The 50,154-nt window shown below is 38.4% G+C and carries 40 protein-coding genes, 21 tRNA genes, 2 rRNA genes and 1 pseudogene; 57 read left to right on the top strand and 7 right to left on the bottom strand.

What is annotated here, in order from left to right; all coding sequences use genetic code 11:
• From rrf to J7Q84_RS17290, 22 genes are all read left to right on the top strand, one after another.
• Positions 1-94: ribosomal RNA gene (rrf, locus tag J7Q84_RS17395) — 5S ribosomal RNA — on the top strand; the annotation flags it as partial.
• 10 nt (positions 95-104) lie between these two features.
• Positions 105-179 (top strand) — tRNA-Asn (locus tag J7Q84_RS17390).
• Between the two features lies 1 nt (position 180).
• Positions 181-253 (top strand) — tRNA-Thr (locus J7Q84_RS17385).
• A gap of 16 nt (positions 254-269) precedes the next feature.
• Positions 270-344: transfer RNA gene (locus J7Q84_RS17380), tRNA-Glu, on the top strand.
• A 7-nt stretch (positions 345-351) separates the two neighbouring features.
• Positions 352-427: transfer RNA gene (locus J7Q84_RS17375), tRNA-Val, on the top strand.
• A gap of 6 nt (positions 428-433) precedes the next feature.
• Positions 434-518 (top strand) — tRNA-Tyr (locus J7Q84_RS17370).
• 115 nt (positions 519-633) lie between these two features.
• Positions 634-708 (top strand) — tRNA-Gln (locus tag J7Q84_RS17365).
• A 6-nt stretch (positions 709-714) separates the two neighbouring features.
• Positions 715-787 (top strand) — tRNA-Lys (locus tag J7Q84_RS17360).
• A gap of 4 nt (positions 788-791) precedes the next feature.
• Positions 792-866, top strand: a tRNA-Gly gene (locus tag J7Q84_RS17355).
• Positions 867-869: 3 nt separating this feature from the next.
• Positions 870-945 (top strand) — tRNA-Ala (locus J7Q84_RS17350).
• Between the two features lie 256 nt (positions 946-1,201).
• Positions 1,202-1,345 carry a hypothetical protein gene (locus tag J7Q84_RS17345; RefSeq protein ID WP_209096384.1) on the top strand — a complete coding sequence of 48 codons (144 nt, stop codon included), beginning with the start codon at positions 1,202-1,204 and terminating at the stop codon, positions 1,343-1,345.
• Positions 1,346-1,685: 340 nt separating this feature from the next.
• Positions 1,686-2,582, top strand: coding sequence for an arginase (gene rocF / locus J7Q84_RS17340; protein WP_209096383.1), 897 nt, complete (start codon positions 1,686-1,688; stop codon positions 2,580-2,582).
• A 300-nt stretch (positions 2,583-2,882) separates the two neighbouring features.
• On the top strand, positions 2,883-3,707 hold the full coding sequence (gene cdaA, locus J7Q84_RS17335; RefSeq protein WP_209096381.1) for a diadenylate cyclase CdaA: 825 nt from the start codon (positions 2,883-2,885) through the stop codon (positions 3,705-3,707).
• Positions 3,700-4,938, top strand: a complete 1,239-nt coding sequence (locus J7Q84_RS17330; protein ID WP_209096379.1) for a CdaR family protein — start codon at positions 3,700-3,702, stop codon at positions 4,936-4,938. The genes cdaA and J7Q84_RS17330 overlap by 8 nt, the downstream gene beginning before the upstream one ends.
• 35 nt (positions 4,939-4,973) lie before the next feature.
• Entirely contained in the window at positions 4,974-6,317 is a 1,344-nt protein-coding gene (glmM, locus tag J7Q84_RS17325) for a phosphoglucosamine mutase (RefSeq protein WP_209096377.1), read from the top strand.
• Positions 6,318-6,956: 639 nt separating this feature from the next.
• Positions 6,957-8,759 (top strand): glutamine--fructose-6-phosphate transaminase (isomerizing), encoded by a 1,803-nt coding sequence (gene glmS, locus J7Q84_RS17320; protein WP_209096376.1) that lies wholly within the window; start codon positions 6,957-6,959, stop codon positions 8,757-8,759.
• Between the two features lie 592 nt (positions 8,760-9,351).
• Entirely contained in the window at positions 9,352-10,605 is a 1,254-nt protein-coding gene (locus J7Q84_RS17315; protein WP_209096374.1) for a M24 family metallopeptidase, read from the top strand.
• A 144-nt stretch (positions 10,606-10,749) separates the two neighbouring features.
• Positions 10,750-11,466 (top strand): 5-oxoprolinase subunit PxpB, encoded by a 717-nt coding sequence (gene pxpB, locus J7Q84_RS17310; RefSeq protein WP_209096372.1) that lies wholly within the window; start codon positions 10,750-10,752, stop codon positions 11,464-11,466.
• Positions 11,456-12,481, top strand: coding sequence for a 5-oxoprolinase subunit C family protein (locus tag J7Q84_RS17305; RefSeq protein WP_209096370.1), 1,026 nt, complete (start codon positions 11,456-11,458; stop codon positions 12,479-12,481). The genes pxpB and J7Q84_RS17305 overlap by 11 nt, the downstream gene beginning before the upstream one ends.
• 96 nt (positions 12,482-12,577) lie before the next feature.
• Positions 12,578-13,339: a LamB/YcsF family protein gene (locus tag J7Q84_RS17300; RefSeq protein WP_209096368.1), complete on the top strand. Its 762-nt coding sequence runs from the start codon at positions 12,578-12,580 to the stop codon at positions 13,337-13,339.
• Between the two features lie 221 nt (positions 13,340-13,560).
• Entirely contained in the window at positions 13,561-14,499 is a 939-nt protein-coding gene (locus J7Q84_RS17295; protein WP_209096367.1) for a manganese-dependent inorganic pyrophosphatase, read from the top strand.
• A gap of 362 nt (positions 14,500-14,861) precedes the next feature.
• Positions 14,862-15,041 (top strand): hypothetical protein, encoded by a 180-nt coding sequence (locus J7Q84_RS17290; RefSeq protein WP_209096365.1) that lies wholly within the window; start codon positions 14,862-14,864, stop codon positions 15,039-15,041.
• A 35-nt stretch (positions 15,042-15,076) separates the two neighbouring features.
• On the opposite strand, the gene J7Q84_RS17285 is transcribed toward J7Q84_RS17290, so the two are convergent.
• Together J7Q84_RS17285 and J7Q84_RS17280 are read right to left on the bottom strand one after the other, a co-directional pair.
• Positions 15,077-16,894 (bottom strand): ABC transporter ATP-binding protein, encoded by a 1,818-nt coding sequence (locus J7Q84_RS17285; RefSeq protein WP_209096363.1) that lies wholly within the window; start codon positions 16,892-16,894, stop codon positions 15,077-15,079.
• Positions 16,895-16,906: 12 nt separating this feature from the next.
• Positions 16,907-18,646: an ABC transporter ATP-binding protein gene (locus tag J7Q84_RS17280; RefSeq protein ID WP_209096361.1), complete on the bottom strand. Its 1,740-nt coding sequence runs from the start codon at positions 18,644-18,646 to the stop codon at positions 16,907-16,909.
• Positions 18,647-18,966: 320 nt separating this feature from the next.
• On the opposite strand from J7Q84_RS17280, the gene J7Q84_RS18645 reads away from it, so the two are divergent.
• On the top strand, positions 18,967-19,101 hold the full coding sequence (locus tag J7Q84_RS18645) for an RAxF-45 family protein (RefSeq protein WP_280635624.1): 135 nt from the start codon (positions 18,967-18,969) through the stop codon (positions 19,099-19,101).
• 125 nt (positions 19,102-19,226) lie between these two features.
• On the top strand, positions 19,227-21,116 hold the full coding sequence (gene abc-f, locus J7Q84_RS17275; protein ID WP_209096359.1) for a ribosomal protection-like ABC-F family protein: 1,890 nt from the start codon (positions 19,227-19,229) through the stop codon (positions 21,114-21,116).
• A 21-nt stretch (positions 21,117-21,137) separates the two neighbouring features.
• On the opposite strand, the gene J7Q84_RS17270 is transcribed toward abc-f, so the two are convergent.
• From J7Q84_RS17270 to J7Q84_RS17255, 4 genes are all read right to left on the bottom strand, one after another.
• Positions 21,138-21,332, bottom strand: a complete 195-nt coding sequence (locus J7Q84_RS17270; RefSeq protein WP_209096357.1) for a hypothetical protein — start codon at positions 21,330-21,332, stop codon at positions 21,138-21,140.
• A 106-nt stretch (positions 21,333-21,438) separates the two neighbouring features.
• Complete coding sequence (locus J7Q84_RS17265) at positions 21,439-22,314, bottom strand: Cof-type HAD-IIB family hydrolase (RefSeq protein WP_348519873.1); 876 nt, start codon at positions 22,312-22,314, stop codon at positions 21,439-21,441.
• A 112-nt stretch (positions 22,315-22,426) separates the two neighbouring features.
• Positions 22,427-24,391 (bottom strand): lipoteichoic acid synthase, encoded by a 1,965-nt coding sequence (gene ltaS / locus J7Q84_RS17260; protein WP_209096355.1) that lies wholly within the window; start codon positions 24,389-24,391, stop codon positions 22,427-22,429.
• A gap of 451 nt (positions 24,392-24,842) precedes the next feature.
• Entirely contained in the window at positions 24,843-26,993 is a 2,151-nt protein-coding gene (locus J7Q84_RS17255) for a YhgE/Pip domain-containing protein (RefSeq protein WP_209096353.1), read from the bottom strand.
• 303 nt (positions 26,994-27,296) lie between these two features.
• On the opposite strand from J7Q84_RS17255, the gene J7Q84_RS17250 reads away from it, so the two are divergent.
• The 19 genes and pseudogenes from J7Q84_RS17250 to J7Q84_RS17160 all read left to right on the top strand — a co-directional run bounded on the left by J7Q84_RS17250 (position 27,297) and on the right by J7Q84_RS17160 (position 48,005).
• Positions 27,297-27,593: a hypothetical protein gene (locus J7Q84_RS17250; RefSeq protein ID WP_209096351.1), complete on the top strand. Its 297-nt coding sequence runs from the start codon at positions 27,297-27,299 to the stop codon at positions 27,591-27,593.
• Between the two features lie 120 nt (positions 27,594-27,713).
• Positions 27,714-28,469 (top strand): DUF2087 domain-containing protein, encoded by a 756-nt coding sequence (locus tag J7Q84_RS17245; RefSeq protein WP_209096349.1) that lies wholly within the window; start codon positions 27,714-27,716, stop codon positions 28,467-28,469.
• Positions 28,470-28,547: 78 nt separating this feature from the next.
• Entirely contained in the window at positions 28,548-28,904 is a 357-nt protein-coding gene (locus tag J7Q84_RS17240) for a GIY-YIG nuclease family protein (protein WP_209096347.1), read from the top strand.
• A 140-nt stretch (positions 28,905-29,044) separates the two neighbouring features.
• Positions 29,045-29,659: a PH domain-containing protein gene (locus J7Q84_RS17235; protein WP_209096345.1), complete on the top strand. Its 615-nt coding sequence runs from the start codon at positions 29,045-29,047 to the stop codon at positions 29,657-29,659.
• 274 nt (positions 29,660-29,933) lie between these two features.
• Positions 29,934-31,049, top strand: a complete 1,116-nt coding sequence (gene hppD / locus J7Q84_RS17230) for a 4-hydroxyphenylpyruvate dioxygenase (protein WP_209096343.1) — start codon at positions 29,934-29,936, stop codon at positions 31,047-31,049.
• Between the two features lie 98 nt (positions 31,050-31,147).
• A complete protein-coding gene (locus J7Q84_RS17225; RefSeq protein ID WP_209096341.1) occupies positions 31,148-31,771 on the top strand; it encodes a flavin reductase family protein in 624 nt (207 codons plus the stop codon).
• Between the two features lie 12 nt (positions 31,772-31,783).
• Positions 31,784-32,739, top strand: a pseudogene (locus tag J7Q84_RS17220) (fumarylacetoacetate hydrolase family protein).
• The gene (locus tag J7Q84_RS17215; protein WP_209096339.1) at positions 32,705-33,856 is read left to right on the top strand and encodes a homogentisate 1,2-dioxygenase; all 1,152 of its coding nucleotides are present in this window, start codon (positions 32,705-32,707) and stop codon (positions 33,854-33,856) included. The pseudogene J7Q84_RS17220 and the gene J7Q84_RS17215 overlap by 35 nt, the downstream one beginning before the upstream one ends.
• Positions 33,857-34,397: 541 nt before the next feature.
• Positions 34,398-35,681, top strand: a complete 1,284-nt coding sequence (locus J7Q84_RS17210; protein ID WP_209096338.1) for an MDR family MFS transporter — start codon at positions 34,398-34,400, stop codon at positions 35,679-35,681.
• Positions 35,682-36,029: 348 nt separating this feature from the next.
• The gene (locus tag J7Q84_RS17205; protein ID WP_209096337.1) at positions 36,030-37,118 is read left to right on the top strand and encodes a D-alanine--D-alanine ligase; all 1,089 of its coding nucleotides are present in this window, start codon (positions 36,030-36,032) and stop codon (positions 37,116-37,118) included.
• A gap of 59 nt (positions 37,119-37,177) precedes the next feature.
• Positions 37,178-38,554, top strand: coding sequence for a UDP-N-acetylmuramoyl-tripeptide--D-alanyl-D-alanine ligase (locus J7Q84_RS17200; RefSeq protein WP_209096336.1), 1,377 nt, complete (start codon positions 37,178-37,180; stop codon positions 38,552-38,554).
• A gap of 969 nt (positions 38,555-39,523) precedes the next feature.
• Positions 39,524-41,017 (top strand): degradosome RNA helicase CshA, encoded by a 1,494-nt coding sequence (gene cshA, locus J7Q84_RS17195; protein WP_209096335.1) that lies wholly within the window; start codon positions 39,524-39,526, stop codon positions 41,015-41,017.
• Between the two features lie 80 nt (positions 41,018-41,097).
• The gene (gene uvsE, locus J7Q84_RS17190) at positions 41,098-42,060 is read left to right on the top strand and encodes a UV DNA damage repair endonuclease UvsE (protein WP_209096333.1); all 963 of its coding nucleotides are present in this window, start codon (positions 41,098-41,100) and stop codon (positions 42,058-42,060) included.
• A gap of 74 nt (positions 42,061-42,134) precedes the next feature.
• Complete coding sequence (acpS, locus tag J7Q84_RS17185) at positions 42,135-42,494, top strand: holo-ACP synthase (RefSeq protein WP_209096386.1); 360 nt, start codon at positions 42,135-42,137, stop codon at positions 42,492-42,494.
• Between the two features lie 152 nt (positions 42,495-42,646).
• Entirely contained in the window at positions 42,647-43,597 is a 951-nt protein-coding gene (locus J7Q84_RS17180; RefSeq protein WP_209096385.1) for a LolA family protein, read from the top strand.
• A 190-nt stretch (positions 43,598-43,787) separates the two neighbouring features.
• Positions 43,788-44,954, top strand: a complete 1,167-nt coding sequence (gene alr / locus J7Q84_RS17175) for an alanine racemase (protein ID WP_209096331.1) — start codon at positions 43,788-43,790, stop codon at positions 44,952-44,954.
• A gap of 161 nt (positions 44,955-45,115) precedes the next feature.
• Positions 45,116-45,397, top strand: coding sequence for a CopG family ribbon-helix-helix protein (locus J7Q84_RS17170; protein WP_209096329.1), 282 nt, complete (start codon positions 45,116-45,118; stop codon positions 45,395-45,397).
• Positions 45,398-45,401: 4 nt separating this feature from the next.
• Positions 45,402-45,752, top strand: coding sequence for a type II toxin-antitoxin system endoribonuclease NdoA (ndoA, locus tag J7Q84_RS17165; protein WP_209096327.1), 351 nt, complete (start codon positions 45,402-45,404; stop codon positions 45,750-45,752).
• Positions 45,753-45,824: 72 nt separating this feature from the next.
• The gene (locus J7Q84_RS17160; RefSeq protein WP_209096325.1) at positions 45,825-48,005 is read left to right on the top strand and encodes a Tex family protein; all 2,181 of its coding nucleotides are present in this window, start codon (positions 45,825-45,827) and stop codon (positions 48,003-48,005) included.
• A gap of 45 nt (positions 48,006-48,050) precedes the next feature.
• Here the strand turns inward: J7Q84_RS17160 and cmpA are convergent, their stop codons facing one another.
• Positions 48,051-48,164 carry a cortex morphogenetic protein CmpA gene (cmpA, locus tag J7Q84_RS17155; protein ID WP_209096323.1) on the bottom strand — a complete coding sequence of 38 codons (114 nt, stop codon included), beginning with the start codon at positions 48,162-48,164 and terminating at the stop codon, positions 48,051-48,053.
• A gap of 93 nt (positions 48,165-48,257) precedes the next feature.
• On the opposite strand from cmpA, the gene J7Q84_RS17150 reads away from it, so the two are divergent.
• From J7Q84_RS17150 to J7Q84_RS17085, 14 genes are all read left to right on the top strand, one after another.
• Entirely contained in the window at positions 48,258-48,716 is a 459-nt protein-coding gene (locus tag J7Q84_RS17150) for a SprT family protein (RefSeq protein ID WP_209096321.1), read from the top strand.
• Between the two features lie 118 nt (positions 48,717-48,834).
• A tRNA-Asn gene (locus J7Q84_RS17145) sits at positions 48,835-48,909 on the top strand.
• A gap of 3 nt (positions 48,910-48,912) precedes the next feature.
• Positions 48,913-49,003: transfer RNA gene (locus tag J7Q84_RS17140), tRNA-Ser, on the top strand.
• 4 nt (positions 49,004-49,007) lie between these two features.
• Positions 49,008-49,079 (top strand) — tRNA-Glu (locus tag J7Q84_RS17135).
• 8 nt (positions 49,080-49,087) lie between these two features.
• Positions 49,088-49,163 (top strand) — tRNA-Val (locus J7Q84_RS17130).
• A gap of 8 nt (positions 49,164-49,171) precedes the next feature.
• Positions 49,172-49,247 (top strand) — tRNA-Asp (locus J7Q84_RS17125).
• 110 nt (positions 49,248-49,357) lie between these two features.
• Positions 49,358-49,432, top strand: a tRNA-Gln gene (locus tag J7Q84_RS17120).
• Position 49,433: 1 nt separating this feature from the next.
• Positions 49,434-49,509, top strand: a tRNA-Lys gene (locus J7Q84_RS17115).
• 9 nt (positions 49,510-49,518) lie between these two features.
• A tRNA-Leu gene (locus J7Q84_RS17110) sits at positions 49,519-49,602 on the top strand.
• Between the two features lie 9 nt (positions 49,603-49,611).
• A tRNA-Leu gene (locus J7Q84_RS17105) sits at positions 49,612-49,697 on the top strand.
• 94 nt (positions 49,698-49,791) lie between these two features.
• A tRNA-Arg gene (locus J7Q84_RS17100) sits at positions 49,792-49,868 on the top strand.
• A 5-nt stretch (positions 49,869-49,873) separates the two neighbouring features.
• A tRNA-Pro gene (locus tag J7Q84_RS17095) sits at positions 49,874-49,950 on the top strand.
• 1 nt (position 49,951) lies between these two features.
• Positions 49,952-50,025: transfer RNA gene (locus J7Q84_RS17090), tRNA-Gly, on the top strand.
• 69 nt (positions 50,026-50,094) lie between these two features.
• Positions 50,095-50,154, top strand: a 16S ribosomal RNA gene (locus tag J7Q84_RS17085); the annotation flags it as partial.

Genomic DNA, 50,154 nt, shown 5'->3' with positions numbered 1-50,154 from the left:
TCACACCCGTTCCCATTCCGAACACGGAAGTTAAGCTCTTCAGCGCCGATGGTAGTTGGGACCTTGTCCCTGTGAGAGTAGGACGTCGCTAGGCTAGACATCGTTCCGCAGTAGCTCAGTGGTAGAGCATTCGGCTGTTAACCGAACGGTCGTAGGTTCGAGTCCTACCTGCGGAGCCATGCTTCCATAGCTCAGTAGGTAGAGTACTTCCATGGTAAGGAAGAGGTCACCGGTTCGATCCCGGTTGGAAGCTTATGTTGAAAAATTTTGGCCCGTTGGTCAAGCGGTTAAGACACCGCCCTTTCACGGCGGTAACACGGGTTCGAATCCCGTACGGGTCACCATTATAGTGGAGGATTAGCTCAGCTGGGAGAGCACCTGCCTTACAAGCAGGGGGTCGGCGGTTCGAGCCCGTCATCCTCCACCATATATCGGAGGGGTAGCGAAGTGGCTAAACGCGGCGGACTGTAAATCCGCTCCCTATGGGTTCGGCGGTTCGAATCCGTCCCCCTCCACCATTTTTATTAGAATAAATTTTATTGAATAAGAAGTGGGAAACTTGAGAAAATAAACTTGTGAAGGTTTGTTTTTTATTTTCCAGATTTAAAAGATATATTTAACTTGTTATTTTATTGGGCTATAGCCAAGCGGTAAGGCAACGGACTTTGACTCCGTCATGCGTTGGTTCGAATCCAGCTAGCCCAGCCATATAACGAGCCATTAGCTCAGTCGGTAGAGCATCTGACTTTTAATCAGAGGGTCGAAGGTTCGAGTCCTTCATGGCTCATATTGCGGAAGTAGTTCAGTGGTAGAATACAACCTTGCCAAGGTTGGGGTCGCGGGTTCGAATCCCGTCTTCCGCTCCATTTGGGGCCTTAGCTCAGCTGGGAGAGCGCCTGCCTTGCACGCAGGAGGTCAGCGGTTCGATCCCGCTAGGCTCCACCATCTACATACACACTATATATTTGCCTTAGATCGGAACTCGGTCTAAGGCTTTTTTATTATTGCTTTGTACCCTTTTGTTCTTTGTTTATTTACTTATAACATTTTTACAAATTTAAAATTTTACCGTTTATTTTGAATAGAACATAGCGTCATGCTGCTTAGTATAGATATAAGCATAAAAGGGCTAGAGGGAAGAGGTATTATAGTCAAAGCTATCTAACTAACACCAGAGGGTGTAAGAGTCGTTTATCAAGAGTTGATTAATGATAAGGAACATATCGTAATCGAATCAGAAGCTAAAGAAGAGCAGCAAATGAGCATTGAAATGGAAGCCACTTTTACAGCAGGTGAAAAGACAGAAGCTCAAGCTACTGCTATACCCGATAATACAAGCAACTAATCAGCAGCGATCCACAAGTTGCAAAGGTAGTAGTGAAAACAGGATGATTATACATGGAAGTACAAAAAGCAGGCTTATTAATAGTCTGCTTTTTTCTTTGTATTAGGGGATTTACGACCTTTTAATTGAGAAGAAGTAAGAGTGAAATACATTTTCATTTTTATTAGTTATTTTTTTATGTAATATTTTATGCGAAATCAACCTCTTTAACTACGAATAAATATGGGTATTCATATGCATATGATTGTATGCAATGTATAAATAAACAAAAAAATGTTCAGTTGAGTCAGGCAATATAAAAGATTTAAAATATTTAGTGTAGGAATAGGAGGGGTATACAATGAAAAGAGAAATTTCAATTGTGGGAGTACCGATGGACTTAGGGCAAACAAGACGTGGAGTCGATATGGGGCCAAGCGCTATTCGATATGCAGGGTTAATTGAACGATTAGAGAGAAATCAATATGGTGTGGAAGACTTAGGGGATCTACGTATTGAGCGTACAAATAGACAAAAGAACGATAATCCAAAACTGAAAAATCTTGAGCAAGTTGTAGAAGTATGTGGTGAACTAGCCTCTAAAGTGGATGATATTATCGGACGTGAGCGGTTTCCGCTTGTGCTCGGAGGCGACCACAGTATTGCAATAGGTACTTTAGCTGGAATTGCTAAACATTATGATAATCTCGGAGTAATTTGGTATGATGCCCATGGAGATTTGAATACAGAAGAAACGTCTCCTTCTGGTAATATTCATGGAATGTCATTGGCTGCAAGCTTAGGATTTGGTGATTCTTCTTTAACAAACCTATATGGTGAATATCCTAAAATTAAAAAAGAAAATGTTGTTATTATTGGGGCTCGTGCATTGGATGAGGGAGAAAAAGATTTTATCCGCGAGCAAGGTATTAAAGTGTTTACAATGCATGAAATTGATCGAATGGGCATGACAGCAGTTATAGAAGAAACTATTCAGTACTTGTCTCACACTGACGGAGTTCACTTATCGTTGGATTTAGATGGACTGGACCCACATGATGCACCGGGGGTTGGAACACCTGTAATTGGCGGACTAAGTTATCGCGAAAGTCACTTAGCGATGGAAATGTTGGCGGAATCAGGGATTGTTACATCAGCAGAGTTTGTGGAAGTTAATCCTATTTTAGATGAAAAGAATAAAACAGCAATTACTGCTGTTGCATTGATGGGATCGCTGTTCGGAGAAAAATTGAAGTAAAACAAGAGTGCTCTACTGTTCAAAGCAGTAGAGCTTTTTATGTGTAAGCAGGAAATTAATATCGGTGCGTTGATTACTCTATTTCTACCACACAGGTTAACTTGTTTATTAGTTTAATGAAAAGGTGGCATGCTTTATTTCATATCTGTCATTATGTCTATATGAAACAGGAGATAATTTCAGTTTTGGTTTTTATTCATTCATCAGGAAACTGTTAGTTATTTGTAATTATCCATCTAATAATGTATGGTATAATTAATTAGTTAACGCTTTGAAATACATATTGATGGAGGAAGGTACATGCTCTCTGGAGATATGACAGTGATTTTAAAATATCTCAGTAATATAGTTGATATAGCCCTTGTATGGTTTGTTATATATAAATTGATTCTGCTGATTCGCGGAACAAAGGCAGTGCAGCTGTTAAAAGGAATTATAGTGATTGTTGTAGTAAGGATACTTAGCAGTGTATTTAAGCTTCATACATTGCAGTGGTTGATGGACCAAGCTTTAACATGGGGTTTTTTGGCCGTCATTATTATTTTCCAACCGGAGCTGCGCCGGGCCTTGGAGCAATTGGGAAGAGGAAGTTTATTTTCTAGAGGTATGAATCATGAGGAAGATGAACAAGCGAGCATCGTAGATTCTATTGTGAAAGCTGTAGAGTATATGGCTAAGCGTAGAATCGGGGCCTTGATCTCCGTAGAGAGAGAGACAGGCATGAATGATTATATTGAAACTGGAATCTTAATGGATGCAGCGTTATCTTCTGAGCTATTGATTAATATTTTCATTCCGAATACTCCTCTTCACGATGGAGCTGTGATTATGCAAAAAGATAAAATCACAGCAGCAGCTTGCTACCTGCCCCTCTCTGAAAGTCCGTTCATTTCTAAGGAATTGGGAACAAGACATAGAGCAGCTCTTGGCATCAGTGAGGTAACAGATAGTGTAACTATCGTAGTATCAGAAGAAACAGGAACTATTTCCTTAACAAAAAATGGAGAACTTCATCGTGAATTAAAGTCAGAGCAGCTTCGAGAGATGTTGATAAAAGAATTAAATCCTCATACCAAACCATCTTCTTCATCTCTTTGGAATTGGAGGGGGAAGAAGCATGGATAAGTTGATGGATAATCATTGGATATTGAAAGGTATTGCGTTACTTTTGGCGCTGATGTTGTATATAACAATTAACCTGGAAAACCAGCCTCAATCTAACTTAAGTCCAATGAGCTTTCCAGGTTCAAAAACAACAGATACATTGAAGAATGTAGCGGTCTCAGTAGATTATAATAATGAAAAATATATCGTCACAGGTGTACCTCAAGAAGTAACACTTACTTTGAAAGGCCAAAATAGTAAAATTCAATCTACAAAGGTAAAGCAGCAATATGAAGCCTATATGAATCTTACAGGCTACTCTGTCGGTGAATACGATGTTCCGTTACAATATCGCGGAGTATCGGATGAGTTAGCTGTAACTGTACAGCCCTCTCATGCGAAAATTATTATTCAAGAGAAGGTAACAAAGGAATTTCCTGTAGAAGTCGAGTATAAAAACGAGCAGCAAATGAAAGAAGGCTATACAGCACAAGAGCCCTCTATTAATACAAAAACAGTTAAAATAGCAGGGGCAAAACAGTTGATTGAACAAATAGCATATGTCCGTACTTATGTGGACCTTAAAGGTCTAGATGAAACAGTGACCAAACAGGTGAAAGTCTATGCATATGATAAATACGAAAATAAACTTTCGATAGAACCGGAACCGTCTACAGTAAATGTGACAGTACCAGTAATAAGTCCAAAAAAGACGGTACCTATAGAGGTTACAAAGGTTGGCAGTTTGCAAGAGGGAGTCAGTATTACAAGTTTGCAAATTGAACCGAGTCAAGCTACTATTTATGGACCAAAAGATGTACTGGATAAGCTAGATGCTTTACAAGGGGTAGAAGTAGATTTAAGTAAAATAAGTGAGAATACAACATTAGAACTACCTCTTTCCATCCCAAAAGGAGCAACAATAGTGACTCCTGAAAAAGTCAAGATAACCATAGAAGTAGAAAAACAAGAGAGAAAATCTCTAGGAGCTGTGCCACTAAAGGTTATGGGACTTGCGGAGACTTTAAATCTCAGTTTTTTAGATCCGAAAAATGGATTTGTAACTGTAGATGTGATAGGAAAATCCAGCGTGGTCAATAAATTGAATGCATCACAAATACAAGCGCTTATCAATGTTTCTGATCTTGTCCAAGGGGAGCATGATGTAGCAATTGAGGTAAGCGGTCCGAAAGATGTAACATTGGAAATTAAACAACAAAATGCAAAAGTAGAACTAATAAGTAAAGGTTGAGAAGTTGCAGATAACATCAAAGGGGCGATTCAATCATGGGTAAATATTTTGGAACTGACGGTGTTCGCGGTATAGCAAATAGTGAACTGACACCTGAATTAGCATTTAAAATTGGGAGATTTGGCGGGTATGTATTAACGAAAAATACAGAGCGTCCAAAAGTACTTATCGGTCGTGATACGCGTGTTTCTGGTCATATGCTCGAAGGAGCATTAGTAGCAGGGCTTCTTTCAATCGGAGCAGAAGTAATGCGTCTTGGTGTTATTTCTACTCCAGGTGTAGCATATTTAACAAAAGCGTTGGGAGCACAAGCGGGTGTTATGATTTCTGCGTCACATAACCCTGTTCAGGATAATGGAATTAAGTTTTTTGGTCCTGACGGCTTCAAATTGTCAGATGAACAGGAACTTGAAATCGAAGCGTTAATTGATCAGGAGATAGATGAGCTTCCTCGTCCTGTCGGCGCAGATTTGGGACAAGTAAATGATTACTTCGAAGGTGGTCAAAAATACTTGCAATACTTAAAACAAACTGTTGATGAGGACTTCTCTGGCTTACATGTAGCCTTAGATTGTGCACATGGAGCAACATCGTCATTAGCCCCATACTTATTTGCTGATTTAGAGGCTGATATTTCTACTATGGGAACAGCACCAAACGGCATTAACATTAATAAGGGAGTAGGTTCTACTCATCCTGAAGCGTTAGCAGCCTTCTTAAAGGAAAAAGGGGCCGATGTGGGATTGGCATTTGATGGAGACGGAGACCGTCTAATTGCAGTAGATGAAAATGGAAACATCGTCGATGGCGATCAAATCATGTATATTTGTGCCAAGTATATGAAAGAAACAGGAAGGCTGAAGCAGCAAACCGTTGTCTCCACAGTTATGAGCAACCTTGGCTTTTATAAAGCGATAGAGACACAAGGGATTAAAAGTGCGCAAACAGGAGTAGGAGACCGTTATGTTATGGAGGAAATGCGTAAGGGCGGTTATAATCTAGGAGGAGAACAGTCCGGTCATATTATTTTCCTAGACTATATTACAACAGGCGATGGTATGTTAAGCGCTATTCAGCTTGTAAATATTATGAAGGCAACAGGAAAAACATTATCCCAGTTAGCCAATGAAATGAAGAAATATCCACAAGTATTAGTTAACGTTCGTGTAACAGATAAAGTAAAAGCGTTAGAAAATGACCGTATCCAGACAGAGATTCGTGTGGTAGAAGAAGAGATGAATGGAAACGGGCGTGTATTAGTACGTCCATCAGGCACGGAGCCTTTAATTCGTGTAATGGCAGAAGCGCCTACACAAGAGGATTGTGAAGCCTTTGTAAATCGAATTGTAGCAGTAGTAAAAGAAGAAGCGGGCGCTTAGTAAAGAGCAGAAATAAAATGAACGATATGCATAAGAGGAACCAATTGTTCTTCTTATGCATATTATTTTTTAAGGGTAAAAGGTACTCTGAGCATATTGATTTGCATTTGTTATAACAAGAAACGCAATGAAAGGGGTTACAATAATCTTTTTATTGACGAGAGTTTACTTATTGTTATAAGATGGGTTTGTTCTTTTTCTCAGCAAGGAAAAAATTATAAAGCGCCAGAACTACTGAGTGTAGTTGACGAGGAGGAGTTTTATCGAGGATTTCGGCGGATGACTCCCGGTTACTTATCATAACCGAAAGTTCTTATTAAAACAAAGAGGTGACTCTGTGGACAAAGGTAAGAGCAATGATGAGTGAAAAAGAACAACAAATAAAACATGGGAATTGATTAGAGTATGGACGGAAAAGAAACTCTATATCAAATTGCATGTCTGAATTAGCAGAAGAGAGAGGAAGGTGAAGGTCGTTACGGGATTATGAAGCCTAACGGTCTTTAGAAGCATCCCCTCATGTTTGTTGTTCCCTTTTTAGCATATAGGAAAAGTATGCTTATTTATATGTGGGTTTACAGTTTCGTGGGATTTGCTTCTGTTAGTGAATAATAAGCCATGTGCGTAACGACGTGCAGTATGTGTGGAATCGTAGGAATTATTGGTCATCAGGATGCGAAGGAAATTTTATTAAAAGGGCTAGAGAAGTTAGAGTATCGTGGATATGACTCCGCAGGTATCGCAGTGCAGGGAGCTGAAGGAGTAGTAGTATTCAAGGAAAAGGGACGTATTGCAAAGCTTCGTGAAAGTGTAGACTTTTCAATGGATGCTTCTGCTGGTATTGGTCATACTCGTTGGGCAACTCATGGAGTACCGAGTAAAGTGAATGCTCATCCGCATCAAAGTGCATCTCAACGTTTTACACTTGTACACAACGGTGTGATTGAAAACTATGAGTTATTAAAGAATGAATATTTACAAGATGTAACATTCGTTAGTGAAACAGATACAGAAGTAATTGTGCAGTTGTTAGAGAAGCAGGTGAATAAGGAGACTTGTGTAGAGGAAGCATTTCGTAAAACATTGCAGCTGCTGCATGGCTCTTACGCAATTGCTTTATTAGACAATGAAAATCCAGGGATGATTTATGTAGCAAAAAACAAGAGTCCGCTGTTGGTTGGTGTTGGTGATAATTTCAACGTAGTTGCAAGCGATGCTATGGCAATGCTGCAAGTGACAAACCAATTTATCGAGCTTACAGATAAGGAAATGGTACTTGTAACGGATGAATCTATCACAATTAAAAATTTAAACGGTGATATTATTGAACGTAAGCCGTTTACAGCAGAATTAGATGCAAGCGATATTGAAAAAGGTACGTATCCTCATTTCATGTTAAAGGAAATTGATGAACAGCCGCTTGTTATTCGCAATATTATTCAAAGGTATCAAAATGAAGATGGAGAAATCGAATTAAGTCAAGACATTCGTAATGCGATTTTAGATAGCGACCGCGTCTACATTATCGCATGTGGAACGAGCTACCATGCAGGACTTGTAGGGAAGCAATTCATTGAACGCTATACAAAGGTTCCGGTAGAGGTTCATGTAGCAAGTGAGTTCTCTTACAATATGCCATTGTTAACAGAAAGACCATTCTTCATCTATATTTCTCAAAGCGGTGAAACAGCTGATAGCCGTGCTGTGCTTGTTCAAACGAACGCAATGGGTTATAAAGCCTTAACAATAACAAATGTTCCTGGTTCTACACTTTCTCGTGAAGCAAGCTATACGCTGCCATTACATGCAGGTCCAGAAATAGCGGTTGCCTCTACGAAAGCTTACACTGCTCAGCTAGCAGTATTAGCAATTCTTGCGATTGATATAGCAAAAGCAAAAGGCTTATCTGTTGATTTCGACTTGATTCAGGAATTGGGTCTTGTAGCTAATGCAATGGAAGTGCTTTGTGGTGAGAAAGAAGAGATGGAGAACATTGCATCTGAATATCTTGCAACAACTCGTAATGCATTCTTCATCGGCCGCGGCGTTGACTTCTATGTTGGCTTAGAAGGTGCATTAAAGCTAAAAGAGATCTCTTATATTCAGGCAGAAGGATTTGCAGGCGGTGAGTTAAAGCATGGTACAATTGCTTTAATTGAAAATGGTACACCAGTTATTGCTTTGGCTACACAAGAGCATGTAAACCTTGGCATTCGCGGCAATGTGAAGGAAGTAGTGGCACGCGGTGCAAACCCATGCATTATCTCTATGAAAGGCTTAGAGATGCAAGGCGATCGCTTTGTTGTACCATCTGTACATGAAGCATTTGCTCCTCTTGTATCAGTAATACCGTTACAACTCATCTCATATTATGCAGCATTGCATCGTGAGTGCGACGTTGATAAGCCTCGTAACTTAGCTAAGTCGGTTACAGTGGAGTAAAAATAAATTAGTATGAAGTATCATTGTTGAATAACAAAAAAGTTGGGAACTGACTCAATGTATAGATAGGAAAAAGCATCGATAAACAATCGATGCTTTTTTGTTAATTCATGATTAATATAATTTATTGCATTATTTATCAACAGAGCCTTAATGTTATAAATACCAAAATTTAACAGGTTCAAAACAAAAAGAACTCATAAACCAAGCATTTACCAAATCAGATTTGATTCAACTCATTTATGTTATACGTCACCACTTCCGATGGCTTCTCATTTATTCGCCACCCTACCCAACGCCCTTTCGCATGCGTTTTAACATGATAACACACTTTACTTCTAGAAGAGAAATTTCTTTTTTGTTTACTCTTGCTGCCTGATGATTTTCTTCCCATGAAATCACCTCACAGCATATATATTTCATTCGTTTTTCATTTAGAACGAATACAACTGTGTAATGAAAACAAAGTCGGGAACTGAATCAACGATACAGATAAGAAAAGCAAAAAAGAATCAACATCTATTGAGAAGCAGGAAAAAAACGATATGTGTGGAAGGAGATAACAACGAAATATTGCTTTGGAGGAGAAATAATGAATGAGAAGAATGAATCTTTATCCTTGATTTTACCATTGAAAAAGAGGGAAGAAATACAGAATCAATGGCTGTTTCATCGTTTAAATATTTTATTGCCGGATCTCATGAAAAAGCATCAATTGCAAATGTGGGTAGTGATAGGAAGAGAGTATAATGAAGATCCTGTATTAAAAACTCTGTATCCTTCATCCATAGATAGTTCAAGAAGATTAACCATTTTAGTTTTTTGGCTGGATCAAAAACAACAATTGAAACGTTGGGTAATTCATCCAAATCCAAGCTTTGAACCTTTCTATGAACGGATTTGGAAAATAGAAGATGGTGATCAGTGGGAATGTCTTAAAAATATTGTAGAAAAGTGCAACCCAGACACGATTGGATTAAATTATTCTCATACATTTGCTGCTAGTGATGGACTGAGTCATTCTTATTTTGAACAGTTAAGTAAGGTTCTTGATGGGTACACTGATAAATTTGTCAGTGCCGAACATTTGATTGTTGATTGGCTTTCTATTAGAAGCCAAGAAGAAATAATGTCATATCCTTCTATTGCTGAATTAGCACGAAAAATTGCTGAGGAAGCCTTATCGTCAAAAGTAATCCATGCAGGAATTACAACTACAGAGGATGTAGTTGATTGGATACGGCAACGTGTATTGGATTTAGGGCTAGAAACTTCTTTCTACCCAACGGTTGATATTCAAAGAGAAGGGGCTGAGATGGATCGGATTGAAGGAGAAATTATACGGCCTGGTGATATTGTTCATTTGGATTTTGGCATCAATTATCTAGGGCTGTCTACAGATACCCAACAGTTAGCCTATGTATTAAAGCCCGGAGAAACTGATGCGCCAGAAGGACTTCAATCTGCATTCCGTACTGCATTAAGGCTCGAGGACATCTTGACCTTCCATATGGAAGAAGGAAAAACAGGAAATGAAGTTTTCCAAGCGGCGTTGACTTCTGCCAAAAGTGAACATATCGATGCAATGATTTATTCTCATCCACTTGGACCTCATTGTCATGAAGTGGGTGCCCTAATTGGCTTATATGATCAACAACGAGATATTCCTATAAAAGGTGATCTTCCGTTAACTTCTAATACTTGTTATGCGATGGAGTTCAATATCAGGCAATTTGTGCCTGAATGGGGTCGATCGGTTCCGATTTTCTTAGAAGAACCAGTAGCTCTTATTGATGGAGAAGTACAATATATGGCGAAAAGACAAACGTCATTCTATTTGATATAGCGTATAAAGAGCAATTATTCATCCGATGATTGCTCTTTTTTATAGCTTTTTCATGTGATTAGTGTTTTGCGAGTAATAAGAAAAAGCTCGTACAGGCTTTGTATTGATCAGTGGAAAGCTAATGGGGTTCAAGGAGGAGGCTGAATGGATCAAGAGCAATTTTCTCCGCTTGGAGATAGTGGGATTGTTATCAGTATGGGCGATTGCATTGACAGAAAAGTACACGAGAAAGTGATGGCTTTAACGGGGTACTTAGAAAAATATCCTTTGGAAGGGATGATTGAGATAGTCCCCGGCTTTACAACGGTGGCCGTTTTTTATGATCCCATTCACCTGTTTAATCTAGGGGTGTGGTTTCCATATGAATGGGTCCTTTCGAGGTTGAAGGAAATTGTAGTGCAATTCTCAATTGAGAAAGTAAAAAAAGCGAGAGTGGTAGAGATTCCGGTTTGTTATGGGGGTGAATTTGGTCCAGATTTGGAGGCTGTTGCCAAGTATAGTGGTCTAACTCGGGATGAAGTGATTTGTGTGCATTCCGAGGCTGATTACCTTGTCTATATGATTGGCTTTGCTCCGGGATTCCCTTATTTAGGAGGTATGGACAAAAGAATTGCCACACCCCGTCGCCGTTCTCCTCGGTTGACAATCCCTGAAGGCAGTGTGGGGATAGGAGGAGAGCAGACAGGAGTTTATCCCATTGAAAGTCCTGGCGGTTGGCAGCTTATCGGCAGAACGCCGTTGTCATTGTTTCGATTTGACGAAAATCAGCCCAGCCTGCTGTGTGCAGGAGATATTGTCCGCTTTCGACCGATTACAAAGGACGCATACAACTCTTGGAATGGAAAAATTCATGTGTATTGAAGTACTTCAATCTGGATTATTGACAACCGTACAAGATATGGGGAGATTCGGTTACCAGCAGCATGGTATCATCGTGAGCGGAGCGATGGATACATTTGCATTGCGGATTGCTAACCTTCTTGTTAATAATCATGAGAATGAAGCAGCACTGGAAATAACTCTTCTTGGACCGAGGCTGAAATTTCATGAAGATAAGCTAATTGCTATATGCGGAGGTGATTTCTCACCTTTGATTGATGGAGAGCGAGTACCATCTTGGCGTCCAGTATGGGTGAGGAAAGAAAGTATACTTGAATTTGGTTATGCCAAAAAGGGCTGCAGAGCATATGTTGCAGTAGCAGGTGGTTTTGATGTACTTAAAGTTCTCGGAAGCCGAAGTACATATTTACGTGCAGAAATTGGAGGGTATAAAGGCCGCTCCTTAACGAAAGGCGATTACTTGTCAATGAAACGGCCGCAAGCTACTAGCTTAGAGCTTAGCAGTCTGTTAGCTAAAAAAAGTAACAGTACTTCATTTATAGCTGCTGACTGGTATATTGGAGAAAATATATTCCCTTTTTATAACAATCCGACAGTTCGTGTTATTCGTGGAACACACTTCAATCGATTCACACATGAAAGCAGGTACAACTTTTTTGAACAAGAATTTCAAATCACCCTTCAATCTGACCGTATGGGATATAGGTTAATCGGACCTATATTAGAATTGGAACAGCCATTGGATCTCTTTTCTGAGGCAGTTACAGTGGGTACGATTCAAGTTCCGTCTAACGGACAGCCAATCATTCTCATGGCCGATCGGCAAACGACCGGTGGTTATCCCAAAATTGGTTTCGTTACTTCTGTTGATTTGCCCATATTAGCACAGCGAAAGCCTGGAGAAAAGCTTAGATTTCAAGAAATAACTTTGAAGGACGCGCAGCGAACAATGATTCATAGAGAAAAAATGTTGAAAATAGTCACACTTGGAATGAAATTAACCACATCCAACAAAATAAATGAAGCTCGCTCGTGAGCAGAAGACGGCTTGGATTCTTGGATAAATGAAAAACATCATATATTGCGAGTGGTTCTTAGGCGTTAATACTGTAACTGGCAGGGGGCAAGTGATATGTTTATTGATTTAAATTGTGATTTGGGCGAAAGCTTCGGTGCCTATCAACTAGGAAATGACAAAGAAATATTAAATTATGTAACATCAGCTAACATTGCTTGCGGCTTTCATGCTGGAGATCCTTCAACGATGAGGAAGACAGTTAATCTAGCTTTAGAGAAGGGGGTAGCGATTGGCGCACATCCAGGACTGCCGGATTTAATTGGGTTTGGCCGCAGAAACATGGATATTTCTACACAAGAAGCCTATGATATCGTTCTTTATCAAATTGGGGCTCTCCAAGCTTTTGTCCAAGCGGAAGGTGGAAGCTTGCAGCATGTCAAACCGCATGGGGCGTTATATAATATGGCGGCGAAAAATTCGGAGCTGGCAATAGCAGTTGCCGAAGCTGTATACAAGGCAGATTCAAGGTTGATTTTGTTTGGTCTTGCAGGAAGTAACCTCGTCAAGGCTGGAGAAAAAATCGGTCTTCATACGGCTCATGAAGTGTTTGCTGACAGGACGTATCAACGAGATGGAACGTTGACCCCAAGAAGACAAGACAATGCAGTTATAACCAATGACAAGCAGTCAGTTCATCAAATCGTTCGCATGATAAAAGAAGGTTATGTTCGCTCTGTGCAAGGTGTCGATGTCGTTGTTCAAGCGAATACAGTTTGTATTCATGGTGATGGTCCACATGCTCTTGAATTTGCCTATAAAATTCGTGCAGAACTCGAAGCAGAAGGAATTACAATTCGCGCCCGGCACGCCTCTTGATAAATTATTAGTTTGTCAGCTTTTGATACAGAAGCGAGCAGATATAAATTGAACCTCCTTTTTAAAATTTCAAATAATCATATTTTATTTTAAAGCATCAGTTTTCTCTCTGATGCTTTGTCTTTATGCCTATATATCTGATAAAATAAAGAATAAGTATGGATATCTAATACATAGAAGAGGGTCCATAGCAACTATATAAATTATTAAGGAGTAGAAGAATGGAAAAAGTACTTGTTTTTGGTCACAAAAACCCTGATACAGATTCAATTTGCTCTGCAATTGCATATGCAGAATTAAAAAGTAAATTAGGAATGGATGCTGAACCAGTTCGCTTAGGAGAAATCAACGGAGAAACACAATTCGCGTTGAACCAATTTCAAGCTGAAACACCTCGTTTGGTGGAAAAGGTAGCAAGTGAGGTAAACAATGTTATTTTAGTAGACCACAACGAGCGTCAGCAAAGTGCAGATGATATCGATCAAGTTCGTGTATTAGAAGTTATTGACCATCACCGCATTGCTAACTTTGAAACAAGTGATCCGTTATATTATCGTGCAGAGCCGGTAGGGTGTACAGCAACGATTCTAAATAAAATGTACAAAGAAAACGGTGTAGCAATCTGTAAAGAAACAGCAGGATTAATGCTTTCCGCAATTATTTCTGATTCATTATTGTTCAAATCTCCTACTTGTACACAGGAGGACATAGAAGCAGCTCATGAGTTAGCGAAAATTGCAGGTGTGGATGCTGAGAGCTATGGACTTGCAATGTTGAAGGCAGGCGCTGATTTAAGTGATAAAACGATTGAACAGTTGATTTCCCTTGACGCAAAAGAGTTCCAAATGGGAGGCAGCAAGGTTGAGATTGCACAGGTAAACGCAGTCGATACAAATGATGTTCTAGGACGCCAAGCAGAAGTAGAAGCAGCTCTTAACAAAGTAATTACTGATAAAAACTTAGATTTATTCTTATTGGTTGTAACCGATATTTTAAACAACGATTCTGTTGCTTTGGCGCTTGGCGCTGCAGCAAACGTTGTTGAAAAAGCTTACAACGTTACATTAACGAATAACACAGCTGTTTTAAAAGGCGTTGTTTCACGTAAGAAGCAAATTGTCCCTGTTTTAACAGATACTTTTAATGCAATTGAGAAATAAAAGGTAGTATAGTTTAACTATAAAAAAGAACATATGCCAAAAATGAAACAACCTGAGTTCTATATTTGTATAGACTCAGGTTGTTTTATTTTTGGCAACCTTAGGTGAGTATAAAAAGTATGTATAATTAAAATGACTGAAGAAGCTCTCCATTATGACATTATTACGGCTGATTTCTTCGCGAAACATGCTGTCTGTTACTGTCCGCTTTTAGTATATCTAGAGTTTGAACTTTGTTATCAACTTGTAAGATAAATGATACACTCTGTTTATTGATATACCCGTATAAGCAACGTATAATGATACCTGCATTGCCTATGTTTATGGGGACAAGAGGAATGTGGGAATGGAGGGAGATTATTATGTCGCTTCGATATGTTTGTCCACGTTGTCAAGGAAGTGGAAAGAATTACGGTTTCAAACTTCTTTCTTTTATAAAATGTAAAATTTGTGATGGAGATGGTCATGTTATTATGTCTATAAATATGAAACCTGATAATGGACCTTTAAAGCAAAAAGCAGAAGAAGAAGTATCTTCATAGATAGAAAAGGCATCGGATATTCCGATGCCTTTTTCTTATGAGATATTCATCATTCGAAACTGCGCTTGTACAAGCTTAAAGTATTCTCCTCTTTGTTCTAGTAGCTGATCATGATTTCCTTGTTCCATAATTTTACCGTGGTTCAACACAAAGATTTGGTCAGCTTCACGGATAGTTGAAAGACGATGAGCAATAATAATCGCCGTGCGTCCTTTCAGAAGTGTCTTTAATGCTTGTTGGATTTGCTGTTCTGTTTCTGTATCAATGCTGGCGGTAGCCTCATCCAAAATGATAATTTTTGGATTAGCCAGCAACGCTCGAGCAAAGGATAGTAGCTGACGCTCACCAACTGATAAGATGTTTCCGCGTTCTTCTACTTCTGTTTCGTACCCATTCTTCAGATTTTGAATGAATTTGTCTGCCCCTACAATCGTGGCTGCTTGAATTACTTCCTCATCTGTAGCATCAGGTCGGCCGAAACGGATATTTTCTATAATTGTACCAGAGAAAATGAAGGTATCTTGCAGCACAATGCTGATTTGCGAACGTAAATTACTAAGCAATATATCTCGTATATCAATATCATCAATTCGGATAGTTCCGCCTGTAGCATCATAGGAACGTGTGATAAGGTTGGCTATGGATGTTTTACCAGAGCCCGTATGACCTACAAGGGCAATGGTTTGACCAGCCTGAATTGTAAGGGAAATATTATCTAATGCATTTCTCTTCCCATCATACGAAAATTTTACTTGGTCAAATTCAATTTTTCCTTGCATGTCTGTTAATTCTGTTGCATTCATTTTATCTGTAACGATAGGCTTTTCATCTAGAAATTCAAAAATTCGTTCGGAGGAGGCCATTCCGATTAACAGTTGATTGTATACTTGCCCGAGGCGAGAAATAGGCTCCCAGAACATGCCTAGATAGAATGCAAAGGATACGAATACACCAATGGTTAAATGATTATCTTGAATTAATAGAGACCCTAGCCAAATTAAAATGACAGTTCCGATTGTATTAGAAGCTTCGACAAATGGACGGAACATGGCATTTTTTTGTGTAGCGTTACGCCAGCTTTCATAGTTTTCTTTATTAATACCGTCAAAGAATAACATGTTTTCTTGTTCTTGAGTGAAGGATTGAGTAATACGAATACCTTGAATGCTTTCGTTTAAGTGCGAATTTAATTTTGCTTGTTTCATGCGGACGATTTGCCATGCACGTCGAATGTTCTTTCGCAGACTTGTAGAGATAAAGAACATGAGCGGCAGGATAATGATGATGGCTGCTGTTAACGAAGGACTTAATGTAAACAGCATTATTACGATCCCAATCAGCAGGAACATATCCATCAATAGATTGATAACTCCACTTGTAAATAATTCTTGCAAGGAATTAATATCGTTCATGATGCGTACGAGAATAGAGCCTGCCGAACGGGATTCGAAAAAACGATGTGACAGCCCTTGTATATGGGTGAATAGGTGCTTTCGTAAATCGTAAATAACATTCTGTCCAAGCATGTTCATCCATCGAATACGGAAGGAGTTAGCAATGTAAGAAACAATATACAAACTTAAGATAAGGACAACAAGCTGAAGAAGCAGCGTTTCATCCTTATTTTTTATAGCATAATCTAACGTGTACTTTCCGATTAAAATAGGTGTCACTAGTCGAATGATTGTATTGATAGTTACCGCTAGAAATGCCAGAGGCAGGAGGCTTTTGCGATAAGGCTTTAAATAGCCTAACAAACGTGACATTTGCTTCCAGTTAAATGGCATATCAATAACTTGGTCTGTTTGGTAATAAAATCGGTTTAAGATTTCCTTTCTTTTTTCGTTCCTCAAGACTTTCCCTCCTTACACGTTCATCATAATTTTTTGGTCGCGATATTGGATGTCATAAATACGTTTGTAAGGACCGCTTTGTTGGATGAGTTGTTCGTGTGTGCCGCGCTCGACTATTTTTCCTTCATCCAATACTAGAATTTCATCTGCATGTTTTAAAGAAGAAATACGGTGTGCAATAATAAATGTTGTACGATTTTTCATTGCTTCTTGCAGTGCGAGCTGAATTTGATGCTCGGTTTCCATATCAACTGCACTTGTAGCATCATCAAGCACAAGAATACTAGGATTTAATAAGAGTGCTCTGGCGATGGCAATCCGTTGCTTTTGTCCGCCAGATAGTCCGAGCCCTCGTTCTCCAAGCATAGTGTCGTATCCTTGCGGAAGCTCCATAATAAAGTCATGAGCTTGTGCACGTTTTGCTGCCTCGATAACTTCTTCCATAGAAATATCCGGTCGTCCATACGCAATATTGGATTTAATGGTTGTAGAGAATAAAAATGTTTCTTGCAGTACAAACCCGATATTGTAACGCAATTGGGAAAGGGAGTAGTCTTTAATGTCTTTGCCGTCAAGCAGTATGGTTCCAGACGTAGGTTCGTAAAATCGAGTGATTAGCTGAGTCAAACTTGTTTTACCTGATCCGGTTGACCCAATAAGTCCAACTACTTTTCCTTGTTCAGCTTTAAAGGACACTGTCTCTAAAGAAGATTTCTTTTCACCTGGGTATATGAGAGTAACGTCCTGAAATTCTACATCCCCTTTAATGTAACTTGATTCATTATTCACCTCGTGAATTTTTTCGGGTTCATCTAATATTTCAAGCAGTCGTTCTCCAGATGCTTTTGCTTGGGAGAACATATTGATTACAAATCCTAAGTTCATAATCGGCCAAATCAAATAGGATGTTAAACTAAAAAAGGCCACAAGCTCTCCGATTTGTAGTTTGCTTTGAATAACAAGATATCCCCCGTAAGAAAGCAAGATGACGATAGATAAATTTCCGATAAACTCCATTAATGGAAAGTATTTTGCCCAAACGTTGGAGGTTTCCAAGTTGAACTGTTTATAGTTCGAATTTGAGTTATTAAATTTATCAGTTTGGAAGGCTTCACGAGATAACGATTTTACAGTGTTAATTCCACTAAGATTTTCTTGTACATTTGTGTTCAGTTTTCCGAATGACATCCTAATATTACGGAAGGCCGGATGAATACGTTTATCGAATCGGTACACTGCGAAGCATAGGAATGGCAGAATAACCATAGTCGCAAATGTTAGAGGAACAGAATAGCCAAACATAACAGAAAAGCTAATAATAATAAGCAGAAGTAAGCGTATAAACTCTGAGAATCCAAACGATAGGAAGAAGCGGAATCCTTCAACATCAGCAGTCAGACGTGACATCAGATCTCCGGTTTTAGCGTTGTCGTAGTAAGGAAAAGGCAGATATTGCAGCTTTCGATACAGGGCATTTCGAAGGGAGTACACAGATTGAATTCCAAACATATCTCCTAAGTATTGCTGGAAGTATGTGAAAAGCACTTTTATTGCCATAAGTCCCCCGAAAATCATCACTACATAAGAGACAGTATTATATGCGCCTCCAATAATAATGTGGTCAATGGTATATTGGAGTACTATTGGATACACTACTGTAATTCCCGTTACAACTAACAAACAAAGCAATGACCAAAAAAAATAAGCCTTATAGGGTAAATAAAACTGTTTCAATTTCTTAAAGGTTTCCATATTTTCTCCTTTCCTGTTAGGGTTGTTTTTTAAGACGTATTATTAAATATAACTCTTTCTTAATTGAATTTCTATAATTTTTTAATAAATTTAAAAATTACATTAAATTAAGTTGAACGTTGGATTATATGCCTGATGCTCAAAATTTATTAATAAAATGCTGTTTATATAAACAAGAAAATAAACTGGATTATGTGAATTTATCTGAGCGAACATGGAGCGATGGATAGGTTTATTTTTAGAAAACTCTTGCAACTCGCATTGTAAAAAGAATATACTAGTGTTAACTAATATTCCGTACGAAGGAGGTGAGTAAAGAGATGATGAATTCTGCAGGAGTGCGCACGCAATTTTTAGATTTTATTTATATTTGCCGTGCAATTTTTCATGCTACAGCTGCTAACGGGATACGTGTGTCCTTTTTTAGCAATTGTATAATGACTGCAGAAATGTGAGAGATCTCTTTACCCGCCTATAGATGAAGGGGAGCTCTGCAGCTCTCCTTTTTTTGTATAAATGTATGCCATGGGAGAGACATGTTCTTACCCATGGCTTTTTATTTTGAAAGGAGTACGGATATATGATTATTTGTGCAATAAATGAAATTAGTAAATCGTTCGCAGGAACACTCATTTTTGAAAATTTATCATTTGAAATACATGAAGGAGACCGTGTGGGTCTAGTTGGCCGCAATGGGGGCGGAAAAACCACAATCTTTAAATTAATAACGGGAATTGAAAAACCTGATCAAGGTGCCATTCATTTGAAAAAAGGTAGTAAGCTGGGATATTTATCCCAAATACCAAGCTTTCTTGCAGGTACGACTGTACAGGATGTGTTATTGACAGCTTTTTCGGAAGGAAAAGAGCTGGAGAGAAAGATGAAGAAACTCGAGCAAGCTATGACAATGGAGGCAAATGAATCGATATTACAGCGCCTTATTGAAGAGTATGGAAGTATACAGGAGCAATTTGCCTTTATCGGAGGCTACGAAATGGAAGCAGAGATGATGAAGGTCGCTAACGGCTTACAAATTGATTCCTTGTTACATCATCCATTTGCTGATTTGAGCGGGGGCGAGAAAACAAAAGTATGTTTGGGAAGTATTTTATTGCAAAAACCAGATTTACTTTTACTCGATGAGCCAACGAATCATCTTGATATTTTAGCTGTGGAATGGCTAGAAGGGTTTTTGAAGGAGTATACAGGAAGTGTGATCGTGATTTCGCATGATCGTTATTTTTTAGATGAAGTAGCAACGAAGATTATTGATTTAGAAGATGGAGAGCTCTGTGTGTATCACACAAATTACTCGGGATTTGTCAATGAAAAGCAGGAGAAGCTGCTGCGAGAATTTGATGCCTATCAAGAGCAGCAAAAGAAAATTAAAAAGATGAAAGAAGCGATTAAGCGGTTAAAAGAATGGGCTAATCAAGCAAATCCGCCGAATGAAGGCTTGCACAAACGGGCAAGAAATATGGAACGGGCGCTTGAACGAATGGAGAAGCTGAAGCGCCCTATATTAGAACGGAAAAAAATCGGGCTGCAATTTGAGCAATCAGAGCGAAGCGGGAAAGATGTAATAATAGTAGAGGGAGTTACAAAGGCTTTTGATGATGAATATCTTTTGAAATATGTGGATCTCCATGTATTATTCCAGGAGCGAGTCGCAATCGTAGGGCGTAACGGCACAGGAAAAACGACATTGCTAAAAATGATTCTGAAGGATATTCCGCCAGATAATGGGGAAGTTCGTGTTGGGAGCAATGTGAAGATAGGATATCTGTCACAGCACCTTACAGCCAATCACCCAAATGAAACTGTACTAGAAGCATTTCGCGAACAAGTTTTTGTAACAGAGGGAGAAGCCCGTCATATATTGGCTGATTTCTTATTCTACGGACCCGCTGTGTTTAAAAAAATTAGTCAGCTTAGTGGAGGAGAGCGAATGCGTTTGAGATTGGCTCAGCTTATGCATCAAGATATTAATTTGCTTATCTTGGATGAGCCGACGAACCATCTGGATATTGAATCAAGAGAGGTATTAGAAGATGCGCTTGAAGAATTTGAAGGCACTATTTTAGCTGTTTCACATGACCGCTATCTGTTAAATAAAATCTTTACAAAAACGTATTGGATTTTAAATCAATCCTTGCATGGATTTACGGGGAATTATGATTGGGCGAAGAAAAAGCTTGAAGAGAAGGAGAAAGTGCGAGGACAGGAAAAAATAGAGAAGAAGCAAGAGCAGGTTCATGTGAAAGAGAGGAAAATAGATTATGAAAAGGAAATCAAGCAAGTAGAAGTGCAATTGGAGACTATCGAGAAGGAAATATATGCAATTGAAAAATTAATGGATCAAGAACAAGAGATAGAACTGCTTCAGAAATGGAATAAAGAAAAAGAAGCAAAAGAAACGGTACGTGATAGGCTATACCAACAGTTAGAGGAATGGATAGAGCAGTTGTAATAGGAGTAAGAAAAACGGAGTCTATGAGCGAGCCCGCTCTACTCCGTTTTCTTGTTTATTTACAGGGGTAAGGGAGATAACAGTCGCAATTCCAATCATAAAAAGAACTGTTATCGACAGTGAAAGCATTGGAAAAAAAGGAAACAACAGTAATGTACAAAGCACAATTGTCATCAAAAAGATATAACTGAAGACATAAGAGAAAAGCCCGTCCATTAATTCACCTGCTTCATCGTTGTTTTGTACTATGTGTATGCTTGTCCGTAAGAGGATAGAAGTATTTCTTTTACAGAAAAATCCCCTCCAATGAGGGGGTTTTATATCAAACTGAAGCAGTATCTTTTCCGAGTATATATTTATGAAGAGCATATGCTACACCATGCTCTTCATTGGTAAGTGTGACAGCATCGCATAGTTTTTTAACCTCATCTTCTGCATTGCCCATAGCAATGGAGAAGCCCGCTGCCTGAAGCATAGGGACATCATTAAAGTTATCTCCTATAGCAATAGTGTCTTGTAACGGGATAGCGAAATGCGCAGCTATAACTTTTAGTCCATTTCCTTTATGTGCATGTTTATTCATTACTTCTAAATTATTAGAACCAGATGTTGTAACTGCGATAGAAGGGATTGTTTGTAAGGTCTGCATGATATTTTTTCTTCTTGTACCATCGAGAGCTAAAATGAAAAACTTTTCGATATGTAAGTCATCTGCAGCCAATAACACATTGTAGTCAGTAAAGAATGTAATGATGTTATCCTTAGCTTGTTTTTCGGTAATACGGTCTAATTCTTCTAAGCTGAACTCTGTATTCGTTTCAGTGTTTGCTTGAAAATCGGTTATGACCCGTTCTTTCCAAGTAGATGGAACGTATATTCCCTGATTAGTGTACAGTTTATAAGGAAATTGTGCTTTTTCTAATTGTTCAAGTACTTGAAAGACAGATTTCGCTTCAATATGTGTTTCCTTTAATACCTTGCCTTCTGCATATGTGACAGCGCCGTTGCTGGCACCGATTGGACAAGAAAGATTATAGCGCTTCAGTAATTGAACAATGTCTTCCTTCGCCCGTCCGGAACAAATCATTACAATATTTTGTTGCTCTTGTGCTGCATGAATAGCTGTAAGGTTTTCCTCTGAAATAGAAAGGTGCTGTGACAGCAATGTGCCGTCCAGGTCAATTGCAATTAGTTTCATATTTATCACTCCCCACATTTTATGATACATCATTATGTAAATAATCGGGGGAAAAGAGCATCATAAAAATAGGCTCCATAGTCCGCAAAAGCACGGAGTTTGGAGCCTCGCTTTATTCATTTTCTGTTGTTTGAGCTTGGTTTTGATTTGGGTTCGGATTGTTGTAATTATATTTCAAACGATCTATAGGGGTAAAACCTTCTGGTGTATAGAAGCGTAATAAATCTCCATACACAACTTTATCAGATAGTTTTAGTTTCGATTGAACTAGCTGTTCAGCTTGTGTAATTTCGTCATTTCTTTGGAGCGGATTTCCTGTTTTTGAATCAAAATATTTGCCGTTCAGTCCAGTAACAGTAGGAGTTACAAAGTTGCCGTTACGGAATGCTACGATTTGTGAGTGTTGTGATGATAATAAATCACTGCCGAATTGTACATATTCTTTCGTATCAATGCCAAGCAAGTGAAGAATCGTAGGAAGAACGTCTATCTCTCCGCCGTATTGATGCATAACTCCGCCTTGTACACCAGGTACATGGATGATAAGCGGTACACGCTGTAATTGTGCATCTTCAAAAGGAGTGATTTCTTTTCCCATTACTTGTGACATAGCTTTATCATGATTCTCTGAAATTCCATAGTGGTCACCATACATCACAATAATAGAACGATCATATAAACCAGATTGCTTTAAATAGTCCATAAATTGCTGTACAGCTTCATCTAAATAGCGAGCTGTTTGGAAGTAATGGTCAACAGACCCGTCTCCAGTATTGTTTGGTTCAATCGTTGCATCTTCTTTTGCGATAGGATATGGGAAATGGTTAGATAATGTAATGAATTTTGCGTAAAACGGTTCCTGTAACGTTTCAAGCATTGGAATAGATTCTGTAAAGAACGGTTTATCTTTCAATCCGTAATTCAATACATCATTCTCGTTCATATCATAATAGCTGGCATCAAAAAATTTATCGAAACCCAATGATTTATATATTTCATCACGGTTCCAAAACGTTTTATAGTTGCCGTGGAAAACTGCGCTTGTATATCCTTGCTGGCCTAAAATTGCCGGAGCTGCTTGATACGTATTTTGTGCTTTTGTTGTGAATACAGAGCCTTGTGGCAACCCAAATAATGAATTTTCAAGCATGAATTCAGCATCAGATGTTTTACCTTGTCCTGTTTGGTGGAAGAAGTTATCAAAGTATAACGTATTTGCATCTTTTGTGAATGAGTTTAAAAATGGTGTAACTTCTTGTCCGTTGAGTTTGTAATTGATAAGGAAATTCTGGAACGACTCTAAGTGAATATAGATAACATTCATGTCCTTTCCTTTACCGAAATAATCTGGATTAGGTTGTGCATACGATGCTTTCGTATTATTAATTACGGTCGAGATATCATTGCTGTCTGCAAACACACGTTGAGCTGATGATTTTGTACTCTGAATAGCATCATAAATGGTATAGTTATAAGCGCCTAAATACTTAACAAGATAATTGCGGTCAAATGTTCTTGAAAGTAATTGCGGACGATCTTCTTCAGCCAATCCTAAATTTACAACAAACATAAAGATAGCAGCTAAAAATACTAAAGAAATTTTTTGTTTACCGACATGAATTGGTTTCGGTTTAACAAGCTTTGCTGCTACTAGCACAATTAAGATGATTGTATCTAAAAAGTAGAGTACATCATATCCATTTATCAAAGCTAAAATACTTCCGCCTAATTCACCAAAGTTTTTGGTTTGTGTAAGCGTCGGCAGTGTAATAAAGTCCGTAAAAAATCGGTAGTACACTATATTCGCGTACAGAATGACAGACATCAAAAGATTGATGGTAATTAGCCCGATGTATGCTTTTCTTCCTTTTGCAAATAGAGCAAAGCCAAAGAAGAACACAGCTGAACTGATTGGATTGATAAACAACAAAAACTCCTGCATGGAATTGCTTATACCTAAATTAAACTCTACACGATATGCTGTATATGTTTTAGCCCAAAACAGAAGAACGGCAAAAATAAAAAAGCCTAGATGCTTATTTAATATATGTTGAGATTTGCCAAGCAAATTTTTCATTTTATCACCTCGTAGTACATGTAATTGTTTCTTGGATTAGTAACATAATCTATGAAAGTAGTGTTATATAAACTGTAAGAAATAGTAAAAATAAATAAATACATACGATATCCTACCCCTATATAAGGAAAAAGAAAATAGTGTTGCTTTGGATATTCATCCAAGTATTTCTTATTATAAGATGCTAACTTGTAACCGCTAGAAGTGTATTGTACACGCGAGATGTGTTTTTCGTGCGAACTTTATATGTTTTTATTTTTAGTTTTGTCGGTTTTGTTCCTATGTACATAAGACAGAAGTGATAACAGTCTGTATTTATTGCCTTGTATCTTTTTGTGCGGTGATTAGAATGGTTTTGACTATTTAAAGATAACTTCCCGCCTATTTAAATATATATAATTGTACAGGAGTCCCAAAAGCAAGCGCTGCGCACCGTCTATTGGGACTCCTTTTAATGAAGTAATCTGCTCTCCTTGGCTTTTTGAATAAACTTAGCACTGGATCTATTGAATGGTTTTTTTAGCAGTAGTCCAATTATTAGGATAATGATAAAAAATAGGATAAGCTTGCTTATATCGTTGTAAACAACGCTCCATATAATTCCCCCAACGGCTTCCCGCATTATGCTGATAGCATATGTAAAGGGTAAATATGGGTTAATGGTTTGAAAGAACTGAGGTGTAACTTGTATAGGAAATGTTCCGCCTGAACCTGAGATTTGAAGCACAAGTAAAATAATGGATAAGGCTTTACCAACATTACCAAAAACAGAAACTAATGTGTATACAATAAACATAAATATTGTGCCAATGAACAATCCAAACAGGACAAACCAGATTTTATCGGCTACATAGGTCTTAAGTATAAATATATCTCCCGTAGTTACAATCAGAGCTTGGAACAAGGCAATGCTTACAAATGTAAGAAACCGCCCGAAATAAACATGGTGACTTTTATATCGCTGTGTTTCATCATGTATTTCTACTGTAAGTAAAGACACTAATAATAAAGCACCTACCCATAAAGATAGGGTGGTAAAGAAAGGAGACATTGCTGAACCATAATTAGGAATAGGAAAGAGTTTATGCTCCTTCAGTACGACTGGTTCTGCGAAAAAATCACTTTCTTTTTTAAAGTCATTCTTTAATAGTTCAATAACTTCCTGAATATCCTCTGTTGCTTCAAATTCTCGAATTTTATTCGCTAACGCCTTCGTTTTTGCTTCAATCAGCGGAAAGTTTTGCTGAATTTTTTTCAGTTCAGTCATTCCTTCTGTAATAGCAGATGCAATTTCAGGGAACTTCTGTTGCATTTCAGGAAGGGTACTATTCGCTTCCTGTAAGAGAGTAACAGCATCTTTCAGTATAAGCTGAGCCTTATGAATAGCTTCCTGTATAACAGGAACAATTTGATTGTCGTATCTTCCGATAATACTCTCTAATAATAAGCTCGCTTCTTTTGCTAATTGGTTCATGTTTTCGATTACTGTGTTAGTGGGTTTTTCTCCTTTGTTGATGGCGTCTAAAGCCGTTTGCATAAGGTCCCTTTGTGTTTGAAAATTATTTTTCACGTTATTTAGTACGTCAATTTGAGCTGTAATAACATCATTTGGTGTAAGATTATTTATGCTTTGCAGCACTTGAATAGTGCTGTCTATTAAAGAAATCCCACTGTTTAATCGCTCAATAACAATGGTTAGTATTTGTTTTGCATATGCTGGATCCGTATTTGCATCAAGTAATATATCGGTAAGCTGTTCGATAGAGGCTGTTGTTTGCCGCAATAATATTAAATCCTGTTTAATAGAAGGAGAAACAGTAGCAAGTACTTCTCCGGTTTTATTCAAAAATGTTAATAAGTCATTTGATAGCTCCAAGCTGTTTGTTACAACTTGAGTGAGTAATGGAAGGTTATCTTGTAATACTTTTAAAATATCTTGAGCTTTATCACCGTATACTATAGCTGTATTTACTGTATGTTTTAATTCTGGTAAGGATGCTTCCAAGCGAAAAACGAGCTCTTTCACTTTTTCGATGGTTGGAAGCTCCTGTTGTAACTCAATCCCTAATTCGTTAAAGGCTTTGAAAATAGTTTCACTAGCTGCTTTAATGAAATTTTGACTTACCTGTGCAATGATTCCTGAAGCACCTTTTGAAGTGATTTTAGGAGCAATTGCATTTATCTTTTCATTCACATAGTACACTAGCTCGGCTTTAATAGGTTCCTCATTTAATACGGTTGCAATTTTCTTCGAAAAATCCTTCGGAATGATAATGCTGGCATAATATGTCCCCTGCTTCACACCGTGGATAGCTTCTTTTTTATTTACAAATTTCCAGCCTAAGGAAGTACTCTTTTTTAGAGAGTCTACTACTTCATTACCTAGATTAATCGCTTTATCTTTAATAATAGCGCCTTTATCCTCATTTGTTACAGCAATTGCAATACCTTTTGTATTACTGTAAGGGTCCCAGGAGGATTCAATATTAAACCAAGCGTAAAGAGAAGGTAATACCATGAGTCCAATCACAACAATAGATACGGCCCAGTTTGTAAGAATTCTTTTTATGTCTGTAGTATAAATAATAATAATTTTTTTCATTTATATATCACCTAAGTTATATTTGTACTGTTGTTAGTATTTGAGCTTTGATATAAATGATGCACTATGTGTATTTGAGAAGAAGTTTACAATATATTCAGTTTATTGTAAGGTATAAGTAATGTAATACTGATTGTATTCAAAGGGGAGTAGCGCCAGAAAGTGCTCTGGAACAAAGTCGTCAGTACATGAAGTATATCTTCATCGGCTTTGTTGGCATATTGCTTATGTCTTGCAAGACCTTTGCCGTAGTTGGCAAAGGTCTTTTTTGCGTCTATTCATATTAAGAAGGGGGAAGAAAAAATGCGTAAAACAAAAAAAGTAATGGTAGGAGTTACAACAATTTTAGGAGCGACATTGGTTGGTTGTGCAGATGAGGAGCTACCTCCCAAGCCAGAGGATCCATACTGTTCTGAGTATGAATATGATTACGGTGATGATGAGTGGGAATGTGACGACCGTACTTCTCGCCACTATGATTATTACTATGTTGGAAATACAGCCTATCCAGATACAGATGACTTCAAAACAAAATCTTCTATTTCAAAAGGTAAGTTAAAAAGGGGCTTCGGTTCTGGAAGTAAATCTACTGGATCATAAAAATTAAACAGATAAATCATTCAGGTAAAAGCAAACATTATATTATGATGTTTGCTTTTTTATAAACGATAACATAAAATGTTTATTATTAAGTAGATAAAATCGAGAGGTGTTTGTGTTATGACGGTTTCGGATATGTTTTGGGGTGCATCCCTTGAGGAACTGAAACAGGGATATATTGAAGATATAAATTGTTATGTATGCGTGCTTTGTGGGGAGAAAATAGAAAAAGGGGTTATCTACCCTCACAATAATATTCTGTATGAAGCAGAAAGGTATATGAGTATTCATATTGGGAATGCTCATCATTCGGTGTTTGAATACTTGATTCAGCTTGATAAAAAGCTCACAGGTCTCACTGACCATCAAAATCGTCTGCTACATCATTTTTATCAAGGGAAAAGTGATGCAGAAGTTCAAAAAGAAATGGAAATCGGCAGTGTTTCTACTATTCGAAATCATCGTTTTGTATTAAAAGAGAAAGAACGTCAAGCCAAGCTGTTTTTAACAATGATGGAGTTGCTGAAGGAAAAAGATCAACATGCGCCGTCTTTTTTATCGATTCATAAGACAGCTAAGATGGTAGATGAACGTTATAATGTTACGGAGGAAGAAAGAGAAACGATAATAAAGAAATACTTCCAAGAAGGAAGTGACCAGTCTTTAAAAAGATTCCCGCCAAAGGAGAAGCAAAGATGGGTCATTCTGAGGGAAATTGCGCAGCGTTTCACTGGAGAACGCACTTATGGAGAGAAGGAAATCAATGAGATTTTGGAACGTATTTATCATGATTATGTCATGTTGAGAAGATATTTAATTGAATATGGATTTTTAGATAGGAAGCCTGATGGAAGTGAATATTGGTTGAAAAAATAATGTAATAGCACATATGGGCAGAAAATAAAAGAAAGTGCTGTTATACATTTAATTTTATGGATAAAGGGGAAAGGAAACATGGATCGAAAAAAAGAATTGAAGCAATTATATAAGGAAACGAAAATCGAAGCAGGTATTTATCAAATTAAAAATATCCAAAACCAGAAAATTTTTATTGGAAGCACGAGAAATTTGAAGACCTTGAAAGGGAGACAATTTGAATTAGAAGCGGGAACCAGTACAAATAGGATGCTGCAAGATGAGTGGAAGGAATATGGAAAAGAGGCTTTTGTTTTTGAAGTGTTAGAAGTTCTAAAGCAGAAAAATGATGGGTATTTTAATGCGAAGGATGAGCTGAAAAAGCTGGAGGAATCATGGTTAGAGAGACTTCAGCCTTATGGAGAAAGAGGGTATAATAAAGAAAAAACCCGTTAAAACATCTTTTTAAGTGCGTCTTACTGGAAAAATAGATTAGCTCTCATATGAGAGCTAATCTATTTTTCTATTAACAAATTTATCCATAGTCATGCTATAATTATCCTGAATTCATCCGAAAACAAGAAAGGGCTGGTAGAATGTTTGGGAAAGTAGCAGCTGATGTACTTGGATTAAGCGATGTAGGAAGTGTTATTAAGCCTCAAAATTATGACAAAGTAGATGCAGATGATTATGTTATGCATGAAGATGACGAGAAGATTTTTTTCTTGATTAAATCAAAATCAGATGAATATTGTTTTACTAATAAAGCGCTAATTCATTTAGATGGAACGAGCGCAGTCAGCAAAAAACGTACGCTTCGCCGTTATGAATACAGCACCAATCAAATTTCAAATGTTGTGTTGGAAACAGCAGGGACAGTAGACTTAGATGTGGAAATTAAATTCAATATGGGTTCTATCCATTACTCTATTGATGTTCATAAAAAATATTTGGAAGAATTAAAGGACTTGTATAAATCACTAATGAAAATTGCAGAAATTGCAAGAGAAAACGAAATTTCTCTAGATTATGCGCACCAAAGTCTCCAGCTTGCATCGGCTGCGTTAAGCCGCGTTGCCAGCACTGAAGGAGACGTAGCAGTTCAGTTTAAAGAGTTGAACCAAACAGCGTTTTCATGGCTTGTTGAAACAAAAAAACAGTATACTATTAAAGACTTTGGATTTGTGTTTGAAAAATATATTAATAACTAACTGATAAATAAAAAGAAGCCTGTTGCTCAGCAGGCTTCTTTTTATTTGATTACTATCCCAATAATTTTCTAAAAAGTCGAATTTTATTTGAAGGAATTTAGAAAGAAATATAGAAAACTATAGATTGGTGCAGTTTTATTATTTTGAATTTTAGAAATAAAACAGGATACAATCTTATACTAGACTAGCTGGACTGGCTTTAAGTGTAAGCGTTTTCCTTTTTGTGCCATTCTATTTTTAATAGATAAATAATAAAACAACGGAGGGATTCGAGATGAAGAAACAACCAATTGAAGCAGCAGTAAAACAAGAGGACTTTTTTCCTGTACGAGATGTAGATTATTTGGAGCTATACGTAGGGAATGCAAAGCAAGCGTGCCACTATTTCGCTAAAGCATTCGGGTTCCGTCCAATAGCATATTCAGGACTAGAAACGGGCAATCGTGAAAGAGTATCTTACGTACTGCAGCAAAAAAATATTCGCCTAGTGGTATCAGGAGCACTTAGTGAAGATAACCGTATTGCTGAGTTTGTAAAGAAACATGGCGATGGGGTAAAAGATGTTGCATTATTAGTTGATGATGTAGAAAAAGCATACGAAGAAGCGGTAAAACGAGGTGCGATTGCACTTGTACCTCCAACTGAGCTTTCTGATGAGCACGGTGTAGTGAAGAAAGCTGTTATCGGCACATATGGCGATACAATTCATTCTTTAATTGAGCGCCGTAACTATACGGGAGTATTTTTACCTGGTTATCAGCCGCTTAACCTTGCTATTCCATATGAAGAAACAGGACTTATTGGTGTGGACCATGTAGTAGGGAATGTAGAAAGTATGGAAGAATGGGTAAGCTATTATGAAAACGTAATGGGCTTTAAGCAACTGATTCACTTTGATGATGATGATATCAGCACAGAGTATTCTGCTTTAATGTCAAAAGTAATGACAAATGGAAGCCGCATTAAGTTCCCGATTAATGAACCGGCAGATGGAAAGCGCAAGTCTCAAATTCAAGAATATTTAGAGTTCTATAACGGTGCAGGTGTACAACATTTAGCACTACTAACAAATGATGTTGTGAAAACTGTTACAAAACTTCGTGAACATGGAGTAGAATTCTTAGATACACCAGATTCTTATTATGAAGAGTTAACAGCACGTGTGGGCCAAATCGATGAAGATATCGAAAAGCTAAAAGAGCTTAAGATTTTAGTAGACCGCGACGATGAAGGATATTTATTACAAATTTTCACTAAACCAATTGTAGACCGTCCGACATTGTTCATTGAAATTATTCAACGTAAAGGTTCTAAGGGCTTCGGTGAAGGAAACTTCAAGGCATTGTTTGAAGCAATTGAGCGCGAGCAAGCTCTTCGCGGAAACCTGTAATAGAGAACATAAACCAGTTCCATAGACTTGACTAGGCTAGTGCCCGTTTTTGGGCGCTAGCCAAGTTTTCGTTATCGATAATAAGGAGAGAGCTGACAATGAATATTGAACCTCATACACTACCTTGGCAAGATGCCTATAAATTATTAATTGGGTCTATACTACCTCGCCCAATTGCCTTCGTATCAACTGTTGATGAAGATGGCAATGTAAATGTTGCTCCGTTCAGCTTCTTTACAGGAATTTGTGCTGATCCACTGATGGTATGCTTCGCCCCAATGGTTCGCGGTACAGATGGGGGAAAAAAAGACACGCTGAAAAATATAGAGGCAACTAAGGAGTTTGTTATTAACATTGTAGGAGAAGATATTGTACAACAAATGAATGATTGCAGTATTGAATATAGTGCAGAGATCGATGAGTTTGTACAAGTTGGTTTGACGAAGGAAGCTAGCATAAAAGTGAAACCACCGCGTGTAAAGGAAAGTAAGGTTCATTTGGAATGTGAGCTTCATGAAGTGCTTCACTTCGGAGAAAACAAAGGGGCTGGCAGCCTAGTAATTGGTAAGGTTGTGCTTGTACATGTTGATGATGAACTGTACTACGATGGGAAAATTGATACAGAAAAATTAAATCCAATCGGCCGTCTTGCTGGACAATCGTACACGAGAGCGATTGCAGAAACCTTTGTATTAGAACGAAAAACAAGTCCTCAAAAATAAGGAGGAGCAGCTATGAAATTTGTAACGTTCCGTAATCATGACGGAGAAGAGAGAGCTGGTTGGCTCGAAAATAAAAAAGTAATAGACATGAATATAGCAAGTGACGGATTGCTGCCATCCTCCATGCTTCACTTTTTAGAGAATGCAGAAGAATACATGGGCATAATTCAAAATATCGCAATTGAGGGAAAGGGAGCATATGAATTAGAAGATGTGCAGCTGTTGGCTCCGCTTCCCAATCCTCCGAGTATTCGTGATTTTTATGCTTTTGAGCAACATGTAAGAACAGCACGAGGCCGACGTGGATTAGACGTGGTACCAGAGTGGTATGAGATTCCAGTGTTTTATTTTACAAATCATCGCAGTGTTATTGGCCCGAATGCGATGGTACAGCGTCCAGCAAAATGCGAGTGGCTAGATTATGAGCTTGAAATTGCTTGTATTATCGGTAAGCAAGGGAAAAACATTCGGAAAGAAGAAGCTGATCAATACATCTTCGGTTATTGTATTTTAAATGACTGGAGTGCTAGGGATCTCCAAGCTAAAGAAATGAAAGTAGGATTAGGTCCTGCCAAAGGAAAAGACTTTGCTACTTCTCTTGGGCCGTTTATTGTGACAAAGGATGAGTTGGAGCAATATCGTATGAATGAGCACTATAATCTGACGATGACTGCTAAGGTTAACGGAAAGGTATTATCTGAAGGTAACTTTAAGGATATCTATTATACATTTGCACAGATGATTGAACGGGCTTCAGATGGTGTGACGCTTTATCCTGGTGATGTAATCGGTTCAGGTACAGTTGGAACAGGGTGTATTTTGGAACTGGGAACGGAAGTGCATCGTTGGTTAGAGTCTGGTGATACTGTAGAGCTCGAGATTACAGGACTAGGGGCGCTGCAAAATACAATTACAGAATAATGGAGGGATACAATGTACTATCGTCGCATGGGAGAGCTTCCTCATAAACGGCATATTCAGTTTCGAAAAGAAGACGGTTCGTTATATCGTGAACAAGTAATGGGCACGAAGGGTTTTTCAGGAACGCAATCCATTTTATATCATCATCATATGCCAACAGAGATACTTCACTCTTCGGTTGAAAGTGTGTGTAAGATTGAATTTGAAGAAAATGAACAATTGTCACACCGTCATTTCCGTACAAAAGAATTTACCAAAACAGGAGATGCGGTGAAGGATCGCCATTATGTGTTAGGAAATGATGACTTATTAATCGGAGTCGCTAATCCAACTCAAAGCATGGATTATTATTATCGAAATGGTGATGGAGATGAAATGTTGTTCATTCATCATGGTACTGGAAAAGTGGAGACCATGTTTGGGACAATTCACTATCGTCCAGGTGATTATGTAATGATTCCGATTGGAACGATTTATCGTGTGATGCCTGATGAAGGTGAATCGAAGTTTCTTATTGTAGAAGCGAACAGCCAGATTACAACGCCACGTGGTTATCGCAATGAGTACGGTCAACTGCTAGAGCATAGTCCGTTTTGTGAACGGGATATTCGCGGTCCAGAGATGTTGGAAACATATGATGAAAAAGGGGAATTTACTGTTCTGACAAAATCGAGAGGTCATCTATATAAGCATGTGCTGAATCACCATCCTTTAGATGTAGTAGGATGGGATGGGTATTTATATCCGTGGGCCTTTAACATTGAAGATTTTGAACCAATCACAGGCCGCATTCATCAGCCGCCGCCAGTACATCAAACATTTGAGGGGCATAATTTTGTAGTATGCTCGTTTGTTCCTCGTCTATATGACTATCATCCAGAAGCTATCCCGGCACCATATTATCACAGTAATGTAAATAGTGATGAAGTGTTATATTATGTTGCAGGAAACTTTATGAGCCGCAGAGGTATTCAGGAGGAATCTATTACGTTGCATCCATGTGGTATTCCTCATGGTCCTCACCCAGGTAAAACAGAGGCGAGTATCGGGAAAAAAGAAACATTAGAGCTAGCTGTTATGGTTGACACGTTCCGACCGCTTAAGGTTGTAAAACAAACTCGTGCTATGGAAGATGATCAATACATGTATAGTTGGATTGATTAAAGGTAGAATGAAAAAGAGGGCGTCTTATTTGAGACGGCCTCTTTTTCATGTTAAAATTACAAATCTTTCCATCTAATGGTATATAGCGTTCCTACTTGGCCTGCTATATTATGACATCCATTAGTAATGCTTTTTATTAGAAGATTTGCAGTCATCTTTTTGATCATCTTGTTTGTAGTACGGCTCCCAGCAACATTTAGTGTAGCATGTCTTCACGTAGTATTTTTTGTAAGAATGTTCATAGCATTTCTTTTGGTCTTTATTACAGGAGTCCTTTTTATTGTCGTCTTTATAGTAACCCATCATATTCCCCCCTCTGCGAGATTTTATAGTTTGCATTACAGCATATGCATGTCCTCTTTTAACGGTTCTCTTTTTTAGAATTTTTGGATGAAAATCTATTAAAATAGATTGCCTGTTTAAGAGTTTATAATTATTTGCTAAGAGCTCACTTAGGATTAATCTGAAAATATAAAGAATTTATAAAAACATGATACAATATTAGCGGATTGCAAGTTTGAAGGGCATAGGGAGAGATAACATGAGAGAAACTTTTCGAGAACTTAAGTCGATGGACCGAAACGTATGGATTCGATTTATCGGAGAAACATTAAATGGTATTGCTTTTATGATGCTTATGCCATTTTTTGCACTATATTTAAAGGATAAGGTAGATTCATTGGTTCATGTGGGAGTTTTAATGGCTATCTCTCCTATCGTGGCCAGCCTTGGTTCCATGATTGGCGGACGAATAGCAGATATTTATGGAAGAAAGCCTATTATGATTATTTCGATGGCTGGAAACGGAATTGTTATGTTGGGATTTGTTTTTTTTGATAGCTTTGTCATGTATGGGGTGTTATCTGCTTTGATGGGATTATGTAACTCACTATTTCATCCTGCTGCTTCTGCTATGGTAGCAGATGTAACAGAACCAGCTAAGCGTACAGAAGCATTTGGCCTGCTCCGTATGGGACATAATATCGGAGCGGCTATTGGCCCGATTATCGGAGCTTCTATAGTAATGATTTCAAAAAATGTAATTTTTATTACTACTGCATCGTCTTTATTGTTTTATGCTATTCTGGTTGCTGTATTTATTCGTGAGACGCTGCCAGAGGGACAAAGGGATAAGACACAAGAGAATGAAGAAATCGAAGAAGATGTGCCGCCGGTATGGAAAGTTGTGCTGCAGGATAAAGCTTTACTGACTTATATTTTGGCAGGTATTGTGATTTCTATGGGCTTTTCACAAACAGAAGGAATGTTGCCGCTTCATTTTGATAATGAAATGAAGAATATTTTCGGTAATAATAATCCTTATCCATATATGATGGCATTAAATGGAACACTAGTTGTCTTGTTTCAATTTCAAATTTCAAAATGGGCTGGGGTAAAGCCGGTTGGAAAAATGATGTTATACGGAGCGTTATTTTTTGGCTTTGGCCTGCTTGCTATTGGCTGGCTTCCTCCATTATTCGGAGAAGCTAACACAGATGCAACTCTTGTTATGGTAATCATGTTGTGTGTATATGCCATATATACACTTGGAGAAATGGTAATGTCTCCGGTACAAATGACATTTGTAGCAAATATCGCACCTGAGCATTTGCGTGGAACATATATGGGAGCTGCGAGTTTGCAATGGATTGCAGGAGGAGCATTAGGTCCGTTGTTAGGTGGATTTTTATTAGACCAGCTTCTTGGAGATGTTTTGTTTACTATCCTTGGTGTAGGATGTATTGCAGCGGGTATTATATACCTTTCATTAGATCGTCTTGTTGGTCAAAAATCAGATGGAGAAGTGTTGAAGCAAAGTTCTTAATATAAAAAGTAAAAAATTGTAACCAAAAATAGACAGAAGTTTGATAATATGAGAAAGGACTTATTCATAATAAGCTCTTTTGCTGAAGGATGATCTTTCACATAAATACTTCTAGCTGCTGAAAGAATCTCGACCGTTCAGCTGAAAATCATGGAGAGGGATGTTTTACGGATGTGAAGCTATGCTGGCCTTCTACTCAGTTTCTCCGTTCGGGGTTTTTGCTTATAATATTAAGGAACGTGATGTTTGCCCCATACATATACTTTAGGTACAGGATAAGGGGTATGCATGAGACTGGTAAAAAGTGCTACAATAGAAAAATGAGAAAACTTTATAGGGTGGTTTAAGATGAAAATTAAGCTTGGATTATTATATGGCGGAAAATCGGCAGAGCATCAGGTTTCCTTGCAAACGGCTCTAGCTGTTATAAAAGCGTTAGATCGTGAAAAATATGAAATTCATCCCATTTATATTACTGAACAAGGACAATGGATGAGAGGCGAATGCATTGAAGGTGAAGTGCAGGAAGTAGCGGCACTGCAAATGAAGAGTGAGAGTAATGCTATTTCTCCAGTGTCTTTAAATAAAGAAGTTATTCCGACGAATACAAGTGGGGCCAACGAAGATAACATCGATGTAATTTTTCCTCTTTTACATGGTCCAAACGGTGAAGATGGGACTGTACAAGGGATGTTTGAGCTTATGAATATTCCTTATGTAGGAAATGGGGTATTAGCTTCCGCTGCAGGAATGGATAAAGTCGTGATGAAGAATATTTTTGCTCAAGCAGGGCTTCCTCAGGCAAACTATGTATGGGTTATCCGCAGTGAGTGGGAGAAGGAGCGTGAAGCCGCATACTTGAAAGTAGAAGAGGAGCTTGATTATCCTTGCTTTGTAAAGCCCGCTAACTTGGGATCAAGTGTAGGCATTAGTAAATGTAAAAATCGTGAAGAATTAGAAGTTGCATTTGAAGAAGCATTTCAATTTGATCGTAAGATTATTATTGAACAAAATATCGTTGGACGTGAAATTGAAATTGGGGTTCTAGGTAATGATGAACCGATTTGTTCTGTTGTCGGAGAGATTGTTCCTAAGAAGGAATTTTATGATTATAAAGCTAAATACATTGATGGGGATACTGCTATGATTATTCCAGCAGATGTGACGGAAGAGCAGTATGAAACTGTGAAAGAACGTGCTATTCGCGCATTCAAAGCGTTAGATGGAGCAGGGTTAACAAGAGCTGATTTCTTTTTAACGAAAGATGGGGAAGTACTAATCAATGAAGTGAATACAATGCCTGGATTTACACCTTTCAGCATGTTTCCGCTTTTATGGCAACATACAGGTGTATCTTATCCGCAACTTATTGAGCGCCTTGTGAGTTTGGCAATTGAAAGGCATGAAGAAAAACAAAAAATTAAGTATACAATTTAACAATCAAGGAAGCACTATTCAGAAGAATAGTGTTTCTCTATGTAAGGAGTGTATAAAGAATGATTCAGCGAACATTGCGGGAAATCGAAAAAATGGCAGGCGGGAGCGGTATGCAACCTGATGTTGGAGCAATTGGCATCAAGGGAGTGTCTATAGATACTCGAACAATTCAAAAAGGCAATTTATATGTTCCGCTTAAAGGGGAACGCTTTGATGGACATGATTATGCGCATAAAGCTATTGAAAATGGCGCCTCGGCGCTGCTGTGGCAAAAAGATGTTCCAAATCCACCGGCAGGTATTCCTGTTATTTTTGTAGAGGACACCTATCATGGTCTGCAACAATTAGCAAAGAGTTATCGTGACAGTTTGTCTGTTAAAGTGATTGGTGTGACAGGAAGCAATGGTAAAACCTCCACGAAGGATATTCTTACAAGTCTTCTTTCAATGAGATACAAAGTACAAAAAACAGAGGGGAACTATAATAATCATATTGGATTGCCGTTGACACTTTTAAGGCTAGAGGAAGATACTGAAATCGCAGTGTTAGAAATGGGTATGAGCAATTTTGGAGAGATTGAGTTTCTTTCAAGGTTAGCGACTCCAGATGCAGCAATTATCACAAATATCGGAGAGTCTCATATGATGGAATTGGGCTCTCGTGCTGGAATTGCACAAGCGAAGCTTGAAATTATAACTGGACTGCGTGAAGAAGGTATATTTGCTTATAACGGGGATGAACCATTATTAAGAGAGCGTGTGCGAGAAATAAGACTGCCAGCTAAAGTAGTTACGTTTGGGCAAGACAGCACTAATGACCTTTATCCTTTGTCAGTTCAGTTAGGGGAAAACGGCACTGTATTTACAGTAAATGCAGATCCATCCGTAGAGTTTTTCCTTCCGGTGCTTGGAAAGCATAATGTATATAATTCATTAGCTTGTATGGCTGTCGCCCATTTTTTTAATGTAACGTGGGAAGAGATGAAAGATGGCTTAAGGCAATTGAAGATGACGGGGATGCGAATGGAAGTCGTGAAGAGTTCTTCTGGTTTGACTGTTATTAATGATGCGTATAATGCAAGTCCAACATCTATGAAAGCAGCTATAGCATTGATTAATGAGTTACGCGGATATGAGAAAAAAATTGTTGTGCTTGGTGATATGCTGGAACTTGGTGGGGAGGAAGAAGCTTTTCACTATGAAATAGGCGAAATGCTAGACCCTGCACATATTGATTATGTATTTACCTATGGAAATTTAGGTACACATATTGCGCGCGGAGCAAGAACCTCGTTTGCACCGGATAAAGTGAAAATGTACCTTGATAAAGAGGAGTTAGCGAAGGATTTAAAGTGTGTAGTAACAGAGCATGATGTTGTACTTGTCAAAGCATCTCGCGGTATGAAGCTTGAAGAAGTGATTGATTGGATAAAGTAGAGTATGCTTTACTAAAACAATCGAGCTTTGATAGATGATCTACTGTAGTTTCTGTTTTTTTGTTTTTCTAGTATAAAGTATTATGGGTTAGTACAGGATGGGGCAGCAAGTGATTCTTGCTGCTTTTATTTTGCATAAGGTTTTTGCTTACTGCATTTTCTTAGGTACGACCGAATATGAAAAGCCGCTGCAGATGTTTTGACGGAAGAGATAGTAACCGTAATACAGGTTAGGAATCAGCGTGGCAGGGCAATATATGGTTTGTTGCATTTAGTATGTATACCTCAATTCACGAATGTAAGAAAAACAAAAATTATACGTGGAGGGAGAGTCGTTTTGGACTATGGCAGTTTCATTTTATGATTGCGGCTAATCATTGGAATATAAAAGATAAAAAAAGAAAAAATAAGGGAATAATTGTCTAGAGTGCTTCTTCCGATTTTACCTAGTAAAGGTCAATCAAGGATAAAAATAATCTTCTTTTACACTCTGTAGTTAAGAGTAGTTTGAAGCGCTTTCTTATGCTTGTGAAAAGCATTTTTTGGATTAGAATTATTGGGATGAAACATGAAGAAATAAAGCAAAATAGAATAAGGTAAACTATTGAAAAGCTGAAGCAAGGAATAAATGTACCGTACCATAAATTGCTTGCGAAATAATACCAATAGGGAAATGTTGTTTGCTTTTTTGTACGCCTCTCTTTATAATGAGTAAAGTACAAGAAAGACCGTGTGTCATGTAGACCCAGCAATGAGAAAAACGGACAGGGAAAATGACCCGTTATCATTGTTTAGATAACTTACATCAGTTATACGGATGAAAAATGGGCATTTTCCGTACGGTGCGGAGAGTGTCTTTTTTTGGAAAAAACTATACATACTTTCATTTCGAGAACCAAGCTGCTCTAAAGAGTCGACGAGGGTTCTTTAGAGAGGAAAGCATGAGAGAAAAGAAAGGAAGAAATATACATTGACAAAATTTTCAGAATTAGGATTAAGTCAAAAATTACTCAAATCTGTTGAGAAAATGGGATTTGAAGAAGCAACACCAATTCAGGCACAAACAATTCCTGTTGCGTTAGAAGGACGTGACGTAATTGGTCAGGCGCAAACAGGAACAGGAAAAACAGCAGCGTTTGGATTGCCATTATTAGATAAAATTGATATGACTAAAGAAATGATTCAAGGACTTGTTATTGCTCCGACGCGTGAACTTGCAATTCAAGTATCAGAAGAGCTTCATAAAATAGGCATGTTTAAAGGGGTTCGTATTCTTCCAATTTATGGAGGGCAAGATATCAACCGCCAAATTCGTGCGTTGAAGAAGTATCCTCATATTATCGTAGGAACTCCAGGCCGTATCTTAGATCATATTAATCGTAAAACAATTCGTTTGCATGGTGTAGAAACAGTTGTGTTAGATGAAGCGGATGAGATGCTGAACATGGGCTTCATTGAAGATATTGAAGCGATTTTAACAGACGTACCAGAAACTCATCAAACATTGTTGTTCTCTGCAACAATGCCGGACCCAATCCGCCGTATTGCAGAACGCTTTATGACTGAGCCGGAGCATATTCGCGTTAAGGCAAAAGAAGTGACGATGCCAAATATCCAGCAATTTTATTTAGAAGTGCAAGAAAAGAAAAAGTTTGACGTGTTAACTCGTTTGTTAGATATTCAATCTCCAGAGCTTGCGATTATTTTTGGTCGTACAAAGCGTCGTGTAGACGAATTATCTGAAGCTTTGAACTCCCGAGGCTATGCTGCAGAAGGGATTCATGGTGATTTAACACAAGCGAAGCGTCTATCTGTTCTTAAAAAGTTTAAGCAAGGTACAATTGAAGTACTTGTAGCAACAGATGTAGCAGCTCGTGGCTTGGATATTTCTGGTGTTACTCACGTCTATAACTTTGATATTCCTCAAGACCCAGAAAGCTATGTTCACCGAATTGGACGTACAGGACGTGCAGGCAGAGAGGGTATTGCGATGTTGTTTGTAACGCCGCGTGAGTCCGGCCAATTGAAAAATATTGAACGTACAACGAAAAAGAAAATTGAACGTATGCAAGCACCAACATTGGATGAAGCATTAGAAGGTCAACAACGTATGACTGCTGAAAAGCTTGTGTCTATAATTGAAACGGGTAACTTATCATACTACAAGCGCATTGCAGAAGAATTGTTAGAGGAACATGATTCTGTAACTGTAGTAGCTGCTGCTTTAAAAATGATGACAAAAGAGCCGGATACAACTCCGATTCAATTAACATCTGAGCCGCCGGTTATCGTAAAAGAAAAAGGGCGTTACCGTGGTGATTCAGATCGTAAGCGCAACGACCGTGGCAACGACCGCGGGAACCGAAATAGAAAAGGCGGTCCAAGAAAAGATCAGCCGCAGCAAAGAAATAACCGCGACAGTCAAGGTAAACGTCCAAAGCGTAAGCCAACTGCTGCTAACTAAAAAAGTGCAGTCCTTTTTGGGACTGCTTTTTTTCTTGCAATAGGGCATACTATCCTATCATGTAGGAAAAGAGGGGTTTTATGCTTGTAAGACTAGGGTATGTGGCTATGAGTGTTCACCTTCAAAACGCTTCTCCTTCGCAAACTATGACATTTGCTCAATTTCAGCGTATTAAAGATAGGGAGGCAGCTGTAAGTAAGCTTGAGCGCATTGCTAATTCTAACCTTGCCAACTGTCTTCGTTTATTAAAGCATAATAATGCACATAATATTTCTTTTTTTCGCCTTAGCTCTAAGCTTATTCCCCTTGCGAATCATCAAGAGCTGCTCGATTGGGATTATATTGCGCCTTTACAAGATAAATTAGAAGCATTAGCTGATTATATTGAACGAACGAACATGCGTGTGGATTTCCATCCTGATCACTTTGTTCTTTTGAATTCATCAGATTCTGATATTTTAAAGCAAGCATTAAAAACATTACGGATGCATCGCCAACTTTTAAAAGGAATGAGGATACAACCAGCTCATCGATGTGTTCTTCATGTTGGAGGAGGATATGATGATAAAGAAAAAGCGTTGGAGCAATTCATTCATAATTGGGCATATGTACCGGCAAGTATTCAAGAAATGATTATGCTTGAAAATGATGATACAGTATTTACTGTAAATGAAGCCTTATATTTGGGAGAAAAGCTGGCTATTCCAATTGTTTTTGATTTACATCATCATATGATGAACAGTGAAGGTGTCGATTGGACAGAACAGTGGGAACGTATTGTGGGAACATGGGAACAATCTCCTTTACCTGTTAAAATGCATATATCAAGTCCTCGGGATGAAAGGGATCCTCGTGCACATGCAGATTTCATTGACCCAGATATGTTTTTACGGTTTTTATATGAGATTAAAGGAAGTGTAGAACAGGTTGATTGCATGATTGAAGCAAAGAAAAAGGATGAGGCTTTGTTTCAGCTTATGCGTAATTTGCAAGCAGCTGATAAAATTGAAATTATTGATGGAGCAAGTTTTTATGTTAAATAAAGCTTGCTTCTTTTTCTTCACATGATTCATCTAGTACTTTTATCGTAGGAAATTGAGAAATGAAGGTGGATTGGATGATTATTGGCACAGGTATTGATATTGTAGAATTAAAGAGGATTGCAGATCTTTTAGATAGACAGCCTAAATTTATCGACCGGATTTTGACTGCAAAAGAAAAAGAATATTTTGGGTTGTTGCAAGGGAAACGGAAAGTGGAGTTCGCTGCAGGCCGTTTTGCGGTAAAAGAAGCGTATTCCAAAGCAATCGGCACTGGAATAGGACAAGAAGTGAGTTTTTTAGATATTGAAATTATCAATGATGAACGAGGGAAGCCTGTATTGACTGGAGGGACTGATCATATCGTACATGTTTCTATCAGTCATAGTAATGAGTTCGCAGTGGCACAGGTAATTATTGAAAGCTCGTCATGCTAGTCTGCATATTCCATAACCTTGTCTCATATATTTGAGTAGCGGCATAGGAGGGCTATCCTCCGTATCCATGAGACAAAGGAGCTGAAGGAATGAAAAGACGGCTGTTTGCAATGGTTTTTGGGATTTTTGCCATTTTGGCTTTAACAGGTTGTATGGAAAAGAGTAAGGAAGATGTTGTAGCAGATTTAAATGCCAGAGTAGAGAAAATGTCAGGATATAAAGCGGAAGCCAAATTATCCATTAAAACAGGGACAGAGCCTCAGGTATATGAAGTGGATATTTGGCACGATAAACCGAGTTATTATCGTGTAAGTTTGAAAAATGGCAAAAAAGATCAGAGTCAAGTAATTCTTCGTAATGATGATGGAGTATTTGTATTGACTCCGGCATTAAATAAAAGTTTCCGGTTTCAAAGCGATTGGCCGCAAAACAGCAGCCAAGCCTACCTTTATGAATCTCTTGTTCGAGATATCCTAAAGGATAAGGAAGCTGTTTTCAAGAAAACGGATAAGTACTATGTGTTTGAGACAAAAACAAACTATCAAAACCATAACATGTTACCGAAGCAAGAGATTACATTTAGTAAAAAAGATTTATCTCCTGTGAGGGTTAAATTGTTGGATAGTGATCAAAACGTATTAGTACAAGTAGACTTTTCTAATGTTAAGTTTGATGCCAAGTTTGATAAAGGTGCTTTTGATACTAAACGTAATATGTCCAGCGTGCAGATGGAACTGCCTACTGTAGGGGATAATAAAGATACACCTTTTTCGGTATTGTATCCGAAAGATTCCCCGCAAGGTGTAACTCTTAAAGAAGAAAAAGAAATGAAAACAGCTAATGGAAAGCGGATTATTTTGACGTACAGCGGGGACAAAAAATCGTATACATTAATTCAAGAAAAGGCAAAAGTGGCTGCTGCTAGTACTACAATTAATGTCAGCGGTGAACCGGTTGATTTAGGATACACTGTAGGAGCGCTGACTAAAAATGGGGTCTCATGGTCTTATAACGGAGTAGAGTATATGTTAGCTTCGGAAAATTTGACTCAAGAGGAGCTGTTAATGGTAGCTCGATCTGTACATGTTCAAGCGACAAAATAGTATGCTCCTCTTAAAGACGTGCTAGACACTATTTAGTCTGCACGTCTTCTTATATGTGCAATGCTTTTGTACGATAATTATTGACAATTAGTGTTCCCAGTTGAATAATCTAATGTATTACAACAATATAAAATTTCTTCGCATATATAAGAATAAGCATTGCATATCGTATAAGGGAAGTGTTTTTCAAATGAATGAATCTAGTTTTTACCGTGATACATGGGTAGAGGTTGATCTGGATCGCATTTATAATAATGTGAGCAACATGAACAAGCATTTGCCTAAGGAAGTAGAAATGATTGCGGTTGTAAAAGCAAATGGATACGGTCACGGAGCTATAAATGTAGCTGAAACAGCGATTGAAGCTGGTGCGGCTCGATTAGCAGTAGCATTCTTGGATGAGGCGTTAATCCTGCGAGAAGCCGGTATTACAGTGCCTATTTTAGTACTGGGTGCTTCAAGGCCGGAAGATGTTAATGTTGCGGCAGAGCATAATATTGCATTAACTGTATTTCAATCAGAGTGGTTAGAACAGGCGAAGGAGACGTTAATTGCTGCTCAATCTTTACCGATTCATTTGAAATTTGATAGTGGCATGGGCCGTATAGGAATTCGTACGCAAGAGGAACTTGAAGATGTTGTAAGTATGTTGAATCAGACAAAACAATTCCATGTAGAAGGAGCTTATACTCACTTTGCTACTTCTGATGAACTGCGGATAGAGTATTTTGAACAGCAGTATACTCGGTTTACAGAGCAGCTTTCTTGGTTAAATAAATTAAAAGTATATCCTTCCTTAATTCATTGTGCCAATAGCGCAGCAAGCTTACGTTTTACAGACAAGGTGTTTAATGCAGTTCGCATAGGGATTGCTATGTATGGATTAACACCATCTATTGAAATGAATTCTTTATTACCATATCATCTGCAAGAAGCTTTTTCTCTTCATAGTAAAATCGTTCATGTGAAACAAATTCATCCGGGAGAGAGCATCAGCTATGGGGCAACTTATACAGCTGAAAAACAAGAGTGGATTGCAACTATTCCAATTGGGTATGCGGACGGATGGATACGTAAATTACAGGGATTTCAAGTATTAGCAGATGGAGTGAAAGTGCCGATTGTAGGGAGGATTTGCATGGATCAATTGATGATCCGCCTCCCTTATCACATGCCTGTTGGTACAAAGGTGACTTTGATTGGATCCCAAAAAGATGCTGTTGTAAGTGTAGATGAAGTTGCCGAGTATTTAGGGACGATTAACTATGAAATTCCTTGTTTAATTAACTTTCGAGTACCGCGTGTATTTCGTAAAGATGGTAATATAGCAGAAGTTGAGAATTTATTAGCTCGATAAGAAAATATATAAAAAAACCAATGAATGTTTTGTTTTTAATTGGAAAACCTAAGCAAAGAGTTGAGGAAGACTTTGCAACATAGACCGTACAGTGGTATTATTAAAATAGGTACAAATATAGATATCGGTGTGTGTGTAGTTGATGGTGGAGGTGTATTTTTGTGTCCGAATCAAGTGTAACTACAGAAATAGTCGTTCGCTTGCCGAAACAACTAGTTACAGAGTTAGATGGACTTATGAAGCAAGAGAATGGAAATCGCAATGATTTTATTTACCAAGCAACGAAAATGTATTTGCGTGAAAAAAAGAAACGTCATATACGTGAATCTATGAGACGCGGTTATATGGAGATGGCTAAGATCAACTTGAATATTGCTTCTGAAGCATTTTTGGCAGAGTACGAAGCAGATCACACCGTAGAACGCTTAGTTAGCGGGGGGTAATCCTTTGATTGTAAAACGTGGCGACGTTTATTTTGCAGACCTTTCCCCAGTTGTTGGATCTGAGCAAGGAGGCGTTCGTCCTGTTCTTGTCATTCAAAACGACATTGGTAATCGGTTCAGTCCTACGGTAATCGTTGCAGCAATTACTGCCCAAATTCAAAAAGCCAAGTTGCCTACTCATGTAGAAATCGATGCGAAAAAGTATGGGTTTGAGCGAGACTCTGTCATTTTGCTCGAACAGATTCGAACGATAGATAAGCAACGTTTAACGGACAAAATTACACATCTGGATGATGAAATGATGGATCGTGTAGATGAAGCGCTACAAATCAGTTTAGGACTTATAGACTTTTAATTTAAAAGCACATCGGTGAAGTTGCTCCAAAAGAGCAGCTTTTTTTATTACTTATTTGGGAGGAGATTTAGTTTGCTGGCACAACTTGAAGAAAAACAAGAACAAATTGTTGAATCCATTGTTAAGGTGTTGGGATTAAAGAAGAACCAAGTGAAAAATGTGATTAAGCTGACAGAAGAGGGAAATACAGTTCCTTTTATTGCTCGTTATCGTAAAGAACTAACTGAATCTTTGGATGAAGTGCAAATTCGCGCTGTCTTAGATAAATGGCAGTACAGTTTGAATCTTGTGAACCGCAAAGAAGAAATCCTGCGTTTGATTGATGAAAAAGGTAAATTGACAGAAGAGCTCAAAGCGAAAATTGAAGCAGCGGACAAGCTACAGGAAATAGAAGACTTGTATCGTCCATATAAAGAAAAAAGAAGAACAAAAGCTGTAATTGCAAAAGAAAAAGGATTAACGGGGTTGGCGGAGTGGCTTCTCGGATTTCCGATGCAGCCAAATCCGATTGAGAAGGCAATGGAATTTATCGATGAGGAGAAAGAGGTTGTATCGGCCGAAGAAGCATTGCAGGGTGCGAAGGATATTATTGCTGAACAGATATCGGATGAATCAGATTTTCGTCAGTGGATTCGTGCTGTGACCTTCCGTAAAGGAGTCGTTGCTACTGCTGTAAAAGATGAAAAGAAGGATGAGAAAAAAGTATACGAGATGTACTATACATATGAAGAGCCTATTCAAAAGATTGTTCCCCATCGTATATTAGCTTTGAATCGCGGTGAGAAAGAGGAAGTTTTGAAGGTATCTATCGTTGCTCCTATAGATGAGATTATTCATTATTTAACGAAGAAGGTGGTTAAAAAAGAGCAGGCTGTATCCGTATCCTACATAAGAGAAGCTATTGAAGATGGATATAAACGTCTGATACAGCCTTCTATTGAACGAGAAATTCGAAAAGAGTTAACAGAAAAAGCAGAAGAACAAGCTATTCGTATTTTTTCAGAAAATCTGAGGAGTCTTTTATTACAGCCTCCTATGAAAGGAAAGCTAGTATTAGGAGTAGACCCGGCTTATCGGACAGGTTGTAAGCTTGCTGTGGTGGACGAAACAGGGAAAGTATTGAACATTGGTGTGATATATCCGCATCTGTCAGCTGCCCAAAAAATAGAAGCGCATAAAAAGTTCCTGTCTCTTTTAGAAGAGTTTCATATTGAAGTGGTAGCTATAGGAAATGGAACTGCCTCTCGGGAAACTGAGCAATTTGTAGTAGACGTATTGAAGGAAGCTAAGCACGATATTTTCTATATTATTGTTAATGAAGCAGGTGCTAGTGTGTACTCAGCTTCTGAACTTGCGCGTGAAGAGTTTCCTGACTTGCAAGTAGAAGAAAGAAGCGCAGTGTCCATTGCTCGGCGATTACAGGATCCGCTAGCGGAACTTGTGAAAATTGATCCTAAATCCGTTGGAGTAGGACAGTATCAGCATGATGTATCGCAGAAAAATTTAAATGAATCGTTAACGTTCGTAGTGGAAACAGCAGTAAATCAGGTCGGGGTAAATGTAAATACAGCTTCTGTTTCTTTATTACAGTATGTATCAGGTCTCACTAAAACAGTGGCGAAAAATATAGTAAAGCAAAGAGAGGAGAACGGAAGGTTTGAAAGTCGTTCGCAGTTGAAAAAGATTCCACGCCTCGGTGCTAAAACTTTTGAGCAATGCATTGGGTTTTTGCGTGTATTAGAGGGAAGTAATCCTCTTGATCGAACAAACATTCATCCAGAACGTTATCAGGATGTGGAGAGTATACTTAGAAACCTTGGATTTACAATTCAAGATTTAGGAACAGAGGAACTAAAGCAAGAGTTAGAAGTAACGGATGTAAAGAGATTAGCAGAACAAACGAATATAGGTGAGCCGACTTTAAAGGATATTATTGAATCATTGATTCGTCCTGAGAGAGACTTGCGTGATGAACTGCCGAAGCCATTACTAAAAACGGATGTATTAAAACTTGAAGATTTAAAGAGAGGCATGGAGCTGGAAGGGACAGTTCGGAACGTAGTAGATTTCGGTGCTTTTGTAGATATTGGTGTCAAACAAGATGGGCTTGTTCATATCTCTAAAATGAGCACCCGTTTTATAAAGCGTCCATTAGATATCGTATCTGTAGGACAGATAGTGAAGGTATGGGTGGATGAAGTTGATATGAAAAAAGGCCGTGTAGCATTATCTATGCTTCCTCCTCAACAGTAAAAGAAATCAGGGGGTGTAAAAATGTAAACACTCCCTGATTTTAATTTAGGAGGCTTGAGTTTTCATATAAGAAAACCAGCACTCGTTTAAAAGTTTGATTTGGTAACGATTTTTTTCGTAATAAGCGCGTCTCATTTGATTTTGCAACCATGTTGGCAACGGTTCATCCCTCCTTTAAAAGATAGGATGGGTGTTATATAGTGTATGCAAGGGACAAGGTCGAGTGTGCCTATGTTTTTAGGGGGAGAAAAGATGAAAGAAGGGGAATTGCAAGAATTAGTGGAAAAAGTATCGTGGAAGTACTTTCACAAACCATTTCTGCACAAAGCTGTTTTCAATAAACGTCTTCGAACAACAGGGGGGAGATATTTATTAAATACACATAATATTGAACTTAACTACTCGTACTATAAAGAGTTTGGGGCAGATGAACTTATTCAAGTTATAAAACACGAACTTTGTCATTACCATTTGCATATAGAAGGGAAAGGTTACCAACATCGAGATAGAGATTTTCGGAAGCTGCTGCAACAAATAGATGCTCCACGATTTTGTAAAGCCCTCCCCAATACAGCTTCTACAGTAAAACAAGTTAAATGTATATATCAGTGTTTAGGGTGTGGGATAAAATTTCCGAGAAAACGGAGAGTTAATACGGAACGATATGCATGTGGAAGATGCGGGGGGAAAATAGAAGAGGTGAAAAATTAATTGACATATAGTGTACAATCCAGTATATTTAAACCTGTCAAATTGATTTTTTCTTTTAATGTTTAATAGGTATTGACTTTCGACAAAAGGTAAGATAAAATTTATCTTGTCGTATTATTCCGCAGTAGCTCAGTGGTAGAGCGTTCGGCTGTTAACCGAACGGTCGTAGGTTCGAGTCCTACCTGCGGAGCCATATAGAGAAGTACCCAAGTGGCTCAAGGGGCTCCCCTGCTAAGGGAGTAGATCGCGATAGCGGTGCGAGGGTTCGAATCCCTTCTTCTCTGCCATACTGGCCCGTTGGTCAAGCGGTTAAGACACCGCCCTTTCACGGCGGTAACACGGGTTCGAATCCCGTACGGGTCACTTTATACGGAGGATTAGCTCAGCTGGGAGAGCACCTGCCTTACAAGCAGGGGGTCGGCGGTTCGAACCCGTCATCCTCCACCATATCAAACGGTCCCGTGGTGTAGCGGTTAACATGCCTGCCTGTCACGCAGGAGATCGCCGGTTCGATCCCGGTCGGGACCGCCATTATATCTGCTTTTTAGGCAGTTATTTTTATGAGATGGAAAATATGTCTCTTTGATTATTGTTATCGACAATAATTTTTATAAAGATGTTAATTCATCAAGTTATATCATTGGGCTATAGCCAAGCGGTAAGGCAACGGACTTTGACTCCGTCATGCGTTGGTTCGAATCCAGCTAGCCCAGCCAAGAGCCATTAGCTCAGTCGGTAGAGCATCTGACTTTTAATCAGAGGGTCGAAGGTTCGAGTCCTTCATGGCTCACCATTTTTATATGCGGGTGTGGCGGAATTGGCAGACGCACCAGACTTAGGATCTGGCGCCTTTGGCGTGGGGGTTCGAGTCCCTTCACCCGCACCATTTTCATATGCGGTCGTGGCGGAATGGCAGACGCGCTAGCTTGAGGGGCTAGTGGGGGCAACCCCGTGGAGGTTCGAGTCCTCTCGGCCGCACCAAAAAAACTTTTAAAAAGTTTTTTGAAAAAAGTCTTGCATCACGAATGACGGTATGATATATTAATAAAGTCGCTGAAACGACAAAATAAAAAATGCGCCCGTAGCTCAATTGGATAGAGCGTTTGACTACGGATCAAAAGGTTAGGGGTTCGAGTCCTCTCGGGCGCGCCATATAACGGGAAGTGGCTCAGCTTGGTAGAGCACCTGGTTTGGGACCAGGGGGTCGCAGGTTCAAATCCTGTCTTCCCGACCACGCGGGTGTAGTTTAATGGTAGAACTTCAGCCTTCCAAGCTGATAGCGTGGGTTCGATTCCCATCACCCGCTCCAAATTAGTTCTTTGAAAACTGAACAAAACAAGAAACAAACGTCAAGTTTTAAATGAGCAAGTCAAACACTTTTATGGAGAGTTTGATCCTGGCTCAGGACGAACGCTGGCGGCGTGCCTAATACATGCAA

It is taken from the genome of Bacillus sp. 165 (assembly GCF_017742235.1).
Classification (GTDB): domain Bacteria; phylum Bacillota; class Bacilli; order Bacillales; family Bacillaceae_G; genus JAGHKQ01.
Note: the sequence above shows the minus strand (reverse complement) of the source record. Positions and strands in the feature narration are given on the sequence as shown.

Excerpts from the sequence above, each read along its gene's own strand:
- J7Q84_RS17330 (WP_209096379.1), top strand. The coding sequence starts at position 3,700 with ATGGATAAGTTGATGGATAATCATTGGATATTGAAAGGTATTGCGTTA.
- glmM (WP_209096377.1), top strand. The coding sequence starts at position 4,974 with ATGGGTAAATATTTTGGAACTGACGGTGTTCGCGGTATAGCAAATAGT.
- J7Q84_RS17295 (WP_209096367.1), top strand. The coding sequence starts at position 13,561 with ATGGAAAAAGTACTTGTTTTTGGTCACAAAAACCCTGATACAGATTCA.
- acpS (WP_209096386.1), top strand. The coding sequence starts at position 42,135 with ATGATTATTGGCACAGGTATTGATATTGTAGAATTAAAGAGGATTGCA.
- rocF (WP_209096383.1), top strand. The coding sequence starts at position 1,686 with ATGAAAAGAGAAATTTCAATTGTGGGAGTACCGATGGACTTAGGGCAA.
- pxpB (WP_209096372.1), top strand. The coding sequence starts at position 10,750 with ATGGATCAAGAGCAATTTTCTCCGCTTGGAGATAGTGGGATTGTTATC.
- J7Q84_RS17255 (WP_209096353.1), bottom strand. The coding sequence starts at position 26,993 with ATGAAAAAAATTATTATTATTTATACTACAGACATAAAAAGAATTCTT.
- abc-f (WP_209096359.1), top strand. The coding sequence starts at position 19,227 with ATGATTATTTGTGCAATAAATGAAATTAGTAAATCGTTCGCAGGAACA.
- J7Q84_RS17180 (WP_209096385.1), top strand. The coding sequence starts at position 42,647 with ATGGAAAAGAGTAAGGAAGATGTTGTAGCAGATTTAAATGCCAGAGTA.
- J7Q84_RS17240 (WP_209096347.1), top strand. The coding sequence starts at position 28,548 with ATGGATCGAAAAAAAGAATTGAAGCAATTATATAAGGAAACGAAAATC.
- J7Q84_RS17305 (WP_209096370.1), top strand. The coding sequence starts at position 11,456 with ATGTGTATTGAAGTACTTCAATCTGGATTATTGACAACCGTACAAGAT.
- J7Q84_RS17225 (WP_209096341.1), top strand. The coding sequence starts at position 31,148 with ATGAATATTGAACCTCATACACTACCTTGGCAAGATGCCTATAAATTA.
- J7Q84_RS17200 (WP_209096336.1), top strand. The coding sequence starts at position 37,178 with ATGATTCAGCGAACATTGCGGGAAATCGAAAAAATGGCAGGCGGGAGC.
- alr (WP_209096331.1), top strand. The coding sequence starts at position 43,788 with ATGAATGAATCTAGTTTTTACCGTGATACATGGGTAGAGGTTGATCTG.
- J7Q84_RS17270 (WP_209096357.1), bottom strand. The coding sequence starts at position 21,332 with ATGGACGGGCTTTTCTCTTATGTCTTCAGTTATATCTTTTTGATGACA.
- J7Q84_RS17210 (WP_209096338.1), top strand. The coding sequence starts at position 34,398 with ATGAGAGAAACTTTTCGAGAACTTAAGTCGATGGACCGAAACGTATGG.
- J7Q84_RS18645 (WP_280635624.1), top strand. The coding sequence starts at position 18,967 with ATGATGAATTCTGCAGGAGTGCGCACGCAATTTTTAGATTTTATTTAT.
- J7Q84_RS17150 (WP_209096321.1), top strand. The coding sequence starts at position 48,258 with ATGAAAGAAGGGGAATTGCAAGAATTAGTGGAAAAAGTATCGTGGAAG.
- uvsE (WP_209096333.1), top strand. The coding sequence starts at position 41,098 with ATGCTTGTAAGACTAGGGTATGTGGCTATGAGTGTTCACCTTCAAAAC.
- J7Q84_RS17300 (WP_209096368.1), top strand. The coding sequence starts at position 12,578 with ATGTTTATTGATTTAAATTGTGATTTGGGCGAAAGCTTCGGTGCCTAT.
- J7Q84_RS17265 (WP_348519873.1), bottom strand. The coding sequence starts at position 22,314 with ATGAAACTAATTGCAATTGACCTGGACGGCACATTGCTGTCACAGCAC.
- J7Q84_RS17245 (WP_209096349.1), top strand. The coding sequence starts at position 27,714 with ATGACGGTTTCGGATATGTTTTGGGGTGCATCCCTTGAGGAACTGAAA.
- cdaA (WP_209096381.1), top strand. The coding sequence starts at position 2,883 with ATGCTCTCTGGAGATATGACAGTGATTTTAAAATATCTCAGTAATATA.
- J7Q84_RS17235 (WP_209096345.1), top strand. The coding sequence starts at position 29,045 with ATGTTTGGGAAAGTAGCAGCTGATGTACTTGGATTAAGCGATGTAGGA.
- J7Q84_RS17315 (WP_209096374.1), top strand. The coding sequence starts at position 9,352 with ATGAATGAGAAGAATGAATCTTTATCCTTGATTTTACCATTGAAAAAG.
- glmS (WP_209096376.1), top strand. The coding sequence starts at position 6,957 with ATGTGTGGAATCGTAGGAATTATTGGTCATCAGGATGCGAAGGAAATT.
- J7Q84_RS17290 (WP_209096365.1), top strand. The coding sequence starts at position 14,862 with ATGTCGCTTCGATATGTTTGTCCACGTTGTCAAGGAAGTGGAAAGAAT.
- J7Q84_RS17215 (WP_209096339.1), top strand. The coding sequence starts at position 32,705 with ATGTACTATCGTCGCATGGGAGAGCTTCCTCATAAACGGCATATTCAG.
- J7Q84_RS17280 (WP_209096361.1), bottom strand. The coding sequence starts at position 18,646 with ATGGAAACCTTTAAGAAATTGAAACAGTTTTATTTACCCTATAAGGCT.
- hppD (WP_209096343.1), top strand. The coding sequence starts at position 29,934 with ATGAAGAAACAACCAATTGAAGCAGCAGTAAAACAAGAGGACTTTTTT.
- J7Q84_RS17250 (WP_209096351.1), top strand. The coding sequence starts at position 27,297 with ATGCGTAAAACAAAAAAAGTAATGGTAGGAGTTACAACAATTTTAGGA.
- J7Q84_RS17205 (WP_209096337.1), top strand. The coding sequence starts at position 36,030 with ATGAAAATTAAGCTTGGATTATTATATGGCGGAAAATCGGCAGAGCAT.
- ltaS (WP_209096355.1), bottom strand. The coding sequence starts at position 24,391 with ATGAAAAATTTGCTTGGCAAATCTCAACATATATTAAATAAGCATCTA.